The following is a 56,326-nucleotide window of genomic DNA, read 5'->3' as shown; positions in this document are numbered from 1 at the left end:
CACCTGCGCGCCGCGCGGCATGGACAGCACGTAGTCCGGCAGCAGCGGGCGCAGCGCGAGATACGTGCTGCCGCCCGCCGAAGTGACCACGCTGCCCTCGGGACGGCCGATGAGGTCGTCGTGCGCGAGAGCGCCGCGATGCGTGTGGTACTCGCCGCCGTCGGCGAGCGTAAGGGTGTAGTGCCTGCCTTTCGAGTCCGTCAGCTGAACCCGGTCACCTGCACGAAACGGTCCGCTGACCGACAACTTCTTCCTCCACTGCGAAAACCGGAACGCCGACGTCGAATCCTCGCAGGTCGTCCCGCGCCCGTCGTGCGCGGGTGCCCCTCACTGAGCGCGACGGCCCTGCATCAGCGCGGTCCGCAGGTCTTCGCGGCGCAACACGCCCGCGGGACGGCCTTCGTCGTCGACCACGAGGAACTGCCAGGCGGGCGTCTCGCGCACGCGCTCGGCGATCTCTTCCCCCGGCTCCGACGCCAGCAGCACCGTCTCGGCACGAATCGGTTCCGCGGCCTGCTCGGCGGGCGCGTGCGGGCTGACGCTCGCCAACTGTTGTGCGGCTTGCTCGTCCAGCAATCCCGCCGCGACACCGTCCGCGCGCACCAGCACGACGCCGCGTCCCGCCGACGCCGCCAAGGCGTCGGACACCGGGCTTTCCGCGGGCAGCTGCAAGACCGGACGCACCAAATCGGACAGTTCCAGTCCCGCGGGCCAGCCGCGCCGGGCTTCCGCGGCCAGTTCGGACCGCGCGCCGAGGATCACGAACCACGCCGTCACGACGCAGACGCCGAGCCGCAGCCAGCGGTCCGGGCTCTGCATGGCCAATCCGAGCAGCGCCCAGACGATCAGCCCGGTCGCGACCAGTGCCCCGCCGGCGACCGCGGCCCGGGTTCCCTTGGCCCGCAACCCGGTCACCGCCCAGACGCCGGCGCGCACGAGCCGTCCGCCGTCCAGCGGCAGACCGGGAAGCAGGTTGAAGAACCCGACCGCGAAGTTGGCCACCGCGCACTCCGCGACCAGCAGCCACACCGCGCCGTCCGGCGGCACCGCGAACAGCAGCAGCGAACAGAACCCGCCCAGCACCAGCGAAACCGCGGGCCCCGCCGCGGCGACGAGCCCTTCCTGGCCGGGCCGTCGCGGCGTCCGGGCCACTTCGGACAGTCCGCCGAGGAGGAACAGCCGCAGCCGCCGCACCGGGATCCCGAGCCGCAGCGCGACGAGGCAGTGCCCCAGTTCGTGCGCGAGCACGGAAAGCCCGAGCAGCACGGCGAACGCGGCGGCGAGCAGCCACGCGGTCGGCGTCGAGACGTCCGGCAGCAGCCGTCCGACCAGCGGCGCGTAGAGCACCACGATGATCAGCGACCCGATCCACCACGACGGGGCGAGCAAAACGGGCACCCCGCCGACCCGGAACAGCAGCAGGCCGCCGTCCCCGCCGGCGCGCCGCGCGGGCCCGGCACCGTGCTGACTGGTCGCGGCCATGCGGCACAGCGTAGGGGTCGGCGTGTGGGAAGCCGGTGACCCGGTCTCCCCGGACGAGTGGTGTCGGTCTCGCCCGGCGGCCGCGGAGGTCTAGCTCTCCGGAAGCAGCCCTCCGCGGCCTCGGCTCGTCAGGCGGGCACCGGCGGGCGCGGCTGGACGAGGTTCTCCAGGTTGGCCAGGGCGATCCGCTTCCGGAACTCCCCGCGGCCGGTCGCGTCCCCGGAGTCGTGCATCGTGTCGGTCATCCAGACCGCCGCCGCCTGCCGTTCCCAGACGTGCGCCAGGCAGGTGTCCGAATAGCTCTCCAACAGGCTCGGCTCGTCCTTCTCCACCTGGTGGACGATCGCGCGGGCGAGGACCTCCGCGTCGTGCAGCGCGAGGCTCATCCCTTCCGCGCTCATCGGGGAAATCAGGTGCGCCGCGTCCCCGAGAAGGCACAGCCTGCCGTAGCGCATCGGGCTGAACACCACCCCGCGCAGCGGCACGACCTGTTTCGTGGCGATCGGCCCCCGCCGCACCGGCGAGCCGAACCTCGTGCCGAGTTCTTCCCAGACGCGCTCGTCCGGCCAGGCGTCGGCAGTGTCGTCGACAGGGCACTGGAGGTAGATGCGGCTCGCGTTGGGGCCGCGGGTGATCTGGGCGGCGAAGCCCCGGGAATGCACCGCCATCACGGCTAGCGGGTCGGCAGGCACTTCGGCCAGGACGCTGAGCCAGGCGTACCCGAATTCGTGGCTGTGGCAGGCAAGGAAGCCGTCCGGGATCGCCGTCCGGCTGATTCCGTGGAACCCGTCGGCGCCAGCGACGAACTCGCAGCTGATCGTTTTGTCCCGGTAGTGCACCCGGGGCTGCTCGGTGTCGAGCCCTTCCAGCGTGACGTCGTCCGCCTCGAACCGGAGGTCGCCGCCGTCGCGAAGGAAGATCCGGATGAGGTTCTGGACGAGCACCTGCTGCGGGATGAACGCACCGGCGCCGTCCTCGTCGGTGTCCATTCGCCAGGCGCGCTTCTCGCCGTGGACGATCAACGGCAGCGTGACGTCGGATCGTCCGTCGCCGTGTCCCTCGACTGCCTCGCCCACTCCCCAGTCGTGCAGCATCCGGACGCCGCGACCGTCGAGAGATCCGGCTCGCTGGCGCTGCTCGACGTACTCGCGGCTGTGCTTTTCCAAGACGACGCAAGGGATCCCGCTGCGAAGGAGGACTGTGCCGAGCGTCAGCCCGGCCACCCCGCCGCCCACGACGACCACGGTGGTTTTCTCGTCTGCCTGTGTCATTTCGTTCCCCGGAAAGAGTGTTCGCCGACCCGCGGGCCGGCCTGGTGATCACCACTTTCTTCCCGGCTCCGGACTACCGGCCACCGCTCATCAGCCGCCCGGTAACGAAAACCCGCCACCTTGCTCCCGCTGCCCGCGCACTCCGGCCTGGTAGCGCCCCGGCGTCTGCCCGACCAGCGCCGTGAACGCCGCGATGAACGCCGACGGATTCGACCACCCGCACACGATCGCCGTGTCGGTGACCGATTCGCCCTCGGTCAACCGGAACAACGCGTGATGGACCCGCAGCACCGTGCGCCAGCGCTGAAAGCTCATGCCGAGATCGGCGGAGAACAACCGGCTGAGAGTCCGCTCGCTGGCTCCCGCCGCCCTGCCCAGCTCGGCCAGCGTCTCTTCCCGCCCCGGATCGTCGTGCAGCAGCTCGGTGACGGCCCGCACCCGGTCGTCCCGGGGCTCCGGAAGATGCAACGACTCGCCCGGCGTCTTTCCCAGCTCGTCGAGCACCACCGCCCGAACCCGCGCCGCCGCCTCAGCCGACCGCTCGTCCTCGCCGGTCAGCGCCAGAATCCCCGCCCGCAGCAACGGCGACACCGCGAACACCCGAGGCTCCCGCGCCAGCGCCGCGCACTCCTCCACCGGCACCGCGAGAATCCGCGCGTCCGTACGCCCGTAAAACCGATGCGCATGCTCGAACCCCGGCGGAGTCCACGCAACCCGATCCGCGGGCGCGACCCAAGTCCCGAACTCAGTGGTAGTAGCGAACACCCCGCTGGCCGCGTACACCAGCTGCCCGCAAGCATGGGAATGACTCCCCATCCGAAACCCGCCCGGCAGCCACCCCGCCCCCCGCGGCGTCATCCCACGCGGCCTGCCCACCCCCCAAACCCTACCCACGCCACACCCCCAACCAACCCAACCCAACCCATCCCCACCTGACCCAAACGCGGGATCGCGTCGGCGCGTCGAGGAGCAGCGTGCACGGCCCCCCGGGCCGGGTGCGCTGCTCCTCGACGCGCCGACTTCCAGGCGATCCCGCCCGCGACGACGAAGTCGGCGCCATCAGACACAGCGGGGCAAACACAATTGTCGTACCCCGGCGTTAGGCTCACGGCATGTCCGACACCGCTACGGTCACCACCCCTCCCGGGGCCGACGCTCCCGCCCGGAGGCGGCCCGCGTTGTCGCCGTCCCGGGCGAGCGACTTCAAGCAGTGCCCGCTGCTGTACCGGTTCCGCGCGGTCGACCGGCTGCCGGAGGTGCCCACCCGGGCGCAGCTGCGCGGCACGCTCGTCCACGCGGTTTTGGAGCGGCTTTTCGCTCTGCCCGCCGCGGAACGGGTCGCTCCGCGGGCGAAGGAGCTGCTCGCGCCGACGTGGACGGAGCTGTCCGCCGAGAGTCCGGAGTGGACGGAGCTGTTCGCGGACGGCGAACCCGGCGAGACCGAGAAGTGGCTGGCCTCGGCCGAGAAGCTGCTGGATTCCTATTTCGAGCTGGAGGATCCGCGCCGGCTGGAGCCGGAGGCGTGCGAGCTGCACGTGGAGATCGAGCTGGGCTCGGGGGTGCTGCTGCGCGGGTACATCGATCGGGTGGATGTCGCGCCGACGGGCGAAATCCGGGTCGTGGACTACAAAACCGGCGCCGCTCCGCGGGAGATCGGCGAGGCGAAAGCCTTGTTCCAGATGAAGTTCTACGCGCTGGTGCTGTGGCGGCTGCGCGGGGTCGTCCCGCGTCAGCTGAAGCTGATGTACCTCACTGACGGGCAGTCGCTGGCCTACACGCCGGACGAGGCGGAGCTGGTCCGGTTCGAGCGGACGCTGGAAGCGATCTGGCAGGCGATCCTGAAGGCGGGCAGGACCGGCGATTTCCGGCCGAACAAGGGCAGGCTGTGCTCGTGGTGCGACCACCAGGCGCATTGCCCGGAGTTCGGGGGCACGCCGCCGGAGTATCCGGGCTGGCCGGAGCCTGATCCGGGCGAGGAGACGGTATTGGACCGGGCCGACTGATGGGCGACGCGTTTTTCCTCCCGCTCGGCGGCGAGCGGTACGAGGCGACTGAGCACACCACCGGCCCGTGGAGTCCGGGGGCGCAGCATTTCGGTCCGCCGTCGGCGCTTCTGGTGCGCGGGCTCGAACGGCTGGAGTCGGCGCGTCCGGCGCAGCTGGCCCGGGTCACAGTCGAGATCCTCGGGCCGGCTCCGGTGGGCGAGCTGGAGCAGCGGTCGTGGATCGAGCGGCCGGGCCGGACGGTCGAATTGGTCCAGTCCGAACTGTCCGCGAACGGCCGGACGGTGGCGCGGGCGTCGGGGTGGCGGATCGCGACGTCCGACACCGGCGACGTCGCCACCGACGGCGGCCCGCTCCTGCCCGCGGCCGAAGCGGGCACCGAAGCGGCCTTCCCGGACGGCTGGGAAGGCGGTTACCTGCACGCGATCGAATGGCGTTCGGTCCGCGGCGCGATCTCCGGGCCGGGCCCGGCCGCGGTGTGGGCGCGGCAGCGGTATCCGCTGGTCGACGGCGAGGAGCCGACGGGCCTGCAGCGGCTGTTCGTCATCGCCGACTCCGGCAACGGCGTGTCGCACTTCCTGCCGACGGCGGACTGGTGGTTCATCAACTCCGAGCTGACCGTGCACCTGCGCCGGATCCCCGAGGGAGAGTGGATCGGGCTGGACGCGGTCACGCTGGTCGGACCGCACGGGATCGGCACCGCGACCAGTACGCTGCACGACCGTTCCGGCCCGGTCGGCACCGGCGCGCAGGCTTTGCTGGTGCGGCCGCGACAGGCCGGGGGCGGATGAGCGCGCCTCGGCGGGCAAGTCCGATAGCCTTCGCGGAACGACCGACAAGGGAGCGCTCCGGCATGCAGATCACCTCGGTGGTCAACCAGAAGGGCGGGGTGGGCAAAACCTCGCTGAGCGTGGGCGCGGCGGCGGCCCTCGCCGAACGCGGCAGGCGGGTGCTGCTCGTCGACCTCGACCCGCAGGGGCACGCGACGACCGAGATGCTCGGCATGGACGAGGTCCCGGCGGAGGCGCCGAGTCTGGCCAAGGCGCTGACGAAGCTGTGGAAGGGCCCGATCGAGCAGCTGGCGGTCCCGCATCCGCGCAGCAACCTCGGCCGGGGCGGCGCGTTCGACGTGATCCCGACGTCGCCGGGGATGTTCGACCTGATCCGCAGGCTGGACCAGTTCCGGGTGCCCGGCTGGCAGCTGGCGCGGGTGATCCAGTTCGCGCACTACGACCACGTGATCATCGACTGCCCGCCGGCCCAGGACGTGCTGACGAACAACGCGCTGGCGGCCTCGCACGGGATCCTGGTGCCGGTCCAGCCGGACAAGACGAGCATCCGGGCGCTGCGCCTGCTGTCGGACCAGGTCCGCTACGTGGAGCAGACCACGGGCCGCTCCCCCATCTCGTGGTTCGGCATCGTGCCGGGCCTCTACCGCCGCCCCATCTCGCATTACGCCGCGGCCGCGCTGCAGGAGATGTACTCCTTCGGCGTCCCGATGCTCTCGCACATCCCGCTGGGCGTCGTGATGAACGAGGCGGCCGCGCACGGCGTGCCGGTGACGACGTTCGCCCCGGAAACCATCCAGGCCGTGTCGTTCCGCGAAATCGCCGAAACGCTCGACGGCTACCTGGCGCAGAATCCGGGCCCCACCGAGGTTCCCGCTGACGACGAGTTCGTCTTCGAGGACTTCATCTCCGAGGTAGCGGTGGCGCGCAACGTCAACGACAACGGCGCGCGCAAGAAGCTCTACGACCTGATGCCGAAGCGCCCGAACCGGCCCCGCTGAGCACCTTCTACATGCGACAGAGGGCGTCCCCTCCGAAGAGAAGACGCCCTATGGTCACGCAGTTCTCACAACCGGCAGGACCGGATGTCCGACGCCAGCACCGCTTTCGCGCCGGTCTCGGCCAGCTCGTCCATGATCCGGTTGACTTCCTTGCGCGGCACCATCGCCCGCACCGCGACCCATTTCTCGTCCGCCAGCGGCGCCACCGTCGGCGACTCCAGCCCCGGCGTGATCGAAATGGCCCGGTCGAGGATGTCGCGGGGGCAGTCGTAGTCGAGCATCATGTAGTGCTGCGCGAAAACCACGCCCTGCAGCCGGGCCGCCAGCTGCGATTTCGCCTTCGATCCCTCGCTCCCGGCGCGCTGCAGCAGCACCGCTTCCGACGCGCAGATCGGTTCTCCGAACGCCACCAGGTTGTGCTGGCGCAACGACCGGCCGGACTCGACCACGTCCGCGATGGCGTCCGCGACCCCGAGCTGGATCGAGATCTCCACCGCGCCGTCGAGCCGGATCACCTCGGCCTCGACGCCGTGCCGCGCGAGGTCGTCGCGGACCAGCCGCGGGTACGACGTCGCGAGCCGCTTCCCGTGCAGGTCAGCGGGTTTCCAGTCTCGTCCGGCGGGCGCGGCGTAGCGGAACGTCGACGCGCCGAAGCCGAGCGCGAGCACCTCGTCGACCGGGGCTCCGGAATCCAGCGCCAGGTCGCGCCCGGTGATGCCGAGGTCCAGTTCGCCGGAGCCGACGTAAATGGCGATGTCCTTGGGACGGAGGAAGAAGAACTCGACCTCGTTGACCGGGTCGAGCACGGTCAGGTCCTTGCCGTCATGTCGCTTGCGGTAGCCCGCCTCGGAAAGCATCTCCGCCGAGGCGGCGGCGAGGGCTCCCTTGTTCGGCACGGCAACACGCAGCATTTCGGTCTCTCCTCGGTCTCCGGTGCGCGAGCGCGTCACAGGTAGCGGTACACGTCCTCGGTCGTAAGCCCCCGGCCGAGCATGAGCACCTGCACCCGGTACAGCAGCTGCGAGATCTCTTCCGACAGCCGCTCGTCGGATTCGTGCTCGGCGGCGATCCACACCTCGCCCGCCTCTTCGAGCACCTTCTTGCCCTGTGCGTGCACCCCGGCGTCCAGTGCGGCGACGGTGCCGGACCCGTCGGGACGGGTACGCGCGCGCTCGGCAAGCTCCGCGAACAGCTCATCGAAGGTCTTCACGGGGCCGAATCCTTTCATCCCGCGCTCGTCCGCGCCGTTCCGGGTGACCCGGAAGCCGCCGGGGTCACAGCGACGGCAGGAGCGCGGCCAGTTCGGGCACGCCGACACCGGCCAGCGACGTGCGGAACACCCGGCGCGGGCCGTCCGGCACGGACACGTCGTTGGGCACCACGAGCACCGCGCAGCCAGCGCGTTCGGCCGATTCCGCGCCCGGCGGCGAGTCCTCCACCGCGACGCACCGCTCCGGAGCCACGCCCAGCAGCTCGGCGGCCTTCAGGTACGGCCGAGGGAGGGGCTTGTTCTCGCCGCCGACCTCGTCGCCGCAGACCGTGACGTCGAAGAATTCCCGCCCGATCGTGTCCAGCGCGAGTTCGGTCAGCGCCCGTTCGGTGGAGGTGACCAGCGCGGACTTGATCCCGGCCGCGCGGACCGCGGCCAGCGCCTCGCGCGCGCCCGGACGCCAGGGCAGCGCGTCGTCGAACAGCCCGGCGGTGCGGCGGCGGATCCACTCCCCCGTTTCCGCGACCGCTTCCGGCGTGACCGGGCGGCCGGTCTGCTCCAGCAGGACGGTGGCGGTGGCGTCCATGTTGGACCCCACGAGCGTCATCCGGATTTCTTCCGAAAGCGTGCCCCCGAGCGCCTCGGCGGCCTCGTACAGCGCGACGTCCCACAGTTTCTCGGAATCGACGAGGGTGCCGTCCATGTCCCAGAGGACAGCCGCCAATCCGTCCGAAGAGGACGGTTCAGTCACAGTTTCTCCTTGTCCGCCTGCGCGCCCCGGCCGGGCGCGCCCGCCTCCAGCCTCCCACGCGCACCGCCGTGAGCGGGGCCACACCCGGGCTGTGACACGCGGGGGCGGACACGCTGCGCAGCGTAGGTGGCCGAGGCCGTAGGCTGGTCAGGTGAGTGAGCCTGTCGACGACACCCCGCGGCCCGGCGACCCGGAGCAGGACCGCACCGATGCCCCGCGCCCGATCATGATTTTGGCCTTCGAGGGCTGGAACGACGCGGGCGATGCGGCCAGCCAGGCGATCGAACACCTCCAGCTCACGTGGGACGCGACGCCCTTGGCCGAGCTCGAGCCGGACGACTACTACGACTTCCAGGTCAGCCGCCCCACGGTGAAGATGGTCGACGGCATCACCCGGCGGGTCGAATGGCCGACCACCCGGCTGTCGGTGTGCCGTCCCGAGGGCTTCGACCGCGACCTGGTGCTGGTGCAGGGCCCGGAGCCGAACATGCGCTGGCGGAAGTTCTGCGCGGAGATCGTGGAGCACGTCCAGGAGCTGGACGTGGCGATGGTGGTCGCGCTCGGCGCCCTGCTGGCCGACACCGCGCACACCCGCCCGGTCCCGGTCACCGGGACCGCCTACGACAAGGACACCGCGAGCAAGTACCGGCTCGAGGTGAGCAACTACCAGGGCCCGACCGGCATCGTCGGCATCCTGCAGGACTACTGCGTGCAGGCGGGCATCCCGGCGGTGTCGATCTGGGCCGCGGTGCCGCACTACGTCTCGCATCCGCCGTCGCCGAAGGCCACCCTGGCGCTGCTGCACAAGCTGGAGGACGTGCTCGACGTCGAGATCCCGCTCGGCGCGCTGCCGGAGCAGGCCGAGGAGTGGCAGCAGACGGTCAGCGAGATGGCCGACGAGGACGAGGAAATCAGCGAGTACGTGCGCAGCCTCGAGGAACGCGGCGACGCCGAGACCGACTTCACCATGGAAGAGGTCTCCGGCGACAAGATCGCCGCCGAGTTCGAACGCTACCTGCGGCGGCGGCGTCCCGGGCAGGACGGCGGGTTCGGGCTCCGCTGAGGCCGTTCGAGAACGGGTGGCTCTCCGCACACGAGCGAGGGAGCACACCGTGATTTCCGGACTACGAACAGTGAAACCGGCCGCCCGCCGGGATGACGGCGCCTGCGCCGTTGACTGATCGCGCCGCGCCGCTCTGGCGCCGTCCCGAACACGTCTCGTTGACTGGCCTTGCGCGAGCGACGTCGCGCGGACCAGGAGGTATGGACATGTTCGGCAAGGCACTAGCGGCGGCAGTGCTCGCGGCGGGCGCGATCACCGCGTCGGCGGCGACCGCGTCGGCGGCACCGGTTTCGCCGGTGAAGGTGAACGATTTCGGCGCCTGCATGGACTACGCGGTGGGCGAGTACGACATCGAACCCTGGCTCGCGCGCGACGCGTGCGACGCCGCCACGTTCATGGAGTGTTACCGGGTCCTTCGCCGTGCCGACGTCCCCGCGCAGGTCGCGGCGACCGCCTGTCGGCTCTCCTTCGACTGATCCGGTGAAGGGCGCGACCGGGCTGCGCGGGCAGGCCGGTCGCGTTCAGGCGGTGAGCAGCTTCCGCACCGGCACCGCGCCGCGCGCCCGCTTCCGCCACTCCCGCGGATAGCCGAGCGAGACCTCTTCGAACCGCACCCCGTCCGCGGAGGTGGTGCGCGGGATGTGCAGGTGCCCGTACACCGCCAGCTCGGCGCGGTAGCGCAGGTGCCAGTCCTCGGTCTGCGTGGTGCCGCACCAGAGCGCGAAATCGGGGTAGTACAACGGGTTCGTCGGGTGCCGGTGCAGCGGCCAGTGCGACATCAAGATCGTGCGGCGGCCGGCCGGGATCGCGTCTAGCCGGTCCCGGCTCACCTTCAACCGCTGCTCGCACCAGGCGGCGCGCGATTCGTACGGGTCGGGGTGCAGGTAGTACTCGTCGGTGCACACGACACCGATCTCGCGGGCGTGCGCGAGCGCCTCTTCGCGGGTTTTGCCCTCGGTCGCCGGGGTGCGCCAGCTGTAGTCGTAGAAGACGAACAGCGGCGCGACGGTCAGCGGCTCCGGGCCGAACTCCCACACCGGGAACTCGTCCTCGGGCGTGAGCACGTCGATCGCGCGGCACTGCTCCACCAGGAACTCGTACCGCGCCTGGCCGCGCAGCTGGCATTCGTCATTCGGCGTGGTCCACAGCTCGTGGTTGCCCGGGACCCACACGAGTTTCGCGAACCGCTCGCGCAGCCTGGCGAGCGTGTCCCGGACGACCTTGGCGGACTCGGCGACGTCGCCGGCGACAAGCAGCCAGTCGCCGGGACCGTCGGGCACGATTTCGTCGACGATCGGGCCGTTGCCCTCGTGGGTCACGTGGAGGTCGCTGGTGGCGAAGAGAGACGGCACTTGTCCACCGTAACGAGTTTCCGCGCCCGGGAGCGCCGGAACCGCCCATTCCCCCACCCCAGAACGACCAGCCCGGCGCTCACGTGGAGCCCTGCCTGCACGTTCAGCAGCACTGTCGGGCCGGTCACCGCGACGAGCGCGCCGGCCAGCAGCGAACCGGCCGCCGTGCCCGCGGCCATCAGCGCGTACACCGTGCTCAGCACCCGTCCCGCCCGGTCCGGGCCGGTTTCGGCCTGCACGTGCGACAGCAGCCCGGCCCCGGCCACGACGGCGGGCGCGCCAACCGCCATGAACAGCCCGACGTACACCCCGAGCACCGTGGTCGCGCCCGGAAGATTCCAGATCGCCACCGACATCAGCCCGGCGGCGACCAAGCCCCAGCCCTGCAAAAGCACCGGTGCCACCCGGCGGGCCAGCGTCGCCACCGCGAACCCGGCCACCAGGCCGCCGATCGCCTGCACCCCGCGCAGTAGCCCGGCATCGGCCTCGCTGCCGCGGAGGACGTCGAGCACGAACACCACGAACAGCACCAGAAACATGCCCTGCGCGAGCGAAGTCAGCAGCGCCGACACACTGGTCGCGCGGAGCCGCCTGCCCGCGAGATCGCGGACCCCGGCGAGCCAATCCGGCTTCTCAGGCGCGGTCTTGCGCACTGCCGCGCGGCGGAACGGGAACGCGAGCAGCATTCCCGCGACCGCCAGCGCGCCGAGGTAGCCGAAGACCACGCGATCCAGTCCGCCCCAGCCCAGCAACGCTCCCCCGGCCCAGCCGCCAGCGAGCCGCGCGACGCTGCTGTTCACGCTCATCAGCCCGTTCGCGGGAGTGACGTCCTCGACGCCGACCAGTTCCGGCACCAGCGCGCTTCGCGCCGGTTCGAACACCGAGGCCAGCCCCGCTTGCGCCGCCATCACCGCGTAGATCGCCGCCACCGGCAACTCGGTTCCGGCCAGCAGCGGCAGCACCACCAGCGCCTGTCCGGCGCACACCACCGCCAGCACGACCCGGCGGTCCCACCGGTCGGCGACCACCCCGGCGACCGGGCTCAGCACCACCGCCGGCAGCAGGCCGAGCACGATGCTCAACGCGGTCGTGACCGCGGACCCGGTACGGACGAACAGGTACACCGGCAGCGCGACCTGCAGCATCCATTCGGCCGTCTCGCCGAAGAACGCGGAGACCCAGAGCCGGGCGAATCCCGGCGCGGCGAGCAGCCTTCTCATGCCGGTTTCCCGTCGTGCCCGATCCGGCGGAAGGCCCGCATCGAGAGGAAGACCGCCCGGGCGTCGGCCGGGGCGTCGTACCGGATCGTGCTGACGTACGGCCGGATCAGGTCGTCGATCGCCTTGGTCAGCGCGGTGACTTCGGCGGGCGTCGCGTTCAGGCCGTAGGAGAAGAAGCCGCCCGCTTCGCGCCAGCCCTCGTCCAGCTGCTCAAGCGTGTCGAGGTACCGCTGGGTCAGCTCCTGCTCCTCGGCCAGCTCGGTTCCAGTGACCGCCAGCTGCGCCGCCGCGACCGCCGGGTCGCCGCCCGGGCCGCCGAGCACCAGCCCGACCTGGCACGCCCGCCACGGCCGCTCCCGGCCGTCGCCGCCCTCGGCCCGCTCGACCAGGCCGTGCTCGGCCAGCTTCCGCAGATGCCAGCTGCAGTTCGACGCCGTCGACCCGACCGCGTCCGCGCATTCGCTGGCCGTCGACGGGCCGACCGCCATCAGGTGGTGCACCAGCGCCGACCGCAGCGGATGCGCGAGCGCCCGCAGCAGCTCGACGTCCTCGACGCGCTTGCGCGGGGGCAGTTCAGCCATCAGCCGTCCCTACTCTGAAAGGTTTCTTTCGAAAGTTCTCTTTCAGAGTTGCAGGCGGTCGGCCTGACGTCAAGCGGGACGGCGTGCTCATCCGCAGCGACAACGGGTCCTCGTGGAGATCGAGCGAAAATCACTTGCGCTCCCCCGCCGCCCCCGCGTTAAGCTCCCGCCCATCATGGACAGCTGATCCGAGCCCTCCCCGCATCGAGGCCGCTCCCGGTCGAGCCCTGCTCCCGGGAAGCCGCGCGTTGCCCGTCGGGGATTTCGCTTCCACCGCAAAGGCCCGGTGATCACTCATGTCTCCTGTCCTGCACGCCTCCGACCTCGTCTTCGGCTACGGAGCCCGCACCGTCCTCAACGGCGTCTCGCTCGTCGCGTCGCCGGGGAGGCGGATCGGCCTCGTCGGCGAGAACGGGGTCGGAAAATCCACCTTGCTGCGCTTGCTGGCCGGGCTTGAAGTCCCGCGCGCCGGCGACGTCGTGCGGCACGGCGATCTCGGTTTCCTCTTCCAGGAACTGCCGTTCGCCGGCACCGCGACGGTTTCCGACGTCCTCGACGAGGCGCTCGCGGAGATCCGGACCGCGGCGGCCACGCTCGACAAGCTCGCCGCCGTGCTCGCCGAACGTCCCGACGACCCGGATGCGCTCAGCGAGTACGGCCACGTCCTGGAATGGGCGCAAGCCCACGACCTGTGGGACGCGGACCGCCGCGCGGACCTCGTCCTCGCCGGGCTCGGGCTCGGCGACCTCAGGCACGACCGGCGGCTGCAGACGCTCTCCGGCGGCCAGCGATCGAGGCTCGGACTCGCTGCGCTGCTCGTGCGGCGGCCGCGCATCCTGCTGCTCGACGAGCCGACCAACCACCTCGACGACAACGCGATGGAGTTCCTCGAGCGCCACCTCGCGGAGCTGACCGGCGTCGTCGTGCTGTCCTCGCACGACCGCGTGTTCCTCGACGCGGTCTGCACGGACATCGTGGACCTGGATCCGGTTCCGGCGGACCGCCGCGTGGGCGGCGCGACGCGCTACGGCGGCAGCTACACCGATTACCTCAGCCAGAAAAAGGCCGAGCGAGCCCGCTGGGAGCAGCGGTTCGCCGAAGAACAGGAGGAACTCAAACAGCTGCGGGAATCCGTGCACGGCACCGCGCGCCGCGTGGCGCACAACCGCGCGCCGCGGGACAACGCGAAAATGCTCTACGACTTCAAGACCGGTCGCGTGCAGAAGCAGATTTCCCGCCGGGTCCGCAACGCGCAGCTCAAGCTCGACACCTTGGAGCGCGAGCAAGTCCGGAAACCGCCCGCGCCACTGCGGTTCCGGGCCACCCTCACCGCGGAAACCAGCGGCGAAGGCCCGGCGGTGTCCGTGCACGGCATCGCGGTGCCGGGCCGGGTGCGCCTGGACGAACTCGACGTGGACCGCACCGCGCGGCTCCTCGTGACCGGCGGCAACGGAGCGGGCAAATCCACGCTGCTGGCGGTGCTGGCCGGTCAGCTCACGCCATCGGCCGGGACTGTCCACTTCGGACCCGGGGTGCGGGTGGGGTTGCTGGAGCAAGACGTCACGTTCGCCCGGCCGAAGCGGACCGCGCGGGAGGTCTACCGGGCGGCGGCCGGCGAAGCGGCACCTTCGCTGTCCACGCTCGGGCTGCTGCCGCCGCGGGAGCACGACCGTCCGGTCGGCGAGCTTTCCGTGGGTCAGCGGCGCAGGCTGGCGCTGGCGGTGCTGCTCGCGGAGCCGCCGGATGTCCTGCTGCTGGACGAACCGACCAACCACCTGTCCCTCAGCCTGGCCGAGGAACTGTCCGAAGCGCTCGACAGCGCGCCGGGCGCGGTCGTCCTTGCTTCGCATGACCGGTGGCTGCGCCGTCGCTGGGAAGGCGACCACCTGGCGCTGGTTGATGGCCTGCGCCAGGATGTATAGGTCGTTATACAGTTAGCAAGCGAGGCCGGGCGGCGGACCGCTCGGCCTCGCTTTCCGCCGAATTCAGAGAACGATGCCCAGCAAGGCGTCCACGGCATCCTTGATCGCGCCCGGAGCCGCCTCGTCGGCGCCGTCGCGGCGCAGGGCCGACGTGACCCAGGCGTCGATCGCGATGAGGGCCTTCGGCGTGTTCAGGTCGTCGGAGAGGTGGTCGCGCAGCCGTGCCACGGTGTCCTCCGCCGAAGGCCCGGCCGGGAGCGCGACCGCTTCGCGCCAGCGGGCCAGCCGCTCCTGCGCCTCGACCAGAAGCTGGCCGGTCCACGCCCGGTCCTCGCGGTAGTGCCCGGCGAACAAGGCGAGCCGGATCGCCGCCGGGTCGACGCCGTCGGCGCGCAGCCGCGACACGAAGACCAGGTTGCCGCGGGACTTCGACATCTTCTCGCCGTCGAGCCCGATCATCCCGGCGTGCACGTAGTGCCGGGCGAACGGATGGTCGGCGGCGACGGCTTCGGCGTGCGCGGCGCTGTACTCGTGGTGCGGGAAGATCAGGTCGGACCCGCCGCCCTGCACGTCGAAGCCGAGCCCGAGACGGTTCACCGCGATCGCGCTGCATTCGATGTGCCAGCCCGGCCGTCCGGCGCCCAGCTCCGACTCCCACGACGGCTCGCCTTCGCGCGCGACGCGCCACAGCAGCGCGTCCAGCGGGTGCCGCTTGCCGGGACGGTCCGGATCGCCGCCGCGTTCGGCGAAGAACTTCGCCATGGTCTCGGCGTCGTAGTTCGACTCGTAGCCGAACCGGCCGGTCGCGTTGTGGTCGAAGTAGACGTCCGGGAACTCGGCGTCGTCCGCCCGGTAGGCGCTGCCGTCGGCGAGCAGCTTCGCGATCACCTCGACGATCTCCGGGATCGCCTCGACCGCGCCGACGAACTGGCGCGGCGGCAGCACCCGCAGCGCCTCCATGTCCTCGCGGAACAGCGCCGTCTCGCGCATGCCGAGCACGACCCAGTCGTCCGAATCGCGCTGTGCGCGCTCCAGCAGCGGCTCGTCGATGTCGGTGACGTTCTGCACATAGTGCACCTCGTGCCCGTTGTCGCGCCACACCCGGTTGACCAGGTCGAAGGCGAGATAGGTGGCGGCGTGGCCGAGGTGGGTGGCGTCATAAGGGGTGATGCCGCAGACGTACATCCGGGCGGCGGCTCCGGGTGCCGTCGGGCGGACCTGCCCGGTCGCGGTGTCGTGAAGCCGGAGGGGACGGGGCGTGCCGGGCAGCCGGGGCACGGCGACGGATGACCAAGTCTGCATACCTCCGACTGTAAGCGTGACGTCCGTCCGGCATCCCACCCGGTGGGAGGGACAGCCGCGCTGTCCCTCCCACCGGAACGATCACGCCGTCTGCCGTACGGCGTTCGCCCGTACGGCGTCCCGCACGTACGCCCCGATGCCGGGCCGCTGCTCGTCTTCCCGGACAAGGAACGCCAGCTGCGCGGGCTCGTCGGCGTACAGGTCCGCGATCTTCTGCTGCATCGCGTACCCGCACTCCCCCATCACCGCCGACAGCATCGCCCGGTGTTCCTCGGCGAGCTGCCCGGCCGCCGGGCTGTCCGCGGGCTCGCCCTTGTCCACCAGCGCGACCAGCCGGCTCACCCAGTCCTTCCGCTGCCGCTCCGCCTCGGCCCACTCCTGCTTGCTCCCCGGCAGCTGGGTCTGCTGCCACTCGGGGCAGTCGCCCCAGCGCCGCACGGCTTCCTCCGCGTAGCCCTCCGGCGGCTGGAACCCGCCGAACACCTCGAACTTCTCCTCGGGAGTCAACATGTTGCCCATGGCTCTCGCCTCCAGCAATCGATCGACGCCCGCGACCATGCGCGCGATCCGGTCCGCCTTCGCCACCAGCAGCTCCCGCTGCCGTTTCAAGTGGGCGTCGGCGTCCGGTTCCGGGTCCGCGAGCAGGGACGCGATCGTCTCCAGGGAAAAGCCGAGCTCCCGGTAGAGCAGGATCCGCTGCAGCCGGTCGAGATCGGCCTCGTCGTAGCGCCGGTAGCCGGACGCGGTCCGCCCGGTCGGCGACAGCAGCCCGATCTCGTCGTAGTGGTGCAGCGTGCGCACGGTGACGCCGGCCAGCGCCGCCGCCTCGCCCACCTGGTAGCCCATCGTTCTCCCCTGTCTTTTCGGCCGATTGGCCCTTGCGAGAAACCACGATCGCGCCTCACGCGGCGTGAGGGTCAAGTCTGGTGGACACCGGGGTTCGGCGCGAGTACGAACGAAGCATGGCTCTGCGCACGCCCATCCGCGCCCATTCCCCTCTTCCGCCAGGTCCCCGGCTGCCGCTCGCGGTGCAAACCGTCCTTTTCGGCGCTTTCCGCAACTCCCTCCTTCCGCTGCTGCGCCGGCGCTACGGCGATGTCGTGCGGCTGAGGCTCTACCCGGAACGTTCGGTGGTGCTGATCGGGGACCTCGACCTGGTCCGCGAAATCTTCGCCGGTCCGGTCGAAACGTTCCACGCCGGCGAGGGGAACATGGTGCTCAAACCCATGCTGGGCGAGCATTCCGTGCTGCTCACCGACGAGGAAGAGCACCGCCGGGCGCGGAAACTGCTCATGCCCGCGTTCAACGGCGCGGCGATGCGCGGGTATCGCGACATGGTCACCGAGCTGACGGCCGCGGAACTGGAGCGGTGGCCGCAGGACCGGGCGTTCCGGGCGCACGACCGGATGCGGGCGCTGACGCTGGAAGTGATCCTGCGGGTGGTGTTCGGGGTGGCGGACGGACCCCGGCTGGCGGAATTGCGGGTCGCGCTGGAGCAGGTCATCGACATCAGCGCGCTGGATCTTTTCGGCTGGCACAGTCCGGCGCTGCAGAAATTCGGGCCGTGGCGGCGCAACCGGGAGCGGCAGGAGCGGGTCGACCAGCTGCTGTACGCGGAGATCGCCGAACGACGGGCGGCACCGGATCTCGCGGAGCGGACCGACGTGCTGTCCCGGCTGCTGATCGTGCCCGGCGACGATCAGCTCAGCGACGTCGAATTGCGCGACCAGCTGATCACCTTGCTGCTGGCCGGGCACGAGACCACGGCTACCGCGCTCGCGTGGGCGCTGCACGAGCTGGCCCGGGATCCCGCCACCGCCGCGGCGACCGCTCGCGCCGCCGACGAGGGCGACGAGAAGTACCTGGAAGCAGTGGCCAAGGAAGCGATGCGGCTGCGGCCGATCATCTCCGAGGTCTCGCGGAAGCTCACCAAGGACCTGCGGGTCGGGCCGTACACCGTGCCCGCCGGGTACATGGTGCTGCCGTCGATTTCGCTGGTCCACGCGGACGCGGAGCACCATCCGTCGCCGGAGGTGTTCGATCCGACGCGCTTTCTCGGCAGCGGCCCGCCCACCGGGAGCTGGTTCCCGTTCGGCGGCGGCGCGCGGCGCTGTCTCGGGGCCGGATTCTCGTTGCTGGAGGCGACGATCGTGCTGCGGGAGCTGTTCGCCCGCTACCGGGTCAGCGCGCTCAGTCCCCGGCCGGAACGGACGAAGACGCGGCACATCACGCTCGTTCCCGGCGACGGAGCGCGGATCCTGGTGCACCGCCGGTAAGTCCGTGAGGGAACCCTGAATCTGATTCCCCAGGGTTCCCTCACGGACGTTCGGGCGAGTCAGCGGCGGCGGGTGCGGAGGTAATCGCCTACGACCGCGGCGCCCAGGCCGTCCAGGTCCGGGGCCACGACCCGGCCGCCGGATCGGCGGGCGATGGTGTCCACGAAGGCTTCCAGCCGCGGGTCGTCGCCCAGCCGGAAGACGGTGACGGACGCGCCCAGCTTGGCGATCCTGTCCACTTCGGACAGTGTCTTGTAGATGGTCGCCGGTTCGGGCGGATAGGAGAATTCCGCTTCGCCGTCGGGTTCCAGATGGGCGGTGGGTTCGCCGTCGGTGACCATCAGGACCACCGGCTGGGCATCCGGATGACGGCGCAGGTGGCGGCCGGCCAGCAGCAGCGCGTGGTGGGCGTTGGTGCCTTGTTCCCAGGTGCCTTCCAGGCCGACCAGTTCCGGCAGTTCCACGGGCATCGCGTAGCGGCCGAACGTGATCAGCTGCAGCGCGTCGTTGCGGAACCGCGTGCTGATCAGCTGGTGCAGGGCCAGCGCGGTGCGCTTCATCGGCAGCCAGCGACCCTCCTGGACCATCGACCACGATGTGTCGACCAGCAGCGCGACCGCGGCTCGGGAACGGTGTTCAGTCTCGATGACTTCGACGTCCTCGACATCCAGCCGAACACTCCCCGCACCGACTGCGGTGGACCGCAGCACCGCGTTGCGCACCGTGCGCGGGACGTCCCAGGGCTGCATGTCACCGAACCGCCAGGGACGGCTCGAACCGGTCGGTTCGCCTGCCGCGCCCGCGGATTCGGTTTCCCGCTCTCCGGTTTTGCCCCGCAGGGAATTGACCACATCGGACAGTGCGGTCTCGCCCAGACGGCGCAATGCCTTGGGAGACAACCGCAAGGTGCCGTCCGCGGCGCGCTCGAAAAGACCTTGCTGACGTAGTTCTCGTTCCAGTTCGGACAACCTGCGGGCATCGACGCCCGCGTCCGGACCGAGCTGGCGTTCGAGTGCCTCCAGGTCGATGTCTTCCAGGCGGGCGCCGGGATACGACTGGCCCAGCTGCTCGGCCAGTGCGTCCAGTTCCGCCAGGTCGGCCATCGCCTGCGCGCCTTCGCCGAGGCCCAGCGGGTCCTGGCCGCGGAAGCGCGAGGACGACGTCCAGTCCTCCCCCGGCCGCAGCGCGCGCAGCTGGGAGTCCAAAGCGGACAGTTGCTGCGCCAGCCTCGGGTCGCCGAACGCTTGCTGTGCCAGCTCGGCCAGTTCGGCCCGCTGTTCCTCGGACATCGAGTTCAGCATGCGTTGCGCGGCGGCGGAACGGGCGGCGAGAACGTCGATCAGCTCGTCGACGTTCTGCGGGTTCTCCGGGAAGAACTCGCCGTGCCGCCGCATGAATTCGTCGAAGCGTTCGCCGATGTCGCTCACGCCTTGCGCGTGCGCGGAGAGCAGCGCGTTGAGATCGCCGAGCATCTGGTTGATCCGCTCGACGTCCTCGGGCCCGGCGTTCTGCATCGCCTGCTTCATGCCCTGGAACCGCGCGTCCAGCATCTCGCGGCCAAGAAGGTCGCGGATCTGCTGGTACTTCTGCCTCGCCTCGTCCGAGCGCCAGTCGTACTCGTTCAGCTCACGGACCGCCGCGGCGGTGCCGGGCGGCAAGGCGTCCAGCTGGGCTTCGCGGAACCGGGCCTCGTCGTCGGGGTCCGGGAACAGCTCGCGGCGCTCGGCTTGGAGTGCTTCCTGCAACAGCTGCTGGACTTCCTGCAGAGTGCCGTCCAGGCGGTGCCGCCGTTGGATTTGGGAGCGGCGCTGCCACAGCTGGCGGGTCAGTTCGTCCAGCCCGGCAGTGCGTTCGGTGCCGCGGCGCAGGAGTTCTTCCAGCGCCGAACGCGGGGACGAACCGCCCATGACCTCGCGGCCGATCTCGTCCAGCGCGTCCCGCAGGTCCGCGGGCGGGGCCAGCGGATCCGGCCCGTCGTGCCACGGGCCGTAGGAATATCCCTCCGGTAGCAGCGGCATTATTCGCCGTACACCGTCGTGCCGTCGTCGGAGTCCTTCGCCAGCCTGCGGGCGAGGAACAGCGACTCCAGGGCCAGTTCGACCGCCGCCGCGATCCGGCCCGCCGGCTCGTCCGCAGACACTCCGGCCCGCTGGGCGACCTCGTGCAGCACCGGCAGTTCCGGAAGCGCGGCAAGGACTTCCGCCCCGGGGATGCGTTCGCCGGTGGCGACCAGGTGACCGTCGGCGACCGCGTCCGACAGCGGACGCAGGTCCAGCCCGGCGAACCGTTCGCGGGCGGTTTCCGCGATCGCGCGGCGCATCAGGTGCACGAGGTGCTCGACCTCGCGGCCTTCCTCGCCGGGCTCGAATTCGACCTTGCCGCGCAGCACGGCGGGCACGGCCTCGAGATCGACCGGCCGCGCGACCGCCGGGTCCTCCCCCGTCACCGCGGCCCGGCGCAGCGCGGCCGCCGCGACGGTTTCGGCCGCGGCCACGGCGAACCGGGCGGACACGCCGGAACGCTGGTCGATCACCGGCGATTCGCGCAGGTTGCGCACGAACCGGGCGAGCACCTCCAGCAGCGGCTCGCCGACCTCCGCGACGAGGTTCGCCTCCTGGCGCACCACGGCGACCTCGGACTCGACGTCCAGCGGATAGTGCGTGCGGATTTCCGCTCCGAAGCGGTCCTTGAGCGGCGTGATGATCCGGCCGCGGTTGGTGTAGTCCTCGGGGTTGGCGGTGGCGACCAGGAGCACGTCCAGCGGCAGCCGCAGCGTGTAGCCGCGGACCTGGATGTCGCGTTCCTCCATGACGTTCAGCAGCGCGACCTGGATGCGCTCGGCGAGGTCGGGCAGCTCGTTGATCGCGACGATGCCGCGGTGCGCGCGCGGCACGAGTCCGAAGTGGATGGTCTCCGGGTCGCCGAGACTGCGGCCCTCGGCCACCTTCACCGGGTCGACGTCGCCGATCAGGTCGCCCACGCTGGTGTCCGGCGTGGCCAGTTTTTCGGTGTAGCGCTCGCTGCGGTGCCGCCAGGCCACCGGCAGGTCGTCGCCGAGTTCGGCGGCGCGGCGGAGCGAGGCGGGCGTGATCGGGTCGAGCGGGTGCTCGCCCAGCTCGGAGCCCTCGATGACCGGGGTCCACTCGTCGAGCAGCCCGGCCAGGGTGCGCAGCAGGCGGGTCTTGCCCTGGCCGCGTTCGCCCAGCAGGACGACGTCGTGGCCGGCGAGCAGGGCGCGTTCGAGCTGGGGCAGCACGGTGCGGGAGAAGCCGACGATGCCGGGCCAGGCGTCGCGGCCCTCGCGCAGCGCGGCGAGCAGGTTGTCGTGGATCTCGCGCGCGATCGGGCGCGGGGCGTATCCGGCGGCGCGAAGCTCGCCGGCGGTGCGGGGAAGAGCGTCGGGAACAGCGTTCACCCCTTCGACGCTACTGACCGTTCCGGCATCCGTCGATGTGGAGCGGCTCCAGCCGGGCGGGGATCGGCGGAGCCGGGAGGAACCGGTAAAATCAGCGGTCGTGTGCCGACCCAGTGCGACCCTCGCCGTCTGGTCCTCCGCGTGGCTGAACGGGGCCGCGGCGTCCGACGACGTCCTCGACGCCTTGCAGGACTGGGCCGAGGCCCACGACGTCGTCGCGGCCGATCCCGCCGCGGCCGACGCGTTCGATCTTCCGCTCGCTTTCCACCGCGCGGCGACTCCGGTGCAGCTGCTGCTCGCGTTGCGGGCGCAGGGGGCGGCGAGCGTCCAGCTGGTGCTGCCGGTCCCGGGCGATGTGCGCGGCTTGGGCGGCGGCGGGCCGTTCGCCGAAGCGGCGTTGCGGTGCGGCGAAGCCGTAGTGCTCGGCGGGCTCGGGTTCGGGCTGGTGCCGGAGCCGATCGCCGAGGGCCTGATGCGGTGGACGGTGTATTCGCTGGGGGCGCCGGTTTCGCTGGAGTATCAGCCGTTGCCGGACGCCGAGCACGGGCTGACCGACGCGATCCGGGCCAGCGCGGGGGCGCTGCAGGCGTTGGACGTGGCCAGCGACCGGCCTGGGGTGCGGGCGGAGTTGTCGGCGCATATGCGGGCTCGGCCGCAGGTCGAGTGGCCTGCCGGGACGCCGGGCCGGGCGTTGCGGGTGTTGCAGCGGGCGGAAGAGATTTCGGCGATTCTGGCGGTGGCGCAGATGGATGACCCCGGCGGGGCGTTGTCGGCGTCGGCGGTGAATCGGCGGGCTGAGGCGTTGCGGCCGTTGGCGGAGGCGGTGCGCGGGGCTCGCACCGCGTCGGTCAACGAGGCGGTGCGGGTGTTCGCCGAGCAGGGGGATCGGCAGGTTTAGCGCGGTCCGGTTCGGGTTCCGCCTGGCGGCGGGTCGTGAGGGGAAGCCTGACGGAATCTGATTCCCTCAGGCTTCCCCTCACGGACGATCAGCGAGCAGGGCGGCGCGGGGGTTCGCAACAGCCGACCGCGCAGGGCGCACCGTTGAGGGTGCAGCCTGCCGCCGGGAACGGGGACAGTTTCCGGGCGGGGGCGTCGGCCAGGTGTTCGCGGACCAGCTCGACCACCATTTCGGCGAACCTCGGGTCGGCGTCCGGCGTCGCGGCACGAGCGAAGGCCATGCCGTGCTCGGCGGCTCGGTCGGCGGCCTCGTTGTCCAGGTCCCAGATGACCTCGAGGTGGTCCGCGACGAAGCCGATGGGGCTGACCACCACCGATTCCACGCCTTGGGCGTGCAGGGCGTCGATGTGGTCGACGATGTCCGGCTCCAGCCACGGGATCTGCGGCGGTCCGGAACGCGATTGCCAGACGACGTCGTACTCGGCGACTCCGGCTTCGGCGGCCACGAGGCGGGCGGCTTCGGCGATCTGGCTCGAGTAGCGGCGGCCGCCTTCGGACGGCGGGCCGGAGGCCAGGTCGGCGCTTTCCGGGATCGAGTGGGCGGTGAAGACCGTGCGGACGCCGGGGCGGTCGCCGAGTTCCGCGTGGGCGGCGCGGACCGCGTCGGCGACCGCGGCGACGAACAGCGGGTGGTCGAAGAACTGGCGCAGCTTCACCAGTTCCGGCGCGTCCTCGCCGACGGCGGCGCGGGCTCGCTCGATGTCCTCGTCGTACTGGCGGCACGCGGAGTAGCCGCCGTACGCGCTCGTCGGGAACACCAAAGCCCGGCGGACGCCCGCGTCCTTCATCTCGGCCAGGGTGTCCTCGACCATCGGCGCCCAGTTGCGGTTGCCGAAGTGCACGGGCAGCTCGATGTTCTCCGCCGCGAGCTGCTTCTCGACCGCGGCGATCGCCGCCCGGTTGAGCCGGTTGATCGGCGAGACCCCGCCGAAGTGCTGGTAGTGCTCGGCGACCTCGAGCAGCCGCTCGCGCGGCACGCCCCGGCCCCGGGTGACGTTCTCCAGGAACGGCATCACCTCGTCAGGCCCCTCCGGACCGCCGAACGAAAGCCATAGCAACGCGTCGTAACCCACGGTGCTCATCCTGCCCCTGTGGCGCTCCGCACGCCTCGGCACCCCAGTTGTGTATTGCTCTGTCCAAAATGTGTTAGCGTGGTCCACATGCCGAGGCCACGCGAGTTCGACGAGACCGAAGCGCTGGAAGGCGCGATGAACGCCTTCTGGGCGCGGGGATACGAAGCGACCTCGACCGAAGACCTGTGCACTGCCACCGGCCTAGGCCGAAGCAGCATCTACAACACCTTCTCCAGCAAACACGAACTGTTCCGGCGCGTACTGGACCACTACTCGCACCGCGGCATCCGGCTGCGGGAAACCCTCCTGGACGACGCCCCGGACGGACTAGGCGCCATCCGCCTGCTCCTGGCCTCGACAATCGACGACGAGCTGGAAAACGGCAGACGCGGCTGCCTGATGGTGAACACCATCGCCGAATTCGGCACCGCTGACCCAGAAATAGCGGCGCAGGTGAACGCAGACACCGAAGCGCACCTTTCCGCACTGACCCACTTCGCCCGCACCGGCCAAGCAGACGGCAGCGTAACCCGCGACCGAGACGCCACCGACATCGCGAACTTCATCCACGCCACCATCTCCGGCCTGCGCACCATGTCCAGACGCGGCGCAGAGCGAAAAGCCCTGACCTCAGTAGCAGAAATCGCAGCAAGCGCAGTCGCCCGCCGCTAACCAGCCACCCGCACAAGATGCGCCCCAGCGCGGGCGCATCCCATGCACCCCATCCCGCGTTCGGCGCCAGACACACCCAATGCCACATAGGAGCACCACCCCACCCACCCGCACCCGAAGCACCCAACGCATCGAGGCACCCACACCACCCCCGCACCCCGATACGAAGCCTTCTCTGCGGTTAGCACACTCGGGCTTCGGGGTGCCCCACGCCACCCCCACGGCAACGTCGCCCCCAGGCGACGAGCCGCCCCTCCACCCCCGAGACCACCGCCGCCCTTCGCCCTCCCGCCGCGCCAACGACGACGCGGCACTACCCGACCCCAAAAATCCGCCCCAGTTTTGTACCACCGATTCCAGAAAGAGAGACCCCCGTGCCCCCAGCCGTCTTCATCCTCGGCCTCAGCATCTTCGCCCTGGGCACCTCCGAGTTCATGATCACCGGCCTCCTCCCCGGAATCGCCGCCGACCTGAACGTCACCATCCCCGACGCAGGCCTCCTCATCTCCGCCTTCGCCGTCGGCATGGTCCTCGGCGCACCGCTGCTCGCAGTCGGCACCATCCGCCTCCCCCGCCGAGCCACTCTCCTCGGCCTGCTCGCCGTATTTACCGCAGCACACGTCATCGGCGCAGTGTCGGACGGCTACGGCATCCTCTTCGCCACCCGCGTCGTAAGCGCCGTAGCCTGCGCCGGATTCTGGGCAGTCGCCGCCGCGACCACCGTCGACCTCGTGCCGCAAGCCCGCCGCGGCCAGGCGCTCGCGGTGCTGGTCGGCGGTCTCACCGTCGCGAACGTCGTCGGCGTCCCAGCAGGCACACTGCTCGGGCAGCACGCGGGCTGGCGGAGTGCGTTCTGGGCGGTCGCCGCGCTGACCGTCATCGCCGCCGTCGCCGTCCTGCTGTCGGTTCCGCGCATCGCCAAGGAAGCCGAAGCTCCGCGGATCGCCGAAGAACTGCGGGTGTTCCGCCGCCCCCGGTTGTGGCTGGCGCTCGGTGTGATCGCGCTGCTGCAAGCGATGGTGTTCGCGACGTTCAGCTACCTCGCTCCCCTGCTGGTCTCCGTCGCGGGGCTGCCCGAATCCGGCGTGCCGGTGGTCCTCGCGCTATTCGGGGGCGGTGCGGTGATCGGCATCTTCGCGGGCGGCAAGCTCGCCGACACGTATCCCTTCGCGACGCTCTACGGCAGCCTCGGCATCGCCGTCGCCGCGCTCGTCGCGCTCGCCTTCGCCACCAACCCGGTCGTCGCGATCACTGCCGTGCTGGTCCTCGGCGCGGCTGGGTTCGCGGCGAACCCGGCGCTCAACGTGCGGGCCTACGCCGAAGCGGGCGGCACCTCCACGCTTATCGGCGCGAGCACGACCTCCGCGTTCAATGTCGGGAACACCGTCGGCCCGTGGCTCGGCGGGACGACGATCAGCGCCGGGCTGGGCTTCTCCAGCGTGGCGTGGGTGAGCGTCGCGCTCGGGGCGCTGGCACTGGTGGCTCTGACGTGCGCCCTGCGTCTGCACCAGCGTGACACCGCGCCGCAATTGGTGGCCGCTTAACGGAAAATGGCCCCGCGGGAAGGTTCCCGCGGGGCCATTTCAGCGACAAATCAGATGCCGAGCGCGTGCACTCCGCCGTCGACCATGATCATCGACCCAGTGGTCGCCGGGAGCCAGTCGGACAGCACGGCGCAGACCGTCTTGGCTGTCGGCTCCGGGTCCGAGGAGTCCCAGCCGAGCGGTGCGCGGCCGTCCCAGCCGCCCTCGAGCTCGCCGAAGCCGGGGATGGACTTCGCGGCCATGGTCTTCATCGGACCGGCGCTGACCAGGTTGACCCGGATGCCCCGCGGGCCGAGTTCCTTGGCCAGGTACCGGTTCACCGACTCCAGCGCGGCCTTCGCGACGCCCATCCAGTTGTAGACCGGCCAAGCGACGCGCGCGTCGAAGTCCATGCCGACGATCGAGGCGCCGCGGCCGAGCAGCGGCAGCGTCGCGACCGCGAGCGACTTGAACGAGAACGCCGAGACGTCCACCGCGACCTTGACGTCGTCGCTGGGAGCGTCCAGGAAGGGCGCGCCGAGGCAGCTCTGCGGCGCGAAGCCGATCGAGTGCAGGACGCCGTCGAGGCCGTCGACGTGCTCGCGGACGCGGTCGGCGAGCGAGTCCAGGTGCTCGGAGTTCGTGACGTCCAGTTCCAGCACCGGGGCGGGCTCGGGCAGCCGCTTGGCGATGCGCTCCACCAGCGACAGCCGTCCGAAGCCGGTGAGCACGACCTTCGCGCCCTCCTGCTGGGCGATGCGGGCCGCGTGGAACGCGAGCGAGGCGTCGGTGATGACGCCGGTGATCAGCAGCCGCTTGCCTTCGAGCAATCCGGGCAACACGTCCTCCAGGTCGTGGGTTCTTCTCGGGAAAGGTCAGTGGCCGAGGCCGAGGCCGCCGTCGACGGGCAGCACCGCGCCGTTGACGTAGCCCGCCTCGTCCGAGGACAGGTACCGCACCGCGGCGGCGATCTCGGCTGGTTCGGCGTAGCGGCCGGACGGGACGCTGGCGAGGATCTCCTTGCGCCGGTCCTCGGGCAGCGCGTCGGTCATGTCGGTGTGCACGAAGCCGGGGGCGACCACGTTCGCGGTGATGTTGCGCGAGCCCAGCTCCCGCGCGAGCGAACGCGCGAAGCCGACCAGGCCCGCCTTCGAGGCGGCGTAGTTCGCCTGCCCGGCCGAGCCGGAAAGGCCCACCACGGACGAGATGAACACGAACCGGCCCCAGCGGGCGCGCAGCATGCCGCGCGAGGCCCGTTTGGCGACGCGGAACGCCCCGGTGAGGTTCGCGTTCAGCACGCGCTCGAACTGCTCCTCCGACATCCGCATGAGCAGGGTGTCGTCGGTGAGCCCGGCGTTGGACACCAGGACCTCGACCGGTCCCTGGTGCTCCTCCACGAGCTTGAACGCCTCGTCCACCTGCTCGGCGTCGGTGACGTCGGCCTGAACGCCGAAAAGCCCCTCCGGCGCGCCGGACCCGCGGTGCGTGACCGCGACCTGGTGGCCCTGCTCGGCGAGGTCGCGGGCGATTGCCAGCCCGATGCCCCGGTTGCCGCCGGTGACCAAGACCGACCGTCCCACTGCGTTCTCCTCGTCGTCTTCGCGGTTGCGCCAGCGTGAGGCTATCGGCTGCGCTGACCGGCGGCGCACCCGGCACTCCCGTCCTAAGCGACGGTAAGGAACCGCGCCTCGACCTTGATGGTTACTGCCCGGTTGGTCACCGTGAGTCGCGACACAGGAGGTCAAGGATGACTACCCGGATCCAGGACGCCGGTTCGGCGCGGGACGAGCGGCGCGTGGTGGGCAACGTGCTGCGCGGCTCGATCGGAAATCTCGTCGAGTGGTACGACTGGTACGCCTATTCCGCGTTCACCGTCTATTTCGCGAAGGCGTTCTTCCCCGGCGGCGACGCCACGGCGCAGTTCCTCAACACCGCGGCGGTGTTCGCCGTCGGATTCCTCATGCGCCCGCTGGGCGGCTGGCTGCTCGGCCGGTTCGCCGACCGGTACGGCCGGCGTTCGGCGCTCGTGCTCTCGGTTTCCATGATGGCGGCCGGATCGCTGCTCATCGCGGTGACGCCCGGCTATTCGACGATCGGCATCGCGGCGCCGATCCTGCTGGTGTTTTCGCGGCTGCTGCAAGGGCTTTCGGTCGGCGGCGAGTACTCCACCTCGGCGACGTATCTGTCCGAAGTGGCCACTCCGGGCAAGCGCGGGTTCTACTCCAGCTTCCAGTACGTGACTCTCGTCGGCGGGCAGCTGCTCGCGCTCGGGCTGCAGCTGATCCTGCAGAGCGTGCTTTCCGACAAGCAGATGGGCGACTGGGGCTGGCGGATCGCGTTCGTCGTCGGCGCGCTCGCGGCGGTGATCGTGATGGCGCTGCGGCGGTCGATGGACGAGTCCGAGAGCTACCAGCGGGTGACCGAAGGCGCCGAGACCGGCAAGGGCGAGCGCGGCACGCTGCGCCAGCTCGTGAAGTACCCGCGCGAGATCCTGCTCGTCGTCGGCCTGACGCTCGGCGGCACGGTCGCGTTCTACACCTACGCCACCTACACGCAGAAGTTCCTGGAGAACACCGCGCACATCCCGCGCCGCACGGTCACCGTGATCATGTTCCTCGCGCTGCTGGTCTTCGCGATCCTGCAGCCGCTGGCCGGACGGCTGTCGGACAAGATCGGCCGCCGCAAGCTGCTGATGTTCTTCGGCATCGCGGGCACCCTGCTGACCGTGCCGATCATGACCCTGATGGCGCACACCAGCCAGCCGTTCCTCGCGTTCCTGCTGCTGCTCGGCGCGCTGGTGATCGTGACCGGCTACACCTCGATCAACGCGATCGTGAAGGCCGAGCTGTTCCCGACGCGGATCCGCGCGATCGGCGTCGGCCTGCCTTACGCGCTCACTGTCGCGATCTTCGGCGGGACCGCGGAGCTGATCGCCCAGGCGCTGAAGAAGGCGGGACACGAATCGCTCTTCTTCTGGTACGTCGCGGGCTGCGTCCTCGTCTCCCTCATCGTGTACGCGACAATGCGGGAAACTTCGCGTTCGTCCGCTCTCGAACGCGGCGAGGACTGATCGGGAGGACGGCCGTGCGCGTGCTGCTCGTGGAGGACGACACCGGGGTCGCCCGGGCACTCGCCGAAACGCTGCAGGCGCACGGCCACTCGGTCACCGCAGTCGGCCGCGGCTCGGACGCCCTCACCCGGCACCGGGACGCGGATCTGCTGCTGCTCGACCTCGGCCTGCCGGATCTCGACGGCCTCGACGTGCTGCGCAAGATCCGGCAGGTGTCGCCGGTGCCGGTGATCGTGCTGACCGCGCGCGACGACGAACGTTCCGTCGTGCGCGCGCTGCGCTTCGGCGCCGACGACTATCTCGCGAAACCGGTGCGGATGGCCGAACTTCTGGCCCGGATGGACGCCGTGGCGCGGCGGGCGGGAAGCTCCTCCCCCGCGCCGAAAGACCCGGTGGTGCGGATCGAGGACGTCGAGATCGATCTCGGGGCGCGCCGGGTCGTGGTCGGCGGCCGCGACATCGGACTGACCACCAAGGAGTTCGCGGTGCTGGCGGTGCTCGCGGCGCGGCCCGGCACCGCGGTGAGCCGCCAGCAATTGATGGACGAGGTGTGGGGCGACGCGTACCTCGCCGTGTCGCGTTCGCTGGACGTGCACATGACTCAGCTGCGCGCGAAGCTCGACCGGCCCGGGCTGCTCACCACGATCCGCGGCTTCGGCTACCGGCTCGGCCGGAGCTGATCGGTGCGCGCTCGCCTGCTGGCTGTCCTGGTCCCGCTCGCGCTGGCCGTCGTGGCGGCGTTCGCCGTGCCGCTGCTGTCCGCGACCGCCGACCAGCGGACCCAGCGGCTGGTGATCTCGCGCAACAGCGACGTCGACCGCTTCGTGGTGCTCGCGCAGCAGGCCGTCGATTCCGGCGACGCGACCGCGGTGAACGCCGACGCGCGGCAGTATTCGTCGTTATACAGCGAAGGCGTCCTGATCGTCGACGCGCAACGACGGCCACTGGTCGAAACCGGGGGTCTGACCAGCGGCGATCCGGAAGCGCGGACGCTCATCGAGGCGACGCTGCGGAACGAGCCGGAAGCGCCGGTCGAGCGGATCCGGCCGTGGTCGGGCGATCCGGTGCTGTTCGCCCGCCCGGTCGGGACCGGGACGCGGGTGTCCGGGGTGGTCCTGCTGCGCGCTTCGGTGACCGCCGCGGCGGCGGACGTCGGGGCGGCGTGGAGCGCGATCGCGGCCGGGGCGCTGGTGGTCGCGGCGCTGTTCGTGCTGCTGGCGGTCCTGTTGTCGCGGTGGCTGGTGCGGCCGTTGGTGGAACTGGAGACCGGCGTGCTGGCGGTCGCGGGCGGGCGGCGGGCACAGGTGCCGGAACGGTCCGGCCCGCGCGAACTGCGGTCGCTCGCGGCGTCGGTGAACCGGATGTCCGACGCGGTCGTCGAGTCGGCGAACCAGCAGCAGCGGCTCGTCGCGGACACCTCGCATCAGCTGCGGAACCCGATGGCCGCGCTGCGGCTGCGGCTCGATCTGCTCGGCACCGAGGTCGAGAACCGCCCGGCCTACGAGGCCACCGTGGCGGAAGTCGAACGGCTGGAACGGATTCTCGACGGCCTGCTCGCGCTGGCCACCGCGGAAAGCACCGCGACCCGGCTCGCCGCGCGCGCCGACGACGAGCACGCCGACCTGGCCGCTGTCGTGGCGGAACGGGTCGACGCGTGGCGGTTGTCCGCCGACGAAGCCGGCGCGACCCTCGTGCCGTGCGCGGGGCATACCGAGCCGCTGCTGGTGCGCACGCCGGAGAGCGAGCTGGCGCAGATTCTCGACGTCCTGCTGGACAACGCCGTCCACCACGCCGGTCAGGGAGCGACCATCACCGCCGCTTGGGAGTCCACTTCGGACACTGTCACGCTGATCGTCACCGACGACGGTCCCGGCCTCCCGCCGGAGGACCTCGCCCGGGCCACCGAACGGTTCTGGCGCGCGGGCGGCGACGGCGCGCCGCGCGGCACCGGCCTCGGGCTCGCCATCGCCCGCGAGCAAACCCGTGCCCGCGGCGGAGTTCTGGAGCTGCGCACCGTCGAACCGCACGGCCTGCAAGTCCGGATCACGCTGCCCGCGGCGGTGGCGCCGTGACCGTCACCCGCCGCGCCGCGATCCTCGGCGGCCTCGGCCTCGCGCTCGCCGCCTGCGACGACACCTACCGCGGCCCGGACCGGCAGATCACCATCGCGGCCGGCGAACCCGGCGGCTTCTACCTGGCTTTCGCCGAGGTCCTGGCCGCCGAGCTGGCGCGCGCCGAACCGCGGCTGCACTGCAGCGCGCTTCCCACCGAGGCGAGCGTCGAGAACGTCCAACGCGTCCAGGACGGAACAGCCGACTTCGGCCTGGCTCTCGCCGACGTGGCGCAATCCGCCAGCACCGGCGGCGCGCCGTTCGGGAAACCCGTTCCGCTGCAAGCACTCGGCCGCGTCTACGAGAACTACCTGCAGCTCGTCGTCCGCGCCGAGGACCGGCTCGCCGATCTGCATTCGCTGGCCGGACGGCCGATCTCGGTCGGCGCGAGCCGGTCCGGAGCCGCGCAGCTGGGCGAACGGGTCTTCGCCGCGAGCAACGTCCCGGTGCGCGCTCAGCACCTCCCGTTGAACGACGCCGTGACCGCCCTGCACGACCGGCGGATCGACGCGTTCCTCTGGTCCGGCGGGATCCCGACGCCCGCGCTCGCCGACCTCAACCGCGCGACGCCGCTCTCGCTCATCCCGCTGACCTCGGTGCTCCCCCAGCTGCGCAAGGCCTACGGTCCGCTGTACGAGCAGGTGCAGGTGCCCGCGGGGGCGTACCGCGGGGTCGGCGCGCTCGGCACCATCGGCGTCGCGAACCTGCTGGTCTGCTCCCCCAAGCTGCCCTTCGACGTCGCCGCGGCGGTTGTGCGGGTGCTCGCCGGGCGCGCCGCCGAACTCGTGCCCGCGCAGGCCGTCGGGACGCAGTTCCTGGACGTGCGGACGCTCATCGGCACCCAGCCCGTCCCGCTGCACCGAGGTGCGGCCGACACCTACCGCGCGCTGCACGGCTGATCGCTAGATTGGGCGGGTGACCGAACGCCGCCCTCTTGTCGAAATGCCCCTGCGCGTGCGCTACCACGAATGCGACGGTCAGGGGATCGTCTTCAACGCGCATTACCTGGCCTACGCGGACATGGCGGCGTTCGAAGCGGAGAGAGCGCTCTTCGGCTCGCACGACGCGCTGCTCGCCACCGGGGTCGACGTGGTGGTCGCCGAATCGAACCTGCGGTACTTCGCGCCGTGCCGCTTCGACGACGAACTGGTGGTCGCGGTGTACCTCGTGCATTTGGGCACCACGTCGATGCAGTTCGAGCTGGAGGTCCGCCGCGGCGACACGGTGACGACCGAGATCCGGCTGCGGTACGTGTTCGTCGACACCGAGAACCACCGCAAGGCCGAACCGCCGCCGGAGGTGCGCGCGGCTTACGCGAAGTATCTCCCCGAGGCAGCGTGAGGCAGGCCGTGTTCCGAGTTCTCTTCTACCGCCCCGAAATCCCGCCCAACACCGGCAACGCGATCCGGCTGGCCGCGAACACCGGATGCGAGCTGCACTTGGTGGAGCCGCTGGGATTCGCCTTGGAGGACAAGCAGCTCCGCCGCGCCGGGCTGGATTACCACGACCTCGCACGAGTCCACGTGCACGCGGATCTGGCCGCGGCGTGGGAAGCCTTGCTGCCGTCGAAGGTGTATGCGTTCAGCGCCACCGCGACGCGGCTGTACACGGATGTCTCTTACGCACCGGGCGATGTGCTGATGTTCGGGCCTGAGTCCGCCGGGTTGCCGGACGAGGTGCAACGGGCGGCGGAGGTCACTGACCGGCTTCGGTTGCCGATGCTGCCGAACAACCGGTCGCTGAACCTGGCCAATACCGCAGCGATCGCCGTCTACGAGGGGTGGCGGCAGAACGGCTTCGCCACGCCGTGAAGGACTCCGTGCGGGAATCTGATTCCCGCACGGAGTCCTTCACGGACCTAGGGCAGTCTCTGGCCGAACAGCAGCGCGGTCGCGGCTCCGGCCATGAGGACGATCGTGCCGAGCACCACCCACGGTTTGCTGGCGTCGGCGTTTTTCAGCTCGTAGCCGATCTGCTCCCCCAAGTCGGCGTACACGCGTTTCAGCTCGTCCGCGCTCGCCGCCTTGTAGAACTCGCCGCCGGAGAGGCGGGCGATCTCGCGCAGCGATTCGTCGTCCACGCGGACGTCCTGCTGCTTGCCCTCGATGTCGACCGACCCGTGCTCGGTGCCGAACGAGATCGACGAGATCGGCATTTGCGCCTGTTTCGCCGCCTGTGCCGCGGTGTACGCGCCGCGCGGGGCGTAGAGGTCTTCCGGCACGGTCTGCTTGCCGTCGCTCATCAGCACGATGCGCGCGGGCGGCGGGCCGTCCGCGCCGCCGACCACCGCGGAGAAGCTCTGGATCGACTGCATCGCCGCGTAGATGCCCTCGCCGGTGGCGGTGGACTGGGCGAGCTTGAGGTTGTCGATCGCCTTCGTCACGCCCGCCCGGTCCGTCGTCGGGTTGACGAGGACGGTCGCGGTTCCGGCGAACGAGATCAGGCCGAGGTTGATGCCGGGCGTCATGTTCTGCGCGAACTGCTTCGCCGCGTCCTGCGCCGCTTTCAGCCGCGTCGGCGCGACGTCCGTGGCCTCCATGGACAGCGACACGTCGATCACCAGCATGACTGTCGCCCGGTTGCGCGGCACTTTCTGCTCCGCGGTCGGGCCCGCCAGCGAGACCGTCAGGAACAGCAGCGACAGCACGATCAGCACGGCGGGAACGTGCCGGATCCAGCCCTGCGCCTTGGGCGCGACTTTCTCCAGCAGTTCGAGGTTCGCGAACCGCATCACCCGGCGGCGCCGCTGCCGCTGCGACAGCACGTACGCGGCCGCCACCGCGGCGACCGCGATCAGCAGCAGGAACCACCACGGCGTGCTGAATCCGGCGAGGCTCATGCCGTCGCCTCCTTACTGGTTGCCCGGGCGGCGGTCGCGGGAAGGACGAGCGCGCTCATGCGACGCCTCCCGACCAGCGGCGCTTGCGGGCGACCACGAACCGCACCATGTCCGCGATCCAGTCGGAATCGGTGCGCAGCACCAGATGCGCCGCACCGGCCCGGCGCAGCGCGGCCGCGACCGCCTGCCGGTGCGCGTTCGCCGCCGCGCCGAATTCCTTGCGCAGCAACGCCGAAGCGTGCACTTCGCGCTGCCGTCCGGTCTCCGGGTCGGCCAGCACGACGGTGCCGACGTCCGGCAGGTCCACGTCGCGCGGGTCGAGGATCTCGATGGCGATCAGCTCGTGCCTTCCGCCGAGCGCGCGCAACGGGCGCTCCCAGTCCATCGGGCCGAGGAAGTCGGAGATCGCCACCGCCAGGCCTCGCCGCCGCGGCGGACGGCGCAGCTTTTCCAGCGCCCCGGCGAAATCGCCGCGGACCCCTTCGGCGGCGCGGGGCGTCTCGGCGAGCCGCCGGACCAGCCCGCGGGCGTGCGGAAGCCCGCCGCGAGCCGGGAGCCGCGTGATGTTTTCGCCGTTGGACACGAGCGCGCCGATCCGATTTCCGCCGCCCCCGGTCAGGTGCGCGACCGCCGCGGTGGCGCATACCGCCAGGTCGCGCTTCTCGCACAGCGCGGTGCCGAAGTCGAGGCTCGCCGACATGTCCGCGACGACCCACGTCTCCAGCTCGCGGTCCGCGACCGTCTCGCGGATGTGCGGCGTCGTCGTGCGCGCGGTGACCGCCCAGTCCATCCGGCGCACGTCGTCGCCGGGCTGGTACGGCCGGGCCTCGCCGGGTTCCGAACCCGGGCCGGGGACGAGCCCGAGGTGGTTGCCTTGAAGCAGCCCGTCGAGACGGCGGCGCACTTCGAGTTCGAGGGTGCGCAGTCCCGCTTCCATCCGGTCGCCGCGCAGGATCGGCGGCGCCCAGCCGGGACGTCCGCCCGGTTCCTTCGAGGAGGTGCCAGCCACGCCGCTACCTGACGGGCGCGCCCGCCGGCACCGGGCCGGCGCCGCCCTGCGGCCGGGCCGAAACCTGCGGCAGCGGCACGGTCTGCAGCACGCGGGTGACGATGTGGTCGACCGGAACGCCGTCGGCCAGCGCGTCGTAGGACAGCACGAGCCGGTGCCGCAGCACGTCCGGCACGACGTCGACGACGTCCTGCGGAAGCACGTAGTCCCGGCCGCGCACCAGCGCCAGCGCCCGCGCCGCGGCGATGATGCCGAGGCTCGCGCGCGGCGAGGCGCCGTAGGACACCCAGCCCGCGACGTCGGAAAGGCCGTGGTCGTTCGGCGTGCGCGTGGTGAGCACGAGCCGCACCACGTAGTCGACCAGCGCGTGGTGCACGAACACCTGCGACGCGACGCCCTGCAGCCGCACCAGCTCCGCCGGGCTCAGCACCTCGTGCGGCTCCGGCGGCGTGACGCCCATCCGGTAGATGATCTCGCGCTCCTCCTCGGCGGAGGGGTACTCGACCAGGATCTTGAACAGGAACCGGTCGCGCTGGGCTTCCGGCAGCGGGTACACGCCCTCGTTCTCGATCGGGTTCTGCGTGGCCAGCACGAGGAACGGGTCGGGCATCGGGAAGGTCTTGCCGCCGATCGACACGTGCCGCTCGGCCATCACCTCCAGCATCGCCGACTGCACCTTCGCCGGGGCGCGGTTGATCTCGTCGGCGAGCACGAAGTTCGCGACGACCGGGCCCAGTTCGACGTCGAAGCGCTCGGCGCCCTGGCGGTAGATCCGGGTGCCGAGGATGTCGGCGGGCACCAGGTCGGGGGTGAACTGCACGCGGGAGAACGATCCGCCGACGACGCGCGCGAACGTCTCGACCGCCAGCGTCTTCGCGACCCCGGGCACGCCTTCGAGCAGCAGGTGCCCCTTCGCCAGCAGCCCGACGAGCATGCGCTCCACCAGCCGGTCCTGGCCGACGATGACGCGCTTCACCTCGAACACGGTGCGTTCCAGCAGCTGGGCGTCCCGCGCCGGGGTGCCGGGCTGCTGCCCGTTCGCTCCCTCGGCGAAGCCGGGCTCGGTCACTCTTCCTCCAGGGGTTCCGCGTCTGCGTGCTCGCCCGCGACCCTACTGGGTCTCGAACTTGCCGCGACGGTAGCCAATCGCATCGCCAGTGTGACAGCTGTGAAGCCCGTGTCAGCGGTGCTTTTCCAGGTCCTCCGGCGTGTCGATGTCGGCGCTCTCGCCGGGCTCGGCGGCGACCTCGGCGATCCGCAATCGGCCGAGCGCCCGGCGCAGCGACGCGTTTTCCGGACGTTCCGGCATCGCCTGGCGCACAGCCTCGGTGCGCCAGGCGCTCACCAGCCATTGCCGCTCCCCCGCAGCATCGACGAGCACCGCGCCGTCCGCATCGACCACTGCGGATCGCAGCCGGTCCACAGTGGAGCGCCGGATCCCGGGGAGATCAGCAGCGAGCAGTACGACGATTTCCGCGGTGACCGCCTCCAGCCCAGCGGCCAGCGCCGCGACCGGTCCGGCTCCGGGAACGGCTTCGCGGGTCCAGACGACCGCGTCGTAACCCGGCCGCCGCGGCCCGCACACCACGATCGGCTCCGCTCCCGCCAGCGCCTCGACCGCCCGGCCCAGCAAGGAGATCCCGCCGATCCGCAGCTCCGGCTTGTCCACTCCGGACAGCCGGCGCGCGGACCCGCCGGCCAGCACGATCCCGGCGAACCGGGGGCTCTCAGTCATGTCCCCAGGGTGCCCGGCGCGGGAAGCCCCGCGCGTCAGGGGGCCGCGAAAACCCGCGCGCGCTGCGGGGCCGCTGGCGTTAAGTTGCCGACGTGCCCGACGCCGCGCGGCTGCTCGCCGCTTACGACCGCGAAGTCCGCCGAGCCGAGCTGACCCAGGCCGAGCCCGGACAGCAGCTTACTGTCGACGGCCCGCTGGCCCGCCTCACCGGAGGCCGCCGCGGGTTCGTCTCCGGCCCGCCCGACCTCGGCGCGACCGGTGCCGCGCTCGACGACCTGATCGCCCGCCAGCGCGCGTTCTTCGCCGCCCGCGGCGAAGAGTTCGAGTGGAAGACCCGCAGCCACGACCGTCCCGCGGAACTGCCGGACCGGCTGCTCGCCGCCGGTTTCACGCCCGAGGAGACCGAGACCGTGCTGATCGCGCCGCTCGACGCGGTGGCCGCTTCGGCCCCGCCGTCCGCCGAGGTCGTCGTGCGGGAAGCCAGTGGCCACGACGACCTGCTCCGCATCGCGACGCTCTCGGCGTCGGTGTTCGGCCACGACGAAGCCGCCGTCGCCGCCGACTTGCTCGCCCGCGCTCGCGACGATGCGGGGACCACCACGCACGTCGTGGCGGAAGCGGACGGCCGGTTCGTCGCAGCGTCCCGGCTGGAAGTGGTGCCCGGCACTGGATTCGCGGGACTCTGGGGCGGCGCGACACTGCCCGAATGGCGCGGCCGGGGTCTCTACCGCGCGCTCGTGGCGCACCGCGTCAGCGCGGCACGGGCCCGCGGAGTGGCTTACCTCCAGGTCGACGCGCTGCCCACCAGCCGCCCGATCCTCGAACGGCTCGGCTTCACCGCGGTCACCGAAACGACGCCGTACGTCTGGAGCCCGCTCAGCCGATGAGACGCGTCGCGTACGGCATGATCCCGCCGTAGCGGACCGGTGCCACGCGCACGTACGAACCCGACTGCGGGGCCTCGACCATCTGCCCGTTGCCCAGGTACAGCGCGACGTGGTGGATATTGCCCGAGTTGCCCCAGAACAACATGTCTCCTCGGCGCATCTGCGACAACGGCACCCGGCGGCCGGACGTGTACTGGTAGCCGCTGTAGTGCGGCAGTCCCTGCACCCCGGCGAAGGCGTAGATCATCAGGCCGGAGCAGTCGAAGCCGATCTTGCGGTAGTCGCCGTACTGGTCGGCCACGCCGCCGTCGCGGATGCCGCGGGTCGGGCCGCTGCCGTTGCCGCCGCCCCACGCGTACGGCATGCCCACTTTGGACAGCGCTCGCGCGATCACGGCTTCGATGGAGCTGCCCGCCGCCGGGGACGGACGTCCGCGGCTCCCGCCGCCGTTGTCACCGTCGTCGTCGTTGTTGTTGTTCGCCGCGGCTGCCCGCAGGGCCGCCTGCCGCGCGCGCTCCTCGTCCTCGCGCTGCTTCTGCGCGAGCCAGTCCTGGTAGCGCTGGCGCTGCCCCTGCAGGCCGTTGACCTTCGCCTGCGCCGCGTACAGCTGCTGCTCGACGGAGTTTTTGCTGGCTTCCAGCTGCGTGTTCTGCGCGGCCTGGGCCTGTTGCGCGGACACGGCGGCGGACTGCGCGGCGTCCGCGTTGCCCTTCGCCCGCGTCGCCGCGTCCTGCTTCTCCTGCGCTAGTTCGAGCGCCTTGCGCGCGGCGGAGTCCTTGTTGGACTTGTCGGTCTGCGCCTGCTGGAGCCGCTCCATCGCGTTGATCCGCGAGCCGCCGATGGAGTTGAGCAGCTGGGCGCGGGCGAGCAGGTCCTTCGGGCTGTCCGAGGTCAGGTACGCCGAGATCGAGCCGATCGTGCTGCCCTGCTCGAAGCTCGCGGCGGCGAACTTCTTCGCGTCCGCACGGGCTTTCTCGATCGCGCCGGCCGCCGCGTCCGCCTCCTGGCGCGCGGACTTCGCGTCGTTCTGCGCCTGGGTCGCCGCGTCCTGCGCGGTCTGCAGGTCGACCAGGGCCTTCATGGCCTGTTCCTGCTTGAGCTCGACGTTGTCCTGCAGCTGGCTGAGCTTCTGCTCCGCCTGCGCGAGCTGGTTCGTGAGCCGGCCGACCTCGCCCGCCTTCGCGTTCGCGTCGCCCTTGGCCGAATCGATCGCCGAATCGCTGGGGTTCGGCGGCGGCGGGGGCACCGCGAGCCCGGTTCCCGCAGCGCCGAGCAGGGCCGCGAGGGAAACCGCCGCCACCGTCAGGCCGCGCCGGGCTCCCGCGCCGCGCACCTGCGCGCCCGCCGTCCCGGACCGTCCCCGCCGGACTCTCACGCCCCGCCACCTCCGCTCGCCGGCAGTCCCGTTTGGACACACCGCGTACCACTGCAGTCACACCACTATCACAAGCCTCAGCGGGAACTTACACACCACGGAGATCATTTCCCCTGTTCGGGGGACCTCGCGCGGCAGCGTGTCCGGATGGCGTACGTCACTCCGCGTGCCGTCTTGAACGAAATACAGGACACGCGTACTGTTTGGGGCGACGGACGAGGTGTGCCCTCCCGGTTCCGGTTCTACGGTGGGGGTGCGCAAGACTCGCCTGGGTCGACCCGACGACCCGGAGAACGACACCGAACTGACCCGGGAGGACACGCCCGCCGCGGCGTGGAATCCATGCCACTGGAGTTAGACGTGACTGCACCTAGCAAGGACAGCTTCGGCGCCAAGGACACCTTGCGGGTGGAAGAGAACTCTTACGAGATCTTCCGCCTGGACAAGGTCGAAGGCTCCGCCCGGCTGCCCTACAGCCTGAAGATCCTCCTCGAGAACCTGCTGCGCACCGAGGACGGCGCGAACATCACCGCCGACCACATCCGCGCGCTCGGCGGCTGGGATCCGAACGCGGACCCGTCGATCGAGATCCAGTTCACGCCCGCCCGGGTGATCATGCAGGACTTCACCGGCGTGCCGTGCGTGGTCGACCTGGCCACCATGCGCGAGGCCGTGACCGCCCTCGGCGGCGACCCGGACAAGGTGAACCCGCTCGCGCCCGCCGAGATGGTCATCGACCACTCGGTGATCATCGACGTGTTCGGCCGCGCGGACGCCTTCGAGCGCAACGTGGAGATCGAGTACGAGCGCAACCGCGAGCGCTACCAGTTCCTGCGCTGGGGCCAGGGCGCCTTCGACGAGTTCAAGGTCGTCCCGCCGGGCACCGGCATCGTGCACCAGGTCAACATCGAGCACCTGGCCCGCACGGTCATGGCACGCAACGGCCAGGCCTACCCCGACTCCTGCGTCGGCACCGACTCGCACACCACCATGGTCAACGGCCTGGGCGTGCTGGGCTGGGGCGTCGGCGGCATCGAGGCCGAGGCGGCCATGCTGGGCCAGCCGGTGTCGATGCTGATCCCGCGCGTCGTCGGCTTCAAGCTGACCGGCGAGATCCCGGCCGGCGTGACCGCGACCGACGTCGTGCTCACCATCACCGAGATGCTGCGCCGCCACGGCGTGGTCGGCAAGTTCGTCGAGTTCTACGGCGAGAGCGTCGCCCAGGTGCCGCTGGCCAACCGCGCCACCATCGGCAACATGAGCCCGGAGTTCGGCTCCACCGCGGCGATCTTCCCGATCGACGACGAGACCGTCCGCTACCTCAAGCTGACCGGCCGCTCGGCCGAGCAGGTGGCGCTGGTCGAGGCGTACGCCAAGGAGCAGGGCCTCTGGCACGACCCGTCGCACGAGGCGCAGTACTCCGAGTACCTCGAGCTGGACCTGTCGACGGTCGTCCCGTCGATCGCCGGCCCGAAGCGCCCGCAGGACCGCATCGAGCTGTCCGACGCGAAGTCCTCGTTCCGCAAGTCGGTGCACGACTACGTCGGGGACGAGCAGCCCACCCCGCACACCAACGTCGACGAGTCCGTCGAGGAGAGCTTCCCGGCCTCCGACCCGGCCGCGCTGTCGTTCCAGGACGAGACCGCCGTGCCGGTGCAGTCCGCGGCGAACGGGGCCACCGGGCGGCCGACCAAGCCGGTCAAGGTGTCCACCGCCGACCGCGGCGAGTTCGTGCTCGACCACGGCGCCGTGGTGATCGCCTCGATCACCTCGTGCACCAACACCTCCAACCCGTCGGTCATGCTGGGCGCGGCGCTGCTCGCGCGCAACGCGGTCGACAAGGGCCTGTCGGTCAAGCCGTGGGTCAAGACGTCGATGGCCCCGGGTTCGCAGGTCGTCACCGACTACTACGACAAGGCCGGCCTCTGGCCGTACCTGGAGAAGCTGGGCTACCACCTGGTCGGCTACGGCTGCACCACCTGCATCGGCAACTCGGGCCCGCTGTCGGACGAGATCTCCGCCGCGATCCAGGAGAACGACCTCACCGCGGTTTCGGTGCTCTCGGGCAACCGGAACTTCGAGGGCCGGATCAACCCGGACGTCAAGATGAACTACCTGGCGTCGCCGCCGCTGGTCATCGCCTACGCGCTGGCCGGGACGATGGACTTCGACTTCGAGACCCAGCCGCTGGGCCAGGACTCCGACGGCAACGACGTGTTCCTCAAGGACATCTGGCCGTCGCCGCAGGAGATCCAGGAGACCATCGACTCCGCGATCACCCAGGAGATGTTCACCAAGGACTACGCCGACGTGTTCGACGGCGGCGAGCGGTGGAAGTCGCTGCCGACGCCGACCGGCAAGACCTTCGAATGGGACGCCGAGTCCACCTACGTCCGGAAGCCCCCGTACTTCGACGGCATGACCGCCGAACCGGCCCCGGTGCAGGACATCTCGGGCGCGCGGGTGCTGGCGAAGCTGGGCGACTCGGTCACCACCGACCACATCTCCCCCGCCGGCGCGATCAAGGCCGACACCCCGGCCGGCCGCTACCTGACCGAGCACGGCATCGACCGCAAGGACTTCAACTCCTACGGGTCGCGCCGCGGCAACCACGAGGTCATGATCCGCGGCACCTTCGCCAACATCCGGCTGCGCAACCAGCTGCTGGACGACGTGCAGGGCGGCTACACCCGCGACTTCACCCAGGAAGGCGGGCCGCAGGCGTTCATCTACGACGCGGCCCAGAACTACGCGGCGGCGGGCACCCCGCTGGTCGTCCTGGGCGGCAAGGAGTACGGCTCCGGTTCGTCGCGCGACTGGGCGGCGAAGGGCACTTCGCTGCTGGGCGTCCGCGCGGTGATCACCGAATCGTTCGAGCGCATCCACCGCTCGAACCTGATCGGCATGGGCGTCATCCCGCTGCAGTTCCCGGAGGGCGAATCGGCGTCGTCGCTGAAACTGGACGGCACCGAGACGTTCGACATCGAAGGCATCACGAAGCTGAACGAGGGCGAGACCCCGCGGACGGTGCACGTGACCGCCACGAAGGAAGACGGCTCGAAGGTGGAGTTCGACGCGGTCGTTCGCATCGACACCCCGGGCGAGGCGGACTACTACCGCAACGGCGGCATCCTGCAGTACGTGCTGCGCAAGATGACCAAGTCCTGACCTGACAGGCGAAAAGCCCGCTCCCGCGTTCGCGCGGGAGCGGGCTTTTCGCGTTCCGTGAGGGGAACCCGGAGGCAAGCAGAGTCCGTGACGGCGGCCCTCACGACCCGCCGGAGAAGACCCCGCTCAGGACGAGGACACCGAATAGCTGTTCGCGGTGAAGTTTATCCCGCCGGCGGACGAGGTGATCTCGAAGCCGAACTGCACCTCACCGAGGGTGACGTCGCCGAACCAGCCCCGGGCTTTGATCCAGTTCAGCACCGCGAGCACGTCGACCGAACCGCGTTGGTGTTCGAGGTTCGCAGGAACGAGAAGACCGCGTTGCCGCCGTTCGATCCTTTGCAGACGTCCCAGGTGTACCCGCCGACAGTCACCGTGGTCCGGCGAAGGCACGTAGGACATCTGGGCGGAGAACAACGCCTGCGAGATCATTCTTGGCCGAGTGCGGGTAGGACTTCACTCCCCCGTGTCCGGCTGGTCGGAGTAGACGCCGAAGCGTGGCGGCGGGACACGGAATTCCTGCTCGGTCCGGACGTGCTGATCGTGCCGATCCTGCCCGGCTGAGCGGAGACCGGGCGGCCAATGCGGGCCGCCCCGTCTCCCCTCGGCTAGCCGACCACCGCGCCGGTTTCCGGGTCCAGTTTCACCGGTTTCGCCTTCGGATGCGAGAAGTCGAACATCCCGGACAACGACCCCGCCATCGCGTCGAACGATCCGCCGCCGATCCGGCCCAGATGCCAGTTGTCCTCGATGAACCGCAGCACCGAGGTCTGGTCCGTCATCGTGTGGTCGACGTGATTCACCTTGCTGTACGGCGAAATCACCAGCAATGGCAGCCTCGGCCCGTACCCGCAGCGGTCCGCGAACCCGCCCAGTTTCACCGGCTTCGCCGTGCAGACCGAAGCGTCTTGCGCGGAGTCGTGCGAGCCGTTGAGGATTTTCGGCGCCACGTGGTCGTACCAGCCGTCCGAATCGTCGTAGGCCAGCACGATCGCGGTGTTCTTCCACTGCGGCGACGCCTGGATCCGGTTGATCTCGTCGGCCACGAACGCCTGCTCGTCCAGCGGGTCGGAGTAGCCCGCGTGCCCGTCCTGGTATTCCGGCGCTTTCAGGAAACTCACCGCGGGCATCGTCCCCGCGGCGAGGGCGTCGTTGAAGTCCCGGACGTCGTACTGGTGGTTCGCCTGGTCCTGCTGGCCGACCGCGTGCAGCGAGGACGGCGGCAGGTGCTTCCGGTTCGAGGTCGACTGGTAGTACTGGAACGGCTCGTGGTGCGGGCTGTAGTCCACAGAGGACTGACCGCCGACGTTCGCGTGTTTCGTCCCGCAGACGGCGTATCCGTTCGCCTCGCCGGTGGGCCGGAAGCCGCCCTCGAACCAGCCCCAGGTGACGCCACGCGCGTTCAGCAGGTCGCCGACGTTGCGACCCTGGAACGCGCCGAGGTTGTCCTTCGCGGTGTGGTTCTTGTCCGAACAGTCGTCGAACGCCGGGTCCGGGTCGGTGATCATGGTGCCGACCCCGCGCGAGTCGGGCGAGGCCGCGGTGTGCGGGTCGACCTTCGGCTCGCCGGTGACCGAATCCACCGGCTGAAGGCCGTGCGTCTGGCCGGAAATCAGGTTGATCGCGCCAGGGCTGGACGGGCCGAAGACGGTGTTGAAGGAGTTGTCGTTCAGCGCGTAATGCTGGGCGTAGTTCCACATCGCGGTGACGGTGTTGCCGTCGAAGTAGTTCATCACCAGGCCCGGCTCGCCGAACAGCACGGGCTGCCCGGTGCACTTGTCCTTCTCGGTGTACTCGACGAACTTGTCCATTTTGCCGCCGTTGAACGCGGCCTGTTCCTTCTTGTAGTCGTGCGCCTGGTCGCAGGTGAGCGCGTGGTCCGGGCTCAGCCGCTTCGGGTTGTAGGCGTTCGGGTTGTGCTGCAACAGTTCCGGGGTGAGGCCGCTGACCTTCGGGGTGCCGGGCGCGGCGTGGAACGGGGTGCCGTTTTCGTTGGTGGCGTTCGGATAAGTGCCGAAGTAATGGTCGAAGGAGATGTTCTCGCCGAAGATCACCACCACGTGCTTGATCGGCGTCGCCGTCGTGAAGGTTTCGGCGGCGATCGCGTGTGCCGGCGCCGAGGTCGACGCCGAACTGCTCGCGCACGCCGCTGCCAGCGCCGCGGTCGCCGCCAGCGCGGCTGCGGTCGTGGCCCGCCTTCTGGTCCGCTTCACTCCCGAACTCCTTCCGCTCAGCCCAGCACTGCCCGGCCGTAGTAGTCGGCCGGATCCGTCACGCCCGGGAACAGGTGGAAATACCCGCCCCCGAACGGCGAGACGTAGTCGGTGAGCGGCTCCCCGGCGAGCCGCTTCTGCACAGCCTCGAATTGCTGCTCGAGATCGCGCTGGTAACAGGTGAAGACCAGGCCCATGTCGAGGTTGCCGTTGGAATCCACGCCGCGGTCGTAGTTCACCGCGCGGCGCAGGATCCGCTGTCCGTCGGTCTGCGGGGTACGCGGGTTCGCGAGCCGGATGTGGCTGGTCAGCGGGATGACCGTGCCGATCGGGTCCTCGGCGTAGCGCGGGACGTCCTGCTCGGCCGCACCGTCGAGCGGCGCGCCGGTGTCGCGGCGGCGGCCGATCATGTTCTCCTGCTCCGACAGCGAAACCCGGTCCCAGAACTCGACCAGCATCCGGATCAGCCGGACGACCTGATAGCTGCCGCCGTCGTCCGTCCACACGAGACTGTCCGCTTCGGACGGTCCGGGATTCGAGGTGCCGTCTTTGAATCCGAGCAGATTGCGCGGCGTCCCGGCCGGACGCGGCGGGGAGCTGAACCCGTCGATCTTCCAGCGCAGCTGCATCCCGCCACGGGTCGCGCGGGCGATGTCGCGCAACGCGTGCAGCACGGTGTCCGGTTCGGCGGCGTTGAGCACCAGGCTGAGATCTCCGTGGCACCACTGTGGATCGAGCGCGTCGTCCGGGAACATCGGCATCTGCTTGAGCTTCGGCGGTTTGCGCGCGGTGAGCCCGTACCGGTCGTCAAACAGCGAAGCACCAGCGCCGACGAGCACCGACAACTCGCCTTTCGGGACTTCCGGGCCGAGGACGCCGGAATCCGCGGGCGGCCCGGTGATCCCGACCGACGCGGGTGCACCGCCGCTCGTGAGAAACCGCGCGCGGGCGGTGAGTTCCTTGAGCAGGGCGGTGAGTTCGGCACGGTTCTCAGCCACGACATCGAACGCGGCGACAACCGAATGTCGCGCCGGTTCCACCAGCACCGCCGTTTGACGGGGACCGTGGAACGGCATCGCTCCCCCGGCCGCCGTCGCACTCCCGGACAGCCCGGCCAGACCCGCCCCCGCCCCGGCGGCCGCCGCTCCGCGCAGGAACGCGCGCCGCCCCAGCGTCACGAGACCCTCCTCGGCTCCGCGATCGCCGCGACCGGGGCCAAGCGCTCGGTCAGCTCAGCGACGTCGGCGTTGATCCGCTGCCGCTGTTTCCGGTCGAGAGCGGAGAGCGGTTTCCCGGCGGCTGCTTGGAGATCACGGTCGGTGCGGGCGATCCAGGCGTCGAGGTCTTTCAGCCCGGGGAACCGGGTGGCCAGCAGCGGGCGCAGCACGTCGAGCACCGCACGGGTGCCGGTGAGGTTCGCGCGGGCGGTCGCGAGATTCGAGCCGCTGCCGTAGTCGGTGCGGCCGGTCAGCTCGAACTGGAGGGTGTTTTCCATGATCTCGTGCGCGCGCAAGCCGAGGTCGTTCTGATCGATCTGAGCGTCGGCGAACGACGTGCGCAGCTTGCGAACCGCTTGGTCGAGCTGGTCGGCAATCGGGCTCAGCGCGGGCATCGCTTCGCCGTGCCACAAGCCGTTCTCCAGGCGATGGAACCCCGTGAAGCCCGGATCGGCCGCCCCGGAGGGCAGCCCGGCGGTGGTGCCGTTGATCGCGCCGTCCGAGTCGCCGAAGGCGTTGTAGGCAGCACCAAGCCGTTCATAGGTCAGGTGCGCGACGAGCCAGGCCTGTTGCGCCGCACCGCGATTCCCCGACTGGACGGCCTGGGCCAGCGCGGCGGTCTGACCGGCGAGCGTGCCGAGGCCGTCGGCGACATAGGCGTGATACTGCTTGAGCGGCCCGAGCAGGTCGGCGTTGGTCACCGGCACCACCGCTGGTCCCGGCCGGTCCGCACCTCCGGTGACTTGCACTGCCGGGCCGACGAACGGCGTGCCGTCCTCGGGCGCGCACCGCAGGGCGTACGCACCGTTGCCGAAGTTCACCGGCAACGCGCGCGTCGTGCCCGGACCGACGCCTTCCAGCTCCCCGAAAACCGTGCCGGTGGCCGGGTCGACCAGCTCGATTTCCATGGTGACGGCGGCGTCGTTGCGGATCTGGAGGGTCTGCGGCCCGGGCGGCGGCGCGGTCCAGCCGTCGCCGCAGGCCGAGCGCGAAACCGGGACCGGACCGGCCTGGGCGGGCGAGCCGGAGCAACCGGCGAGCACCGCGGTCCCGGCGAGGACCGCGGCCGCGCCGAACCCGCCCGCCCAGCGCCGCACGTCAACTCCCCTCAGGTGAACTTCTGGCGGACACTTTCACCGATCCGCCGGGCGCTGACAAGAGGGTTGTGCCGTTATGCCCGGTTTCGGGCCGAGATCGACCGGAAGATCAACCGATCAGCCGTTCGCGGACGTCGTGAAGGGCTGCTGGTCCGGCTGGAACACCTGGCCGTCGGCGGGCACCTTCAAATCGATCAGGTACGCGGCGGTCGCGTCGTCCACACCGCGCGCTTTGCCGAGGATGCAGTGGCCGAACGCGTCGACCGACAGCAGCCGCGAGTTGCCCAGCTCCTCGGCCATCCGCTGGCCGAAGCGGTACCGGGTGGCCGGGTCGTAGAAGTTGCTGACCACGAGCACCGGCGTCGCGGTGTTCGCGCGCCACGGCCCGCGGAACGGGTCGGAGGTCTTCGCGGCGGGCCACACCGGGCAGGCGGCGATGTCGGAGAACACCTGGTAGCGGCCGAACGTCGGCGATTCCCGGTCCGCCTTGCCCGCGATCGCGGGCACCTGCTCCTGCCGGATCCGCATCGGCTTGTCCGCGCAGTTCACTGCGAAGTAGGAGTCGTCGCCGGTGTACGGGCTGTCCGGGGCGAGGTCGAGCCGGCCGCCGCGGCCCGCGGAGAGAGTGCTCTTCCGCATGGACTGGGCCTGCAGCGACGGGTGCAGCGCCGAGTACGCCTGCTGCAGATTCGCGGCCAGCTCGCCGAACGAGGCGGGCGAGTACATCGCGCTCGACACCGCGCCGGTCAGGGTGCCGAGGTCGACCTTCGTGCCGTCGGGCAGCGTGATCGGCTCGGTGCGCAGGTGCTCGCGAAGCTCGTCGAACTTCGCCCGCGGGTTGCCCGCGCTGAACGCGCATTTGTCGCCGGCCTGAGCACAGCGTTTGAGGAAGCCGTCGAGGGCGATCTCGAAGCCCTGCGCCCGCGCGAGGTCGTAGGTGACGCCGTCGTTGGTGCGCAGCTGCGGGTCGACGTTCCCGTCGATCACGATCGCGCGCGTCTGCTTCGGGAACATCGCGGCGTAGGTGGAACCGACGAGGGTGCCGTAGGAGAACCCGGTGTAGGTCAGCTGCTTGTCGCCGACCGCGGCGCGCAGCTGGTCGAGGTCGCGCACGACGTCGCGGGTGGACATGTGGTCGAGCAGCGCGCCCGCGTTGCGGCGGCAGAACTGGCCGTAGTCGCGGTACGCGGCGAGCGTGCCGGAGATTTCCTTGCGCGACAACGGAACCGGGACCATCTGGCCCTGGACGTCGGCGGCGTCCTCAGCGGTGGTGAAGCACCGCAGCGGATTGCTGGCCCCGACGCCGCGCGGGTCGAACCCGACGAGGTCGAACCGGTCCATCACCTGCGGACGGAAGTAGCGGTCGCCCGCGATCGGCATCCGCAACCCGGACCCGCCCGGACCGCCCGGGTTGAGGAACAGCGACCCGATCCGCTGCCCGGGAATCTTGGCCGCGCGCTTCATCAGCGCGATGTCGATGGTGCCGAGCGACGCGTCGTCGTGGTCGATCGGCACGCGATACCGCGAGCAGCTGTACAGCTTCACCTGGTCTTCCGGGACGCCGCGCAGCTGTTCTTTGGTGCAGTCCTCCCACTTGACCGGCGCGGTGCGCGCGATCTCCGCGGGTTTGGCCGGTGCCGCCGGGCCCGCAGGCGCCGCGACGGCAGTGCCCGCCAGCCCGGTCAGCGCGGTCGCGATCGCCGCGACCAAAGCTCCGGTTCGTGCTCTTTTCGTTCCGCGCACGTGGAATCTCCCCTGGTTGCCCACCCGTCTGATTACGGGGCGTCACCGAGACTGGCATAATCCGGCCAAGCCGGGCACCGGCCAAAAGGAGGATCTGCGGGTTCGGGCGGTCGGTTCAGGGATCCTCGACGACGGGCTGGAGCGGCGAAAGGAACGGGTCGAGCCGGACGGTGAGCTCGCCGCGAGCCATGACCCGGACCCGGTAGCCGTACGGCCAAGGCCACTCGCTCGACTCTTCGTCCCACTCGTACAAGATGCCGTGCGAGCCGGGAAGCACCCGGGCGATGTATTCCAGCAGTTCGTCCAGTTCGGCTCGGTGCACCCCGGTGTGGTTCGGCATGCCGTTCACCCACAAGACGAACATGCCGTTGAAGACCTTCAGCCGCGCTTCGCCGGACGTCCAGTCGATCGCGTCGACGCGCGCGCGGACGTCCTCGATCAGCTCGTCGAACTTCTCCTCGCCCCACGGCGGCTCAGCCGGGGATTCCGCGAGGTCGAACCAGCCGTGGAACTTGTACATCCGCTCTCCCCCGGGACGTTCAGCACCGGGACAGCACGAATACTGGCAGCTCCCGCCCCGCCGCGTCGCGTTCCATTTCGTACCCCGGCCAGAATTCGAGCAGTTCCGCCCACATCCGGTCGTACTCCGCGCCCTCCAGCTCCCGTGCCTTGACCTCGATCTCGCGCCCGCGCAGCGCGACCGTCGCCTTCGGGTTGTCGCGCAGGTTGTGGGTCCACGCCGGATTCTTCGGGCGGCCCCAGTTGGAGCCGGTGAGCACGAACTCGCTGCCGTGCGGGTAGTACAGCAAGTTCGTGCTCCGCGGCAGGCCGCTGCGGCGTCCGGTGGTGGTGAGCCGCAGCGACGGCAGCCCGGCGAGGCCGACCAGGCTGATCCGGCCGCCGAACCACCGGTGCAGCTGCCGGTCGGTCGCGATGATGGCGCGCGAGGCGCCCATCAGCCGGGGCTGGGTGCCGAGCTTGCGGGCGAGTGCCGCGAGAGGGTTACGCACGCACTGATCTTGCCAAACTCACCCCGAACCGCTGCTGTGAGTCTGTCCACCATCGCTCCAGCGCGAACCCGGCGGCGTTCAGTTCCGCCTCGACGCGCTCGGGCCGGAACTTCGCCGACACCTCGGTGCGGATGTGCTCGCCCTCGGCGAAGGGCACGATCAGGTCCGCGCCGGGGATGCGCACCTCCGTCCGGCGGCGGGCGCGCAGCCGCATTTCGATCCACTCGTGTCCGGCGTCCCAGTACGCGACGTGGTCGAACTCGTCCGGGTCGAAGTCCGCGCCCAGTTCGGCGTTGATCACGCGCAGCACGTTGCGGTTGAACGCCGCGGTGACGCCCGCCGCGTCGTCGTAGGCCCGCTCCAGTGTTTCCCGGTCCTTGACCAGGTCGGTGCCGAGCAGCAGCCACTCCCCTTCGCCGAGGACGTCCCGCACCGAGCGCAGGAACTCGGCGCGTTCGCCGGGCAGGAAGTTGCCGATCGTGCCGCCGAGAAAGGCGACGATCCGCGGCGCGGTGCCGGGCAGCAGCCGAAGGTGCTGGGTGAAGTCGCCGACCACCCCGCGCACCTCGAGCTTCGGGTAGTCCGCCGTGATCGCCGCGGCGGCCTCGGCCAGCGCGGACTCCGACACGTCCATCGGCACGAACGCCTCCAGCGTGCCGTGGGCGGTGAACGCGTCCAGCAGGAGCCGGGTCTTCTCGCTCGACCCCGACCCCAGTTCGACGAGCGTATGCGCGCCGGTCTGTTCGGCGACCTCGGCCGCCCGCGCGGCGAGCACCTCGCGTTCGCTGCGGGTCGGGTAGTACTCCGGCAGCGCGGTGATCTTTTCGAACAGTTTGCTGCCTTCGGCGTCGTAGAACCACTTGGGCGGCAACCACTTCTGGTCGGCCGTGAGCCCTTCGCGCACGTCCGCGCGCAGTTCGGCGGTCACGTCGCGGCGATGGCTCTCCAGGTCCGCTTCGGTCATCGGGCGGTGCTCCGTTCCAGGGTCAGGGGAAGGATGTCGACGCCGGCCGCGGTGGCGCGCACGGCGTGGTGGTCGGGCACGGCGGTCCAAGCCGGGTCCGGATCGCACGGCTCCGACGCCAGCACCACGCCGGTTTCCGTGCGGCGCACGGACAACGCGTGCGTCCAGGCAGTGCCGACGAGCAGTTCGCCGTCGGTGAGCAGGAAATTCAGCCGCGAACCCGGGGCGACCGCCTCGACCTCCCGCACGAGAGCGGTCACCGCTTCGAGCGGTTCCTCCCCCGCGCGCAGCCGGGCGCGCAGCAACGCCCACAGCAGTGCGGAGTCCGTCGGCGCCTCAAGGGTGAACAACTCAGTGACGTCCAGCTGCCCGGCCAGGCCGCGCAGCGAACCGGGCCAGCCGCGCACCACGCCGTTGTGGCTGAACAGCCAGCGGTCCTCCGTGAACGGCGCGGCGGCCGCTTCGGTGACTGGCATGCCGGTGGTGCCGTTGCGCACTGCCGCGACGAACGCGGTGGTGCGCACCGACGCGGCCAACGCGGGCAGCGTCTGGTCGGTCCACAGTGGTTCGCGGCGGCGGTAGCGCTGCGGCGGCGCGCCCGGTTCCGGGTACCAGCCGAGGCCGAAGCCGTCGGCGTTCACCGAACCGCCGCCGCGCATGTCGAGCGGCGCGTACGACTGCACGAGCAGCGCGTGCGGCGCGGCGAACATCAGCTCCGCCGGGGACGCCGGCGCGCCGAGATAGGCGAGATGACGGCACATCCGGCTAGCCCGCCTCGCCCGGACGCGGATCGCGCGCGCACCGGAAGCCGGCGAAGATCTGCCGCCGGATCGGGTAGTCCCAGTTGCGGAAGGTGCCCCGGATCGCCGCCGCGTCGGTGCCGAACGACCCGCCGCGCAGGATCTTGTACTCCGGGCCGAAGAACACCTCCGAGTACTCCCGGTACGGGAACGCGGAGAAGCCCGGGTAGCCGTGGAAATCGGTGCTCGTCCACTCCCAGACGTCGCCGATCAGCTGGTGCACGCCCAGCGGCGACGCACCGGCCGGGTACGCGCCGGCCTCGGCCGGGCGCAGGTGGCGCTGCCCGAGGTTGGCGTGCTCGGCGGTCGGTTCCTCGTCGCCCCACGGGAAACGCCGCGACCGCCCGCTCACCGGGTCGTGCCGGGCGGCCTTCTCCCACTCCGCCTCGGTCGGCAGCCGCTTGCCCGCCCAGCGCGCGTACGCCTCGGCCTCGTAGTACGAAACGTGCACGACCGGCTCGTTCTCCGGAACGCGCTCGCGCACGCCGAAGCGGGTGCGCCACCAGCCGTCCGGTTCGCGGCGCCAGAACCGCGGCGCGGTGATGTCGTGCTCCTGCCGGTACGCCCAGCCGGGCTCGCTCCAGAACCGCTGGTCGTGGTAGCCGCCGGATTCCAGGAACTCGACGTACGCCCCGCACGTGACCGGGGTGGTGTCGAGCAGGAAGGCGGGCACGTCGACCTCGTGCGCCGGGCGTTCGTTGTCCAGCGCCCACGGTTCGGCTGTGGTGCCCATGGTGAAGCGGCCGCCCGGAACGAGCACCTCGGCGGGCAGCTTCCGGGCGGGCGCGCGCGGCGGTTCCGGGGCGTGCAGCACCGGTTCGCCCTTGCGCAGCTGGTGAGTGGCCAGCATGGTCTCGTCGTGCTGCTGTTCGTGCTGGGTGATCATGCCGAACGCGAACGCGCTCTCGGTCAGCCTGCGGCCTTCCAGCGGCGCGGTTTCCAAGATGTCGAACGCCTTTTCGCGCACTTCCCTCACGTAGGCCCGGGCCTCGGCCGGCCCGAGCAGCGGCAGCGCCGGACGGTCCGCGCGGGCGTGCTGGAAGGCGTCGTAGAGGTCGTCGATGTCCGGCCGCAGCGGCTCCCGGCCGCCGACGTCGCGGACCAGCCACAGCTCTTCCTGGCTTCCGATGTGCGCGAGGTCCCACACCAGCGGGGACATCAGTTTCGAATGCTGCCGCACGAGGTCTTCGTCGTCGACCGCGTCGGTCAGCGCCACGCTGCGCTCGCGCGCCCGGGTGAGGGCGGCGGCCGCGTGCGCCCGCAGGTCTTGCGGGCTCAGCTCCAGCAACGGGTTCTGTTCGGGGATGGTGCTCATGGCTCCTGGCTCCTCGAGTCCGGTTCGCCGGGCGCCCGGCCCGGCGGTGCTCTCGGTCCTGCTCATCGGTTCTGGCGCGGCACCCCGGCGGCCCGGGCGCGCAGCCCGGCGGCGAGCCCGCGCACGGTGTCCTCGGGAAGCCCGGTGGACGGCAGCCCGGCGATGCCGAGCTCCACCAGTTCCCTGGCCACCGCGGCCAGCTGCGCGTCCGCCGTCCCGCACCGGGCGGCGTCGTCCCACCGGCCCGCCGCGGGCGCGCACACCTCGCGCACTTTGTCCACTGTGGACTGATTCGCCAGCAGCGCGGAGACCAGCGCCACCGGCGGCAGCCATTCCCCCGGCGGCTGCCCGTCCAGGTACCTCAGCTCGAGGTAGCCCTGCGGCCGCACCGGGGTGAACATCGTGGTGAGGTGATAGTCGAGGTCGGCGACCGTCGGACGGCGCAGCACGGTGGCCGCGCCCCGGCCGCTGATCCACTCGGCGAAGGTCAGCCCCTCCGGCGCGTCCCACGGCCGTTCGCCGCGCGGGAACACCATCAGCGGGGTGTCCATCATCCGGCGGGCCCATTCGCGCGCCGGGTCCGGGCCGGGTTCGGGCGACTGGGTGCGGACCGGTTCGGTTTCCCGCACCGCCAGCCAGCGCGCCGAGGCGAACCCGGTGTCGGCTCCCGCGTGGACCCGGGAATTCGCGAACAGGGCCAGCAGCGGCGGCCCCATCGCGTGCGCGGCCGCCCAGCGCGCGGCGACCTCGTGGGCTTCGCCCGCGTCCACGCAGATCTGCAGGCCCGCGGTACTGCACATCATGGTGATGCCGCCCGCCCCGATCGGGGCGAACCGGCGTTCCATGGCGGCGTAGCGAGGGGTGCGCAGAACGCGCCGGGGCGGCCGGTGCTCGTCGATGCCCGCGGCGCCGAGTTCGAGGCCGTGGCGGGCGAGAAGACCGGTGAGATGAGCGAGATCGGCCTCCACAGCCGCGTGCAGCGCACGCAGCGAGGCCTGCGGCAGAGCGGAAAGCTCCACCTGGCACCCGGGTTCCAGGCTCACCGGCGCACCGGCCGGGAGCGGGATCGCGGGACTGTCGGGGCGCAGCGTCCGCGGGGTGTGCGGGCCGAGCGCCGTGGCGAGGACATCGGGGTCGAGCGGGCGGGCCGGGTCGCCGGCGTGGTGCACGGTGAACTCCAGTTCCACCCCGAGCAGTCTCGGCGGGCCGTGCTTGAAACACACCGACGCGACGTACCGCTCCCCTTCCGCGCGGTCGGAAAGGACCCGCGCGGTCCGGTTCGCCGCACTTCCGGATCTGTCCGGAAAATCGTGCACTGCAGTCATCTGTCGCCGTCCCCGTCGGGAGGTCCGCGGGACCGGACCTCGTCGCTTCGCGACGCTACACGCGGGGTCCGACAAAAACAGGTCCGCGAAGCCGCCGAGGCGATCGATAAGGACTCCGTAATCCAGGATGACCTGGGAGTTCACCGAACAGATCACACTCGCCGGCGCTGCTCCATCCGGGGCGCCCCGGCTCAGGGCAGGGCGGGTTCGGCGCCCAGCCCCAATTCGGCCGCCGCCTCCTGCACCGCGGCGATCACCAGATGCAGCGCCGGGCGCCGGATCTCGGTGCGGCGGTAGGCGATCGACACCGTCCGCAGCAGCGGCGGGGCGAGCGCGACGACGTCGATCCCGGGCGGGCGCAGCAGCCGGAGGCCGAGATCGGACACCAGGGTGACGCCGAGGCCGGCGCCCACCATCGCCATCGCGGTCGACTGCTCCTCCACCTCGTGGTTGATCTTCGGCTGGAACCCGTGCCGCTGGCACGCGATCCGGATCGCCCGGCCGAAATGGGACTTGGGGCTCGCCAGGATCCACGGGTGCTCCGCCAGCGCGTCCAGCGGAGCCACCCCGGACGGCAGCGCGCCCGCCGGGACCGCCGCGTGCAGCCGCTCCACCGCCACGACCGCGCGCTCCAGCCCGTCGCTCCACTCCGTCGGGGCGTCGGAGTAGTCGATGACGAACGACAGGTCCAGCGTGCCGTCCCGCACCGCGTCCGCGGTCGACTCCGGGGCCAGTTCCTTCGTCCGCACCTGGATTCCCGGGTAGTCCGCGGCCAAGGCGGTGAGCGCGGTGGGGAGCAGGCCGGACGCCACGGACGCCCAGACCCCCGCGGTGAGCCGCGCGGACATCGACCCCTGCGCCTCCTCCAGCGCGAGCGTCGCGCGCTCGACCGAGCCCAGGATGTCCTCGGCGTGCTCGGTGAGCAGAATGCCGAGTTCGGTCAGCTGGACCCGGCGGCCGAGCCGTTCGAACAGCTTCGCGCCCACGTCGCGTTCGAGTTGCGCGAGTTGCTGGGATACCGCCGAAGCGGTGTAATGCAACGCCGCGGCAGCCGCGGTGACCGTGCCCCTGCGGTGCAGTTCGCGGAGCATCCTCAAGCGGTGCAACGAAAGCTCCATGTACGAACCCTAAACAACTTCGTGCAGGTTCGGTAAATAGACGCGGGCCCGGATCCGGCCCCACCCTCGAAAGCAGGCGGCGAACGGCGCCGCCCAGGACTCGAGGAGGTGAGTGGCTCGATGGACACGCGGACCGCCGAACCGCTGATGAAGCTCACGTGGACGGATCCGGTCACGGGTGCGCGCGGCTACCTGGTCGTGCACAGCCTGGTTTCCGGCGTCGCCACGGGCGGCACGCGGATGCGCGCCGGCTGCACCGTCGACGAGGTGGCCGACCTCGCCCGCGGCATGGCCAACAAGACGGCCGCGTTCAACCTCCCCGTCGGCGGCGCGAAGGGCGGCATCGACTTCGACCCGAAGGACCCGCGCGCGAAGGGCGTGCTCACCCGTTTCTGCGAGTTCCTGCGCACCTGGCTGGACGCCAGCTGGGTGACCGCCGAGGACCTCGGCGTGCCGCAGCACCTCATCGACGAGGTTTTCGCGGATCTCGGGCTGGAGCAGTCGTACCACGCGGCCATCCGCCGGTCGGCCGATCCGGCTCGGACGCTTCGCCGCGTTCAGGCTGGGCTCAACGCTCCGGTGCCGGGCGGGCAGTTGCTCGGGGACGTCATCGGGGGGTATGGGGTCGCGCAGGCTTGCCTGGGGGCGGCGAACACCTGGGGCTGGGGGGTGCCGGAGACGACCGTCGCGATCCAGGGCATCGGGACCATGGGCGGAGGGGCCGCCTGGTACCTGCACGAGGCGGGGATGAAGGTCGTCGCGGTCGCGGACGCGGCGGGGACGTTGTACGACCCCGAGGGGTTGGACGTGCCGGCGCTGCTGGAGTCGCGGGACCGGTTCGGGGAGGTGGACCGGGGGCGGTTGCCGGAGGGGGTTCAGGCGCTGCCGCGGGAGGCCGTGGTTTCCGTCGCGGCGGATATTTTCGTGCCCGCGGCTATTTCTTATGCGTTGCGGGTGGACAACGAGAATCTGGTGAAGGCCAAGGTGGTGGTCGAGGCTGCCAATGCGGCTACTACGCCGGAGGCGGAGGCCGCGTTGTCCGCGCGGGGGGTGGCGGTGATTCCGGACTTCATCGCCAATGCGGGGGCGGCGGCTTGGGCCTGGTGGTTGCTGCTCGGGGAGGTGGGGGCGGATCCGGCGGATTCGTTCTTGCGGTTGAGGACGGAGATGCAGGCGAAGGTGGCGTTGGTGCTGGCGGAGTGGCATCTGGACCGGGTTCCGCCTCGGGTTACGGCGTTGCGGCAGGCGGAGGCGGTCCGGGAGGAGAGGGCTGCGGAGGCGGTTCGCGGGGCGCCGGTGTTGATGATTCCGTAGGGGGTCGGCTCGTCGCCTGGGGGCGACATTGCGCCGGGGGGTGGGCGTGGGGCACCCCGAAGCTTGATTGTGCTGACGGTTCGGGGGTGGTTGTCCAGGAGGGGAAAAGGACCTTACCACCCCCCCCGAACCACCGAGAAAGCGTTCTCGTTAG

At 70.8% G+C, this 56,326-nt stretch carries 52 protein-coding genes and 1 pseudogene (1 of these 53 running past the window's edge); 19 read left to right on the top strand and 34 right to left on the bottom strand.

Going from position 1 to position 56,326, the window contains the following annotated elements:
- The 4 genes from ACZ63D_RS23650 to ACZ63D_RS23635 form a co-directional block, all read right to left on the bottom strand.
- Positions 1-246, bottom strand: the beginning of a protein-coding gene (locus ACZ63D_RS23650; RefSeq protein WP_009078143.1) for a tRNA (adenine-N1)-methyltransferase. 585 nt of this gene lie to the left of the window's left edge; 246 of the gene's 831 nt are visible here — the first part of the coding sequence; the start codon lies at positions 244-246; its stop codon lies off the left edge, out of view.
- Positions 247-327: 81 nt separating this feature from the next.
- Positions 328-1,482 carry a M50 family metallopeptidase gene (locus ACZ63D_RS23645; protein WP_465356508.1) on the bottom strand — a complete coding sequence of 385 codons (1,155 nt, stop codon included), beginning with the start codon at positions 1,480-1,482 and terminating at the stop codon, positions 328-330.
- Positions 1,483-1,610: 128 nt separating this feature from the next.
- Positions 1,611-2,753, bottom strand: a complete 1,143-nt coding sequence (locus tag ACZ63D_RS23640) for a 4-hydroxybenzoate 3-monooxygenase (protein ID WP_465356507.1) — start codon at positions 2,751-2,753, stop codon at positions 1,611-1,613.
- A gap of 90 nt (positions 2,754-2,843) precedes the next feature.
- Positions 2,844-3,569, bottom strand: a complete 726-nt coding sequence (locus ACZ63D_RS23635) for an AraC family transcriptional regulator (RefSeq protein WP_465356506.1) — start codon at positions 3,567-3,569, stop codon at positions 2,844-2,846.
- Between the two features lie 296 nt (positions 3,570-3,865).
- Here ACZ63D_RS23635 and ACZ63D_RS23630 point away from each other — a divergent pair, with 296 nt between their 5' ends.
- From ACZ63D_RS23630 to ACZ63D_RS23620, 3 genes are all read left to right on the top strand, one after another.
- Positions 3,866-4,756, top strand: a complete 891-nt coding sequence (locus ACZ63D_RS23630) for a RecB family exonuclease (RefSeq protein WP_465356505.1) — start codon at positions 3,866-3,868, stop codon at positions 4,754-4,756.
- Positions 4,756-5,547, top strand: a complete 792-nt coding sequence (locus ACZ63D_RS23625) for a thioesterase family protein (RefSeq protein ID WP_465356504.1) — start codon at positions 4,756-4,758, stop codon at positions 5,545-5,547. The genes ACZ63D_RS23630 and ACZ63D_RS23625 overlap by 1 nt, the downstream gene beginning before the upstream one ends.
- 62 nt (positions 5,548-5,609) lie before the next feature.
- Positions 5,610-6,545, top strand: coding sequence for a ParA family protein (locus ACZ63D_RS23620; protein ID WP_465356503.1), 936 nt, complete (start codon positions 5,610-5,612; stop codon positions 6,543-6,545).
- Between the two features lie 65 nt (positions 6,546-6,610).
- On the opposite strand, the gene hisG is transcribed toward ACZ63D_RS23620, so the two are convergent.
- From hisG to ACZ63D_RS23605, 3 genes are all read right to left on the bottom strand, one after another.
- Positions 6,611-7,456: an ATP phosphoribosyltransferase gene (hisG, locus tag ACZ63D_RS23615; protein WP_465356502.1), complete on the bottom strand. Its 846-nt coding sequence runs from the start codon at positions 7,454-7,456 to the stop codon at positions 6,611-6,613.
- Positions 7,457-7,491: 35 nt separating this feature from the next.
- A complete protein-coding gene (locus ACZ63D_RS23610) occupies positions 7,492-7,755 on the bottom strand; it encodes a phosphoribosyl-ATP diphosphatase (protein ID WP_465356501.1) in 264 nt (87 codons plus the stop codon).
- A gap of 64 nt (positions 7,756-7,819) precedes the next feature.
- Positions 7,820-8,506, bottom strand: coding sequence for an HAD family hydrolase (locus tag ACZ63D_RS23605; RefSeq protein WP_465356500.1), 687 nt, complete (start codon positions 8,504-8,506; stop codon positions 7,820-7,822).
- Between the two features lie 151 nt (positions 8,507-8,657).
- Here ACZ63D_RS23605 and ACZ63D_RS23600 point away from each other — a divergent pair, with 151 nt between their 5' ends.
- Together ACZ63D_RS23600 and ACZ63D_RS23595 are read left to right on the top strand one after the other, a co-directional pair.
- Positions 8,658-9,569, top strand: coding sequence for a PAC2 family protein (locus tag ACZ63D_RS23600; RefSeq protein WP_465356499.1), 912 nt, complete (start codon positions 8,658-8,660; stop codon positions 9,567-9,569).
- 206 nt (positions 9,570-9,775) lie between these two features.
- On the top strand, positions 9,776-10,045 hold the full coding sequence (locus ACZ63D_RS23595; protein ID WP_465356498.1) for a hypothetical protein: 270 nt from the start codon (positions 9,776-9,778) through the stop codon (positions 10,043-10,045).
- A 45-nt stretch (positions 10,046-10,090) separates the two neighbouring features.
- Here ACZ63D_RS23595 and ACZ63D_RS23590 read toward each other — a convergent pair whose 3' ends face one another.
- From ACZ63D_RS23590 to ACZ63D_RS23580, 3 genes are read right to left on the bottom strand one after another with little or no spacing between them, the layout of a single operon-like run.
- Positions 10,091-10,921: a metallophosphoesterase family protein gene (locus ACZ63D_RS23590; protein WP_465356497.1), complete on the bottom strand. Its 831-nt coding sequence runs from the start codon at positions 10,919-10,921 to the stop codon at positions 10,091-10,093.
- Positions 10,885-12,141: an MFS transporter gene (locus ACZ63D_RS23585; RefSeq protein ID WP_465356496.1), complete on the bottom strand. Its 1,257-nt coding sequence runs from the start codon at positions 12,139-12,141 to the stop codon at positions 10,885-10,887. The genes ACZ63D_RS23590 and ACZ63D_RS23585 overlap by 37 nt, the downstream gene beginning before the upstream one ends.
- On the bottom strand, positions 12,138-12,722 hold the full coding sequence (locus ACZ63D_RS23580; protein ID WP_465356495.1) for an ArsR/SmtB family transcription factor: 585 nt from the start codon (positions 12,720-12,722) through the stop codon (positions 12,138-12,140). Before ACZ63D_RS23580 ends, ACZ63D_RS23585 begins: the two co-directional genes overlap by 4 nt.
- A gap of 296 nt (positions 12,723-13,018) precedes the next feature.
- Here ACZ63D_RS23580 and ACZ63D_RS23575 point away from each other — a divergent pair, with 296 nt between their 5' ends.
- Positions 13,019-14,644, top strand: a complete 1,626-nt coding sequence (locus tag ACZ63D_RS23575; RefSeq protein WP_465356494.1) for an ABC-F family ATP-binding cassette domain-containing protein — start codon at positions 13,019-13,021, stop codon at positions 14,642-14,644.
- A 63-nt stretch (positions 14,645-14,707) separates the two neighbouring features.
- Here the strand turns inward: ACZ63D_RS23575 and mshC are convergent, their stop codons facing one another.
- Together mshC and ACZ63D_RS23565 are read right to left on the bottom strand one after the other, a co-directional pair.
- Entirely contained in the window at positions 14,708-15,946 is a 1,239-nt protein-coding gene (mshC, locus tag ACZ63D_RS23570) for a cysteine--1-D-myo-inosityl 2-amino-2-deoxy-alpha-D-glucopyranoside ligase (RefSeq protein WP_465356493.1), read from the bottom strand.
- An 81-nt stretch (positions 15,947-16,027) separates the two neighbouring features.
- Positions 16,028-16,792 (bottom strand): MerR family transcriptional regulator, encoded by a 765-nt coding sequence (locus ACZ63D_RS23565; protein ID WP_465356492.1) that lies wholly within the window; start codon positions 16,790-16,792, stop codon positions 16,028-16,030.
- A 116-nt stretch (positions 16,793-16,908) separates the two neighbouring features.
- Between ACZ63D_RS23565 and ACZ63D_RS23560 the strand changes: the two genes are divergently transcribed.
- On the top strand, positions 16,909-18,222 hold the full coding sequence (locus ACZ63D_RS23560) for a cytochrome P450 (protein ID WP_465356491.1): 1,314 nt from the start codon (positions 16,909-16,911) through the stop codon (positions 18,220-18,222).
- 59 nt (positions 18,223-18,281) lie between these two features.
- Here the strand turns inward: ACZ63D_RS23560 and ACZ63D_RS23555 are convergent, their stop codons facing one another.
- Together ACZ63D_RS23555 and ACZ63D_RS23550 are read right to left on the bottom strand one after the other, a co-directional pair.
- A complete protein-coding gene (locus ACZ63D_RS23555) occupies positions 18,282-20,240 on the bottom strand; it encodes a hypothetical protein (RefSeq protein ID WP_465356490.1) in 1,959 nt (652 codons plus the stop codon).
- Positions 20,240-21,637, bottom strand: a complete 1,398-nt coding sequence (locus ACZ63D_RS23550) for an ATP-binding protein (protein WP_465356489.1) — start codon at positions 21,635-21,637, stop codon at positions 20,240-20,242. Before ACZ63D_RS23550 ends, ACZ63D_RS23555 begins: the two co-directional genes overlap by 1 nt.
- 100 nt (positions 21,638-21,737) lie before the next feature.
- Between ACZ63D_RS23550 and ACZ63D_RS23545 the strand changes: the two genes are divergently transcribed.
- The gene (locus tag ACZ63D_RS23545; protein WP_465356488.1) at positions 21,738-22,535 is read left to right on the top strand and encodes a hypothetical protein; all 798 of its coding nucleotides are present in this window, start codon (positions 21,738-21,740) and stop codon (positions 22,533-22,535) included.
- Between the two features lie 88 nt (positions 22,536-22,623).
- Here ACZ63D_RS23545 and ACZ63D_RS23540 read toward each other — a convergent pair whose 3' ends face one another.
- Positions 22,624-23,667, bottom strand: coding sequence for a ferrochelatase (locus ACZ63D_RS23540; RefSeq protein ID WP_465356991.1), 1,044 nt, complete (start codon positions 23,665-23,667; stop codon positions 22,624-22,626).
- An 87-nt stretch (positions 23,668-23,754) separates the two neighbouring features.
- On the opposite strand from ACZ63D_RS23540, the gene ACZ63D_RS23535 reads away from it, so the two are divergent.
- Positions 23,755-24,339 (top strand): TetR/AcrR family transcriptional regulator, encoded by a 585-nt coding sequence (locus ACZ63D_RS23535; protein WP_465356487.1) that lies wholly within the window; start codon positions 23,755-23,757, stop codon positions 24,337-24,339.
- 374 nt (positions 24,340-24,713) lie between these two features.
- Complete coding sequence (locus ACZ63D_RS23530) at positions 24,714-25,883, top strand: Cmx/CmrA family chloramphenicol efflux MFS transporter (protein ID WP_465356486.1); 1,170 nt, start codon at positions 24,714-24,716, stop codon at positions 25,881-25,883.
- Positions 25,884-25,933: 50 nt separating this feature from the next.
- Here ACZ63D_RS23530 and fabI read toward each other — a convergent pair whose 3' ends face one another.
- Together fabI and fabG are read right to left on the bottom strand one after the other, a co-directional pair.
- Positions 25,934-26,701, bottom strand: a complete 768-nt coding sequence (gene fabI, locus ACZ63D_RS23525) for an enoyl-ACP reductase FabI (protein ID WP_409180548.1) — start codon at positions 26,699-26,701, stop codon at positions 25,934-25,936.
- 36 nt (positions 26,702-26,737) lie between these two features.
- The gene (fabG, locus tag ACZ63D_RS23520) at positions 26,738-27,442 is read right to left on the bottom strand and encodes a 3-oxoacyl-ACP reductase FabG (RefSeq protein WP_465356485.1); all 705 of its coding nucleotides are present in this window, start codon (positions 27,440-27,442) and stop codon (positions 26,738-26,740) included.
- Positions 27,443-27,609: 167 nt separating this feature from the next.
- On the opposite strand from fabG, the gene ACZ63D_RS23515 reads away from it, so the two are divergent.
- Genes ACZ63D_RS23515 through ACZ63D_RS23490 form a run of 6 tightly spaced genes read left to right on the top strand, consistent with a single transcriptional unit; the run spans position 27,610 to position 32,854 of the window.
- Positions 27,610-28,932, top strand: coding sequence for an MFS transporter (locus tag ACZ63D_RS23515; RefSeq protein WP_465356484.1), 1,323 nt, complete (start codon positions 27,610-27,612; stop codon positions 28,930-28,932).
- 14 nt (positions 28,933-28,946) lie between these two features.
- A complete protein-coding gene (locus ACZ63D_RS23510) occupies positions 28,947-29,612 on the top strand; it encodes a response regulator transcription factor (protein ID WP_465356483.1) in 666 nt (221 codons plus the stop codon).
- 3 nt (positions 29,613-29,615) lie between these two features.
- Complete coding sequence (locus ACZ63D_RS23505; RefSeq protein ID WP_465356482.1) at positions 29,616-31,004, top strand: sensor histidine kinase; 1,389 nt, start codon at positions 29,616-29,618, stop codon at positions 31,002-31,004.
- Positions 31,001-31,942, top strand: coding sequence for a TAXI family TRAP transporter solute-binding subunit (locus ACZ63D_RS23500; RefSeq protein WP_465356481.1), 942 nt, complete (start codon positions 31,001-31,003; stop codon positions 31,940-31,942). The genes ACZ63D_RS23505 and ACZ63D_RS23500 overlap by 4 nt, the downstream gene beginning before the upstream one ends.
- Positions 31,943-31,958: 16 nt before the next feature.
- Positions 31,959-32,384 carry an acyl-CoA thioesterase gene (locus ACZ63D_RS23495; RefSeq protein WP_465356480.1) on the top strand — a complete coding sequence of 142 codons (426 nt, stop codon included), beginning with the start codon at positions 31,959-31,961 and terminating at the stop codon, positions 32,382-32,384.
- An 8-nt stretch (positions 32,385-32,392) separates the two neighbouring features.
- Complete coding sequence (locus ACZ63D_RS23490; protein WP_465356479.1) at positions 32,393-32,854, top strand: tRNA (cytidine(34)-2'-O)-methyltransferase; 462 nt, start codon at positions 32,393-32,395, stop codon at positions 32,852-32,854.
- 47 nt (positions 32,855-32,901) lie between these two features.
- Here ACZ63D_RS23490 and ACZ63D_RS23485 read toward each other — a convergent pair whose 3' ends face one another.
- The 4 genes from ACZ63D_RS23485 to mobA form a co-directional block, all read right to left on the bottom strand.
- A complete protein-coding gene (locus tag ACZ63D_RS23485; protein WP_465356478.1) occupies positions 32,902-33,882 on the bottom strand; it encodes a VWA domain-containing protein in 981 nt (326 codons plus the stop codon).
- A gap of 55 nt (positions 33,883-33,937) precedes the next feature.
- Positions 33,938-34,819: a DUF58 domain-containing protein gene (locus tag ACZ63D_RS23480; protein ID WP_465356990.1), complete on the bottom strand. Its 882-nt coding sequence runs from the start codon at positions 34,817-34,819 to the stop codon at positions 33,938-33,940.
- A gap of 76 nt (positions 34,820-34,895) precedes the next feature.
- A complete protein-coding gene (locus ACZ63D_RS23475) occupies positions 34,896-35,960 on the bottom strand; it encodes an AAA family ATPase (protein ID WP_037806526.1) in 1,065 nt (354 codons plus the stop codon).
- 111 nt (positions 35,961-36,071) lie between these two features.
- Positions 36,072-36,626: a molybdenum cofactor guanylyltransferase gene (mobA, locus tag ACZ63D_RS23470; RefSeq protein WP_465356477.1), complete on the bottom strand. Its 555-nt coding sequence runs from the start codon at positions 36,624-36,626 to the stop codon at positions 36,072-36,074.
- A gap of 92 nt (positions 36,627-36,718) precedes the next feature.
- Here mobA and ACZ63D_RS23465 point away from each other — a divergent pair, with 92 nt between their 5' ends.
- Positions 36,719-37,513 (top strand): GNAT family N-acetyltransferase, encoded by a 795-nt coding sequence (locus ACZ63D_RS23465; RefSeq protein ID WP_465356476.1) that lies wholly within the window; start codon positions 36,719-36,721, stop codon positions 37,511-37,513.
- On the opposite strand, the gene ACZ63D_RS23460 is transcribed toward ACZ63D_RS23465, so the two are convergent.
- The gene (locus ACZ63D_RS23460; RefSeq protein WP_465356475.1) at positions 37,503-38,888 is read right to left on the bottom strand and encodes an NlpC/P60 family protein; all 1,386 of its coding nucleotides are present in this window, start codon (positions 38,886-38,888) and stop codon (positions 37,503-37,505) included. The genes ACZ63D_RS23465 and ACZ63D_RS23460 overlap by 11 nt on opposite strands.
- 360 nt (positions 38,889-39,248) lie before the next feature.
- Here ACZ63D_RS23460 and acnA point away from each other — a divergent pair, with 360 nt between their 5' ends.
- On the top strand, positions 39,249-42,056 hold the full coding sequence (gene acnA / locus ACZ63D_RS23455; RefSeq protein ID WP_465356474.1) for an aconitate hydratase AcnA: 2,808 nt from the start codon (positions 39,249-39,251) through the stop codon (positions 42,054-42,056).
- Between the two features lie 126 nt (positions 42,057-42,182).
- On the opposite strand, the pseudogene ACZ63D_RS23450 reads toward acnA, so the two are convergent.
- The 12 genes and pseudogenes from ACZ63D_RS23450 to ACZ63D_RS23395 form a co-directional block, all read right to left on the bottom strand.
- Positions 42,183-42,439, bottom strand: a pseudogene (locus ACZ63D_RS23450) (GH12 family glycosyl hydrolase domain-containing protein); the annotation flags it as partial.
- Positions 42,440-42,664: 225 nt separating this feature from the next.
- Positions 42,665-44,269, bottom strand: a complete 1,605-nt coding sequence (locus ACZ63D_RS23445; RefSeq protein WP_465356473.1) for a phospholipase C — start codon at positions 44,267-44,269, stop codon at positions 42,665-42,667.
- A gap of 17 nt (positions 44,270-44,286) precedes the next feature.
- Positions 44,287-45,447: a Dyp-type peroxidase gene (locus ACZ63D_RS23440; RefSeq protein ID WP_465356472.1), complete on the bottom strand. Its 1,161-nt coding sequence runs from the start codon at positions 45,445-45,447 to the stop codon at positions 44,287-44,289.
- Entirely contained in the window at positions 45,444-46,583 is a 1,140-nt protein-coding gene (locus tag ACZ63D_RS23435; RefSeq protein ID WP_465356471.1) for an EfeM/EfeO family lipoprotein, read from the bottom strand. The genes ACZ63D_RS23440 and ACZ63D_RS23435 overlap by 4 nt, the downstream gene beginning before the upstream one ends.
- A gap of 117 nt (positions 46,584-46,700) precedes the next feature.
- Entirely contained in the window at positions 46,701-48,326 is a 1,626-nt protein-coding gene (locus ACZ63D_RS23430) for an alpha/beta hydrolase (protein ID WP_465356470.1), read from the bottom strand.
- A gap of 115 nt (positions 48,327-48,441) precedes the next feature.
- The gene (locus ACZ63D_RS23425; RefSeq protein WP_465356469.1) at positions 48,442-48,846 is read right to left on the bottom strand and encodes an Imm7 family immunity protein; all 405 of its coding nucleotides are present in this window, start codon (positions 48,844-48,846) and stop codon (positions 48,442-48,444) included.
- A 19-nt stretch (positions 48,847-48,865) separates the two neighbouring features.
- Positions 48,866-49,336, bottom strand: coding sequence for a nitroreductase family deazaflavin-dependent oxidoreductase (locus ACZ63D_RS23420; RefSeq protein WP_465356468.1), 471 nt, complete (start codon positions 49,334-49,336; stop codon positions 48,866-48,868).
- On the bottom strand, positions 49,329-50,300 hold the full coding sequence (gene egtD, locus ACZ63D_RS23415) for an L-histidine N(alpha)-methyltransferase (protein ID WP_465356467.1): 972 nt from the start codon (positions 50,298-50,300) through the stop codon (positions 49,329-49,331). The genes ACZ63D_RS23420 and egtD overlap by 8 nt, the downstream gene beginning before the upstream one ends.
- Positions 50,297-51,061: an ergothioneine biosynthesis protein EgtC gene (gene egtC / locus ACZ63D_RS23410; protein ID WP_465356466.1), complete on the bottom strand. Its 765-nt coding sequence runs from the start codon at positions 51,059-51,061 to the stop codon at positions 50,297-50,299. Before egtC ends, egtD begins: the two co-directional genes overlap by 4 nt.
- A gap of 4 nt (positions 51,062-51,065) precedes the next feature.
- Complete coding sequence (egtB, locus tag ACZ63D_RS23405; RefSeq protein ID WP_465356465.1) at positions 51,066-52,415, bottom strand: ergothioneine biosynthesis protein EgtB; 1,350 nt, start codon at positions 52,413-52,415, stop codon at positions 51,066-51,068.
- Positions 52,416-52,477: 62 nt separating this feature from the next.
- Complete coding sequence (locus ACZ63D_RS23400; protein WP_465356464.1) at positions 52,478-53,740, bottom strand: glutamate-cysteine ligase family protein; 1,263 nt, start codon at positions 53,738-53,740, stop codon at positions 52,478-52,480.
- A 191-nt stretch (positions 53,741-53,931) separates the two neighbouring features.
- Complete coding sequence (locus ACZ63D_RS23395) at positions 53,932-54,858, bottom strand: LysR family transcriptional regulator (RefSeq protein ID WP_465356463.1); 927 nt, start codon at positions 54,856-54,858, stop codon at positions 53,932-53,934.
- A 120-nt stretch (positions 54,859-54,978) separates the two neighbouring features.
- On the opposite strand from ACZ63D_RS23395, the gene ACZ63D_RS23390 reads away from it, so the two are divergent.
- The gene (locus ACZ63D_RS23390; RefSeq protein WP_465356462.1) at positions 54,979-56,172 is read left to right on the top strand and encodes a Glu/Leu/Phe/Val dehydrogenase dimerization domain-containing protein; all 1,194 of its coding nucleotides are present in this window, start codon (positions 54,979-54,981) and stop codon (positions 56,170-56,172) included.
- The last annotated feature ends 154 nt before the right edge of the window (positions 56,173-56,326 follow it).

The sequence above is a fragment of the Amycolatopsis sp. NPDC104775 genome, from assembly GCF_055583325.1.
Note: the sequence above shows the minus strand (reverse complement) of the source record. Positions and strands in the feature narration are given on the sequence as shown.

Excerpts from the sequence above, each read along its gene's own strand:
- ACZ63D_RS23645 (WP_465356508.1), bottom strand. The coding sequence starts at position 1,482 with ATGGCCGCGACCAGTCAGCACGGTGCCGGGCCCGCGCGGCGCGCCGGC.
- ACZ63D_RS23640 (WP_465356507.1), bottom strand. The coding sequence starts at position 2,753 with ATGACACAGGCAGACGAGAAAACCACCGTGGTCGTCGTGGGCGGCGGG.
- ACZ63D_RS23635 (WP_465356506.1), bottom strand. The coding sequence starts at position 3,569 with ATGGGGAGTCATTCCCATGCTTGCGGGCAGCTGGTGTACGCGGCCAGC.
- ACZ63D_RS23630 (WP_465356505.1), top strand. The coding sequence starts at position 3,866 with ATGTCCGACACCGCTACGGTCACCACCCCTCCCGGGGCCGACGCTCCC.
- ACZ63D_RS23625 (WP_465356504.1), top strand. The coding sequence starts at position 4,756 with ATGGGCGACGCGTTTTTCCTCCCGCTCGGCGGCGAGCGGTACGAGGCG.
- ACZ63D_RS23620 (WP_465356503.1), top strand. The coding sequence starts at position 5,610 with ATGCAGATCACCTCGGTGGTCAACCAGAAGGGCGGGGTGGGCAAAACC.
- hisG (WP_465356502.1), bottom strand. The coding sequence starts at position 7,456 with ATGCTGCGTGTTGCCGTGCCGAACAAGGGAGCCCTCGCCGCCGCCTCG.
- ACZ63D_RS23595 (WP_465356498.1), top strand. The coding sequence starts at position 9,776 with ATGTTCGGCAAGGCACTAGCGGCGGCAGTGCTCGCGGCGGGCGCGATC.
- ACZ63D_RS23585 (WP_465356496.1), bottom strand. The coding sequence starts at position 12,141 with ATGAGAAGGCTGCTCGCCGCGCCGGGATTCGCCCGGCTCTGGGTCTCC.
- ACZ63D_RS23580 (WP_465356495.1), bottom strand. The coding sequence starts at position 12,722 with ATGGCTGAACTGCCCCCGCGCAAGCGCGTCGAGGACGTCGAGCTGCTG.
- ACZ63D_RS23575 (WP_465356494.1), top strand. The coding sequence starts at position 13,019 with ATGTCTCCTGTCCTGCACGCCTCCGACCTCGTCTTCGGCTACGGAGCC.
- mshC (WP_465356493.1), bottom strand. The coding sequence starts at position 15,946 with ATGCAGACTTGGTCATCCGTCGCCGTGCCCCGGCTGCCCGGCACGCCC.
- ACZ63D_RS23565 (WP_465356492.1), bottom strand. The coding sequence starts at position 16,792 with ATGGGCTACCAGGTGGGCGAGGCGGCGGCGCTGGCCGGCGTCACCGTG.
- ACZ63D_RS23560 (WP_465356491.1), top strand. The coding sequence starts at position 16,909 with ATGGCTCTGCGCACGCCCATCCGCGCCCATTCCCCTCTTCCGCCAGGT.
- ACZ63D_RS23555 (WP_465356490.1), bottom strand. The coding sequence starts at position 20,240 with ATGCCGCTGCTACCGGAGGGATATTCCTACGGCCCGTGGCACGACGGG.
- ACZ63D_RS23535 (WP_465356487.1), top strand. The coding sequence starts at position 23,755 with ATGCCGAGGCCACGCGAGTTCGACGAGACCGAAGCGCTGGAAGGCGCG.
- ACZ63D_RS23515 (WP_465356484.1), top strand. The coding sequence starts at position 27,610 with ATGACTACCCGGATCCAGGACGCCGGTTCGGCGCGGGACGAGCGGCGC.
- ACZ63D_RS23485 (WP_465356478.1), bottom strand. The coding sequence starts at position 33,882 with ATGAGCCTCGCCGGATTCAGCACGCCGTGGTGGTTCCTGCTGCTGATC.
- ACZ63D_RS23480 (WP_465356990.1), bottom strand. The coding sequence starts at position 34,819 with ATGGAAGCGGGACTGCGCACCCTCGAACTCGAAGTGCGCCGCCGTCTC.
- mobA (WP_465356477.1), bottom strand. The coding sequence starts at position 36,626 with ATGACTGAGAGCCCCCGGTTCGCCGGGATCGTGCTGGCCGGCGGGTCC.
- ACZ63D_RS23425 (WP_465356469.1), bottom strand. The coding sequence starts at position 48,846 with ATGTACAAGTTCCACGGCTGGTTCGACCTCGCGGAATCCCCGGCTGAG.
- egtD (WP_465356467.1), bottom strand. The coding sequence starts at position 50,300 with ATGACCGAAGCGGACCTGGAGAGCCATCGCCGCGACGTGACCGCCGAA.
- egtC (WP_465356466.1), bottom strand. The coding sequence starts at position 51,061 with ATGTGCCGTCATCTCGCCTATCTCGGCGCGCCGGCGTCCCCGGCGGAG.
- egtB (WP_465356465.1), bottom strand. The coding sequence starts at position 52,415 with ATGAGCACCATCCCCGAACAGAACCCGTTGCTGGAGCTGAGCCCGCAA.
- ACZ63D_RS23400 (WP_465356464.1), bottom strand. The coding sequence starts at position 53,740 with ATGACTGCAGTGCACGATTTTCCGGACAGATCCGGAAGTGCGGCGAAC.
- ACZ63D_RS23395 (WP_465356463.1), bottom strand. The coding sequence starts at position 54,858 with ATGGAGCTTTCGTTGCACCGCTTGAGGATGCTCCGCGAACTGCACCGC.
- ACZ63D_RS23390 (WP_465356462.1), top strand. The coding sequence starts at position 54,979 with ATGGACACGCGGACCGCCGAACCGCTGATGAAGCTCACGTGGACGGAT.